Origin of the sequence: Enterococcus pseudoavium NBRC 100491, assembly GCF_001544295.1 — a bacterium.
GTDB lineage: Bacteria > Bacillota > Bacilli > Lactobacillales > Enterococcaceae > Enterococcus_A > Enterococcus_A pseudoavium.
The window spans coordinates 1-57671 of sequence record NZ_BCQF01000005.1; the positions used below are offsets into that span (position 1 = coordinate 1).

A 57671-nucleotide genomic window follows, 5' to 3' on the forward strand; every position below is an offset into this window, starting at 1 on the left:
TTTTTATTATTTTCCTAGATAGTCGGTTAAGCGTTTCATCGCTTCCACCAGATTTTCCATTGAAGCAGCATAGCTGATTCGAACATAGCCTTCCCCTTCTGGTCCAAAAGCAATCCCCGGAATCAAGGCTAACTGATTTTTCTCAGCTAAGTCAATACAAAAGGCCATTGAATCTTGCTCCTGATTATCTGGAATCTTAGCAAAGATATAAAATGCCCCTGAAGGTCGTGCGACTTCAAAGCCTAAGTCTGTCATCGCTTGGTAGACAAAGTCACGACGTTCTCGATATTCTTCCCGCATCACTTCTGCATCTGAAATTCCCTGTACTAATGCTCGAACAGCAGCCTTTTGCGAAATCGTCGATGCGGCGGTCACCAAATATTGATGGACTTTGATGATTTGCTCCACCAATTCAGCTGGTGCAAAAATAAAGCCAATCCGCCAACCGGTCATTGCATGTGATTTTGACAGACCGTTAATCACAATCGTCTGTTCTCGTAAGTATTTTCCGAAAGAAACGTGCTTTGTTTCATAATTTAATTCACTATAAATTTCATCACTGAGCACAAAAATTGGATATTTTTTCAAGGTCTCACTTAAATCTGCTACCTCTTTCTCATTGTAAGCAACCCCCGTAGGATTTGATGGTGATGTAATGATGATTGCTTTGACTTTTTCCCCATGCTCAGCCATCGCTTGATCAATCTGCTCCGGTGTCAAAACAAAGCCGGTTGCTCGTGTATCAATATATACCGGTTCGGCTCCTGCTAATAAGATTAACGGCTCATAACCTGGATAAGTCGGTGCCGGCAGTAATACTTTATCGCCCTCTTCTAAAATGGCTAATAAACTAGCCGATAGTGCTTCTGTTGCTCCGACAGTCACCAAAACTTCAGTGGTCGGCTGATAATTGACCGTATATTTTTCAGATAAAAAACGACTGGCTGCTTCACGTACATCAAGCAGGCCGGCCATACCTGTATAGTGGCTAAAATTATCCCTAATCGCTTGCTTCCCGGCTTCTTTGACATGCTCAGGGGTATTAAAATCTGGTTCACCTAATGTTAATTTCAACATATTAGGAATACCAGAGACTTTTTCATCAAATTGACGAATCAATGAGACGGCGATTTCATAGACATTTTTGTTAAAGCGATCTTGTAATTTATTCATATAACCCCTCCATTTTTAATCATATTATCACAATTCATCAGATAGTAAAGAAAAAATTCTCCGTGAGGAATCCCTATTTAACTCAATCCAGTATTGGTTCTACAACTGATTTAATCGTTATCACACTTTTTTTTAGTTTACTAAGTTTTTAACTGCCCCTCTTTTTTCGAAAAAGTTTCAATCAGGAAATAATTTGACTCTAAATAAATAACGGTTTGTTGATAGCAGCATAAAATAACCCTAATTATGCTTTTCTATTTTCCGTTTTCCATTGTATTGACGATTTATTAAACATAAAATAACTATAGAAGCATTTTACAGGAGGTCTTCTATGATGACTAAGAAAAAAGGCAAGTTAATTCCTTTTATTTTCTATTTGATTCCTTACGTCCACCTAACACTAGCAATCGATTATCTTTTTGATTCGCTTACAGGAATCTTTCTATTTTTGGTATTTACGGTCGCAATTGGTTTTTACGCTAAAGTGACCCAACAACTGACTTTGCTAATATTAGGTAATTTTATTAATATTATTTTAAGCTGTTCACTCATTATTTTTAAAAACCCTTTAATCAGCCTATACCATTCCTCATCCCCATTTACAACTGCGATTCCCTTAGTCGCCCTTTTTCTGATTACTCAGTTAACAGGAATTTTTTGGGGCTATGTGCTGCAAAAAGAAGGGTCGGAAGAAAAAAATAATCAACCTAAAAAGGCTGCAGAACGTTAAAAAGTTCTGCAGCCTTTTTTTCTCATCGAAATTTACTGCGCACGCATGCTAAAAACTGATCCCTCTTTTTGATACTCCTGTTTTTCATAGTAAGGATCTACATCGCTTAATATGTAGATCGTTTGTTCAGGAAAATCAGCACTGACTCGCTCCATCAGATAACGTCCATAGTTCTTCCCACGACTATTGATATCGACTAATAGATCATAAACATAGATTCCAAAGCCAGCATCTTCACGACAACGGATATAGCCACAAAGAGTGTCATTCTCCAAAAGCACGTAAGTTAGAGAAGTTTGTAACGCCAACTGATATTTTTCTCTCCCATCCCCCAAGCAATAGTCATCCCAATCGGCTTCTTTTTCCATCATTACAAATAAGGCAACACTGTCGGCTGCTTTATAAGGCCGAATGCACCAACTTGGTTTCATAAAAAACGCCTCCTTCTGATTTTATAATAGCAAAGTTTACTAACCCTACTTCCTTAAATTATGCATCATCAAAAAAAGACATTCATCACTGAATGTCTTATAGCCGATCAAAGTAATCTCGCGTAGCTTGTTCATCTAATTTAAGCTGTTTAATCAAGTCTTCCGCTGATTCAAAAGCGACTTGCCCCCGTAGCATATGATACCAGCGGACCTTTACTTTTTCACCATAAATCTCTTGGTTGAAATCTAAAATATTAATTTCTACTGTTAACATCCGATTCGTCCCGAAAGTGTCATTATGTCCAATCGATCCCATCGCTGGATACCAGCGATCTCCAACTTTGATCTGATTTACATACACACCTTCTTTAGGTAATTTCATATCCTCAGGTACTTGGATATTAGCGGTCGGATAGCCTAACAATCTACCACGAGCCTCGCCATGAATCACAGTGCCACTGGTTTCATAAATATAACCTAATAGATGATTGGCTTCTTCCAAACGACCTTCTGATAATAACCGTCTAATCCGAGAAGAACTGATTTTTTCATCCTCATGTTCTTCGGTTTTTTTAGCTACCATCACGACCTCAAAGCGCTCTTGCGCATACTCCGGTAAATGTGCTGCATCTGCTGTTTGATCTTTGCCAAAATTGTAATCAAAGCCTGAAACGGCGACTTTTGCATGCAGGCCAACAATATATTGGTCTACAAAAGCCTGTGGTGCTAAAGACGCAAAAGACGACGTAAACGCGACTTCATATAATAGATCTACCCCTAATTTTTTCATCCGTTCTTCCTTTTGTTTCAATGTAGAAAGATATTGGATCGGTTTGCTTTGAATTTGCTGAAAAACCACTGCAGGGTGCTGATTAAAAGTCATTACTGCCAACTTCAAATGTTTTTCTTGCGCGATTTTTTTCCCGGTGTTAATCACTTCTTGATGTCCCCGATGAACACCGTCAAAAAAGCCTAACACTAATACAACATCATCGGTGGGAATTTCAGCTGGCTGATAAGGATGACGTAATTTGATAATCTCCATCTGTTATACCTCATTTCGAATGACTTTACTAGGCTTCAAAAAACCGGCTTTATCTGGATGTAGCCCGTAAAGACTAACTAATTGATTTTGATAGAAAAAAGCGATCAACTTTTCTGGGGCTTCTTTTAAGCCAAAGGTACTCAGCGGTAAGACTTGACCATTTTTTACCTTTTGCCAAACGGCATCGGTTAAATCAATTCGAGGAAATTCCTTCATTGCTGCTTCGATCGGCTGCAAGACTTGATCGATTTGTTTTTCTTCCATCAATTCACTAACTTGTGCTAAGGTTACAGCTTGTCCAACTGAAAAACCCCCACTAGCCAACCGTGTCAAATCTGACATATGCGCAGGATAACCCAGCTTAGCCCCTAGATCTACTGCTAATGTTCGGACGTAAGTTCCTTTCCCACAAGTCACTTGAAAGCGCCAACTCTGAGTTTTTTGAATTTCATCATAAACTGGAGTCGTTGTTCGCTGGAAGCTTTCGATGATTGCTTCACGCTTGGGGCGTTCAACCGTTTTGCCTGCTCGCGCATATTCGTATAAGCGCTTGCCATTTACTTTAACCGCAGAATACATTGGTGAGACTTGAGTGATTTTCCCGACAAAACTTGCCATCATTTGATCAATTTCAGTATCGGTCAAAGGCTTTTCCACCGCTTTTTCTGCGACAACTTCACCGCTACGATCTTCCGTGGTGGTGGAAAATCCTAGCGTAATCTCACCTTCGTAAATTTTTCCGCTATCTTGTAAATATTCAATCACTTTGGTTCCTTTACCAATACAGATTGGTAGTACACCATCGACATCGGGATCTAAGGTTCCACCATGACCAACTTTCTTAGTCTGTAATATTTTTCTTAGTTTAAAGACACAGTCATGACTCGTCATACCGCGCTCTTTCCATAACGGTAAAATACCGTCCATCGCTGTTTCCTCATTTCTTTTTATAATCAACGTTCCCATTATAGCATAGCTGCTCTAGGAATTGGCAAGACAGCTTTTACTTCAATCAATGATTTATGATCCGTCAATCAGTGCTAGATCATCATCGACACAAAAAAGAGACTAGCCTTTTGACAGTCTCTTTTCAAGCTTATTTTTTTTGCTGCTTTTTCTTTTTTCGCTGACGATTCAGTGCGAAAGTAATACTAGGCTCCGTCGATGGCCGCATTGCATAAGACTCTAGCTGATTGACTTGATGGCGATAATTGTTCGCCGCAAAGTTCGAGATATCACCCTTCACCTCATATTCATCGATCGTCTTTCTTTCTAAATAGAAGCCGCGAATCAACTCTTTGGCATATTGCGGATCTTGCTGAATCAAATACGTGCCAAACAAGCCATGACCACTGACTTGATTCATTAAATTTTTCCGTTCATCAACAAAAAAATCAATCAATTCTTCATCGTAAACATCCCGCAAGTTTTCTAAACTATCTAGGATGGCTTCACTATTACGGACAAAGATTTTTCTAAGAGAAGAAATATCTTCATTATCTACCGTTTCCTTGCGCTTCTGGCGACGTTGCCAAAACATCTTCGGATGCAGAATGACCCGAATAATTCGGCGAACAAAAATCAGCCAAAAACTAAGCAATGACAGCACCTGCTTGGTTACTGATTCTGATACATTCGAAATGAAGCGTGAATACAGACGATAAGCCCCGGCATCGATCTGATGTCTTCTAAAGCTTTCATCTAATCCATCTCGTTCAACAGAAATGATCAATGCTTGGATTTCTTGGAATTCTTGTTGCGCGCTTTCTGGCATTGAATTGTTGAAGATTGTTTGGATCCGACTTTGATAATTTGCAATCACTGCCAGTAGTGCAAAGCGTTCTTTTTCACTGAGCTGTTTGTTCTCTAAATCTTCATAGAGCTCGCTGATTACTTCTTGGAAGATTTGCATTAACTTCGGATCGGTCGGTGGAACAACCTCGCCCTCAGCCAACACTGGTAAAAGAATCATCCCGATAATCAACGTCAAAAAGGTGACACAAGCGGTGATAAACAGTAATAATGAACGTTCAGGAAATTCCAGTCCATTAATTGTTGTTGGTAAAATAAAAATTGTCGCAATACTGACGGTTCCTTTGACCCCACCGAAAGTCAACAGCAGGCGATCCCTTAATTGTGCATGACTTTTTTTCCAGCCTTGCGTCACAATATAATAGCCGCTAACAAACAAAAAGCGCAAGGCAAATAGCAAGGCGGTCAATAATAGAACGATCCCTAACAAGTGCAGATTAGAATAGGTTCGACTATTCCAAACCGGAGAAAAGACTTGCGACAATTCAATCCCTAAGAAAATAAACACTAAGGCATTTAACATAAAACTGATTGTTTTCCAAGTACTTTCGGTTACACTTGATAATTGTGCCTCAAATAAGGTCACACGGCGAAACCCTGTGGCTTGTAAAACCCCAGTGACCACCGCAGCGATAATTCCTGAAGCATGAAACAATTCCGCAATAAAATACGCCGTAAAAGGCAGAATCAACTCAATCAATAAATAGGCCGAAACATCTTGCGCGGAAATACGTTCAATAATTTTTATGACTTCGTTTTTAATCCAAATAACACCTAAGCCGACTAACACACCGACAATACTAGATTCTAATAGGGAAAGCGAGGCATCGGCTACCGAAAACTGTCCGGTCAATAAAGCTGCCACCGCAAACTGAAAGGCGGTGACACCCGTGGCATCATTAATCAGACCTTCACCTTCTAAGACGTGCATCACTGATTCTGGAATATTTAAGCGTTTCGCCAGTGAGCTAACTGCCACCGCATCGGTCGGCCCTAACGAAGCACCAAATGCCAAACATGCGGCAAGGGGAATCACCGGTAAAATACTGTGGAGTACTAAACCTAAGCCAAACAACGTAAAGATAACCCCGCCAAAAGCCAGCAATAGAATCAAGCTGAAATGTTTCAAAATCGAAGGGATATCAGCTGTCTCGCCTTCACGAAACAGTAACGGCGCGATGATCATAACTAAAAAAACTTCCGGCTCAAAACGTATCGACGTACCGACTTCAGTAAATCCTAAAATAATCCCAATGATGATTTGGATCATAAAAATGGGAAAAGATGGAAAAACTTTTGCTAAAACATTGGATAAGGTAATAGCAATGGCCAAAATGATAATGATCTCAACTAAGCCCATTCAATCACCTCTTAGAACAATTCTCTTTTGCTTTACATAATAATTTTAAAAATTCTCTCTTCTTACTAATGATCCGATCTTCTAAGTCAGATAATTCTTTTGACTGACCATCTAATGACAACTGCGCACGTTTTGTTTCCATTCGCAGCAAATCATGTTTCATGCGTTCTAATTTACGCGATGTTAAGAGATTGATTTTTTTTATTTTTTGCTTAACGGCTTTGCGTTCTTCCGGACTCAAATTATCAAATTCTTTGTGGAGCGCCTTCATCCGTTCTTCAAATTCTGTCGTCATTTCAGACTTTGCCTCCTTGAAAATATCCAGCAAAAGGATTACATACAAACTGCATCCACTGTAACAGGATTCGACTAAAAAAGCAATCGACTTACCACTGCCAAAAGCTGATTTAGGGGTAAATCTTAGCATTTTATTTCTCATCCCCATTATGGTGATTGATAAGCCCAGAAATTTTCTTGTGTCCTTACCTTTCACCAAAGTAAAACTACATTAATAGCTCACAAATAAAGGTCTGGAACATTTACTTGTCCCAGACCTGATAACTCACCTATTTATTCTTTGTTTAAATCACGAATCATTTGATCAATCTTAGAACCGTATTCAACGGATTCATCTAATTCAAAAAATAATTCTGGCGTTTTATAGATTGATAAAGCTTGACCTAGTTCACGTCGAATTAAGCCTGTCGCTTTATTCAAGCCAGCTTGCGCCTTTTCTTTGTCTGAAGCTTTCTCAGACAATAAACTATAATAAATCGTAGCTTGCTGCAAATCGCCAGTAACATGGACATCGGTGATATTTACTTCTTGGACCCGCGGATCGCGAACCTTTTTCCGTAAAATATCATTGACCTCTTTTAAAACTTCTTGCGCAAGACGACGATCGCGATAATTTGGCATAGCAACTGCCTCCTTTTATACAACTAATTAAATAGCCAAAAACTCTTCACTCCCGCATAACGGAAGTGAAGTTGGCTTTTATTTTGGTTTGATTTCTTCCATAACGAATCCTTCGATTACATCATCAACCTTGATATCATTAAAGTTTTCGATCATTGCTCCACATTCAAAGCCCATCTTAACTTCTTTGACATCATCTTTGAAACGTTTCAAGCTGGCAAGTTTGCCTTCATAGATAACGATTCCGTCACGGATAATCCGGACGCCACTATCCCGTTGAATCGAACCTTCGTTCACGTAACAGCCGGCGATTGTTCCTACCTTAGAAACTTTATACGTTTCACGAACACTCATTTGACCAGTGATTTTTTCTTCATATTCAGGATCAAGCATACCTTTCATCGCTGTTTCAATTTCTTCGATGGCTTTATAGATAATCCGGTGGAGACGGATATCTACTTTCTCAGCTGTTGCTTGTTGTTTGGCTTGCGGAGTTGGACGAACGTTAAATCCAATAATGATCGCATTACTTGCTGCTGCTAAGGTCACATCGCTTTCGTTGATAGCACCTACAGCTGAATGGACGATCTTCACGCGAACGCCTTCTACATCAATTTTATTTAATGACGCTGCTAAGGCTTCGGCAGAACCTTGTACGTCCGCCTTGATGATTACATTTACTTCTTTTAGTTCGCCCTCTTTAAGAGATTCGAACAAGTTATCCAATGTTACCCGAGCGTTAGCATTACGGTGTTCAAGCACTGCCCGTTTTGCGCGCTCTTCACCAGCTGCACGAGCTGTTTTTTCATCATCAAAGGTTGCAAAGCGATCCCCGGCTTGCGGTACATCGTTCAATCCAGTGATTTCTACTGGTGTAGCAGGACCAGCTGTTTTTTCACGGCGACCGATATCATTGGTCATAACCCGGACCCGTCCGAAAGTATTTCCGACTACGATTGGATCCCCGACATGCATCGTTCCTTGTTGAACTAATAAAGTTGCAACTGGACCTTTTCCTTTGTCTAAACGGGCTTCGATGACTGTTCCGATACCATGTTGTGTTGGATCAGCTTTCAAGTCTTCTACTTCGGCGACTAAAAGAATCATTTCTAATAGTTCATCGATATTTTGGTTGAACTTCGCAGAGATTTCTACAAAGATCGTATCGCCACCCCAAGCTTCAGGAATCAATTCATATTCGCTTAATTCTTGCATTACATGTTGTGGGTTAGCACCAGGTTTATCAATTTTATTCACAGCTACGATGATCGGCACTTTCGCCGCTTTCGCGTGATTGATCGCTTCAATCGTTTGTGGCATCACGCCATCATCTGCCGCAACAACTAAGATTGTGATATCAGTGATACTTGCTCCACGAGCTCGCATGCTTGTAAAGGCCGCGTGCCCAGGGGTATCTAAGAAGGTAATTGGTTTGCCGGCAATATCGATTTGGTAGGCACCAATATGCTGTGTAATTCCCCCAGCTTCTCCACTAGTTACTCGTGAATGACGCAAAGTATCTAGTAAAGTTGTTTTCCCATGGTCAACGTGACCCATGATGGTAACAACTGGTGGACGAGAAACTAAGTTTTCTTCATTGACTTCTTCCGTATCAAAGAACCGGTCGATATCAGCAATATCAATTTGAACTTTTTCTTGTGGTTCAATGCCATAATCTGTGGCTAATAATTCAATCGTATCTTTGTCTAATGGTTGGTTTTGGTTGACCATGACGCCCATCATGAATAATTTTTTGATGATTTCAGCTGGCTCGCGATGAATCTTCTTAGCAATATCGGCTACGTTCATGCCTTCTGTATATTCTAATACTTCAGGTAATTCACGGAATTTACGTGGTGGGACAGCTGGTTTATTGCTTTGCTGTTGTCTCCCCTTCTTACCTTTTTTATTGAATTTATTTTTATTGCGATTTTGGCCGCCAAAGCTATTGTTACGATTTTGGTTACCATAATTTTTATTGCGGTTTTGATTACTTGTTTGATTTGACCCGCCTTGATTTGAACGTTGTGCATTGTTGCTATTACTTTGTGCCGGACGTTGACCTTGGTTTGGACGTTGCGCATTGTTGTTACTACTTTGCGCTGGGCGTTGACCTTGATTTGGACGTTGCGCATTGTTGTTACTACTTTGCGCTGGGCGTTGACCTTGGTTTGGACGTTGCGCATTGTTGTTATTGCTTTGCGCTGGACGTTGACCTTGGTTTGGACGTTGCGCATTGTTGTTATTGCTTTGCGCTGGGCGTTGACCTTGATTTTGACGTTGCGCATTGTTGCTATTGCTTTGCGCTGGACGTTGGCTATTATTTGTGTTCCCTTGTTTTGGACGATTTTGTCCTTGGTTTGAACGATTATCGTTCGCTGAGTTGTTCTGTCTATTATTTTGTGTCAAGTCTTTATTTCCTTTTCTATTCTGGAAATTTGGGTTGTTCTTAGAGCTCTTTCCATGGAATTTTGTTTTTTCGTGCTGGTTAGCTGATGGTTTTGCTTGAGTATTTGTTTTTGGCTTGCTAGAAAATGCTTGTTTCAGTTTCGTCTCATCATCTCCAGACAATGAACCCATGTGATTTTTCACATCAATCCCTAAAGCGTGTGCTTTCTCAACGACATCCTTACTAGACTGATTCATTTCTTTGGCAAATTCATATACTCTTTTATTTCCCATGCAATCACCTTCCTAACCTGTTATTAACGACATGATTTTATTGGCGAATCCTTGGTCTAAAATCCCGATAACTTTTCGAGGTTTGCCAATCGCATCAAAAATTTCTCCTTGCGTAAATTCGACAATACATGTCGTCTGATAGTAGTTACTTTTGTCTGATACCTTTTTCTGTGTATTACCACTCGCATCCGAAGTAACAATTACGAGTTTCGCCGTTTGTTTGCGAATCTCATTGATCGTCAATTCTTCTCCTGTGATCAGTTTGCCTGCACGCATTGCTAGGCCTAACATGTCCAAGGCCTTCTGCTTATTCATTGCCAAAGAGCTCTTTTCTGGCTTTTTGGTGTTTCACATAATCAAGTAGTTCTTGATAAAATTCATCACTTAATTCAATACCTAAAGTACGGTCTAAAATGCGTTTCTTCCAAGCCGTTTCAACTTCTTCCGGATCTAACGCAACATAGGCACCACGCCCAGGCTTTTTACCAGAAGGATCAAGTGAAACTTCGCCTTCTTTAGACTTAGCGATTCGAATTAAATCTTTTTTTGGGAACATTTCACCGGAAACGACCGATTTACGCAAAGGAACTTTTCTTTTTTTCATTTGCTGTCCTCCCATTGTTTATTCTTCTTCAGAAGCAACATCTTGAATTTCATCTGTTACGACGGTTGTCGTTTCTTCCACATCGCTTGTATCTTCTTGGTCTTCAATCTCAGTTGTCACTGATTCCAATTCTTCCACTTCTGCTTCGTCATAATTGGCATAAAACTCTTCCATATCAGATTCAGATTTGATGTCGATTTTGTGGGCGGTAAGTTTAGCGGCTAAGCGTGCGTTTTGTCCTCGTTTACCAATCGCTAGCGATAATTGATAATCTGGAACAACGACGGTACAAACTTTTGGATTGTTGATATCAAAAATGACATCCTCAACTTGGGCTGGATTCAACGAGTTTGCGATAAAGACCGCTGGATCTTCGTTCCATTCCACAATATCCATATTTTCGCCTTTTAATTCATTAACAATCGCTTGAACCCGTTGCCCTTTAGGACCAACACAAGTTCCAACTGGATCGATGTTCGGATCAGTCGAACGAACCGCTACTTTAGCACGATCACCTGCTTCACGAGCAATGCTGACAATCTCAACGATTCCGTCATAGACTTCAGGGATTTCTTGTTCAAATAAGCGACGCAATAAATCTGGATGGCTCCGGCTTACAAAAACTTGTGGGCCCTTTGACGTATTTTCCACGCGAGAAACGTAAACTTTGATCCGATCATGCGGTTTGTAATGCTCGTTAGGCATTTGGTCTTGTTTTGAAAGAACCGCTTCGATCTTGCCTAAGTTAACATAGATGTAACGATTATCTTGACGTTCAACCACACCTTGCATGATGTCTTTTTCATAAGCGCTGTACTCATTATAAATGATACTGCGTTCTGCTTCACGAACACGTTGCAAAATGACTTGTTTCGCCGTTTGAGCTGCAATTCGACCAAAATCTTTTGGTGTCACTTCAAAACGGATCGTGTCACCAATTTCATATGCTGGATTGATCTCCATTGCATCCTTCAATGAAACTTCTAATTGCGAATCCATGACTTCTTCTGTTACTTCTTTCACGGCATAAACATGGATATCACCTTTTTTTTCATTGAATTCAACTTCAACGTTTTGAGATTGACCATAATGACGTTTGTAGGCAGAAACTAAAGCCGCCTCCAACGCGTCAATCACGATTTCTTTCGAAATACCTTTTTCTGCTTCTAGAGTATCCAGCGCATTCAGCATTTCTTTACTCATTTTAACTTTCCTCCCAAGAATCAATTTTCATAGAAAATTTTTGTTTTGTATAATAAGACGTAAGCGATCGCTTAAAATTCTATCGCAAAGCGAGCTTTTGCAATATTTTTACGCTCAAAGACCATGTCTTTGGTACGCGTTTTGATTTTAACTGTCAATGTTAGTTCATCTTCAGTTAGCTCTTTTAAAAAGCCTTGATACTGTTTTTCACCATCAATATTTTGATAAAGCGAAACATTGATATATTGTCCGATCGCTTTTTGGTAATCTTCTTCTTTTTTCAATGGACGTTCGGCCCCTGGTGAAGAAACCTCAAGAAAATATGCTTGTGGAATCGGATCTGGATCGATCGAATCCAATTTATCGCTAAGCTGCTCGCTCACAAAGGCGCATTCTTCAATATCGATGCCGCCTTCTTTATCGATAAATACTCTTAAAAACCAGCTTTTCCCTTCTTTGACAAATTCGACTTCGACCAACTCAAAATTTTGTTCGTCCAAAATCGGGGTTACTAAGTCAGTCACTGTTTCGACTACACTACTCAAACTGTCAGCCTCCTTTATTCCATTAAAAAGAGTGAGCGAAAAATCCGCTCACTCACCATCAGTCATATGATTACTTTGTTATATTAGCATAAATTAATTGAAAATTCAAGCTTGCCATTTTCATAGTAGAAATATTTTTCATTTTAAGCTTGAATTTATCTTTTTCTTTACATATCAAAGAGTGAAAGTTGGTTTTCATCAGGTAAATCTTTCAAGACACCATGAGTATCCATGTACTCAATCAATGTTTTAGATACTTTCCCCCGGGAAGCCAGATCTTCCTTCGATAAAAAGATGCCGTTTTTACGGGCTTCAACGATTTGTTTTGCCACGTTTAGACCAAGCCCGGGAACTGCACGGAATGGTGCGATCAAGGTATCGCCATCAATCACAAAATCGTGAGCATCCGATTTGTATAAATCAATCATGCCAAAGTGGAAGCCTCGTTCCAGCATCTCATTACACAATTCTAATACCGTCAATTGGTTTTTTTCTTTGGTAGAAGCATCCATTCCCTTATCGGTGATAGCTTTCATCGAAGCTTTAACAGCATCCTTGCCTTTAGCCATCGCAACCAAGTCAAAGTCGTCAGCCCGCACAGAAAAGTACGCACAATAATAAAGAATTGGGAAATAAACTTTAAAGTAAGCCACCCGCAAAGCCATCAAAACATAGGCCGCCGCATGGGCTTTCGGGAACATGTACTTGATTTTAGAACAAGATTCAATGTACCAATCCGGCACATTATTTTCTTTCATCGCTGATAAATAAGTATTTCGCAGCTCTTCATCGATTTTATTCCATTGACCTTTACGAACCGTCTCCATTATTTTGAAAGCCATCCCGCTATCAAGCCCAGCATGGATCAAATAAACCATGATGTCATCTCGACAACCAATCACTTCCGCTAAGTTTGCTTCACCGCGACTGATTAATTCTTCAGCGTTTCCTAACCATACATCGGTCCCGTGGGATAAACCAGAAATCTGCAGTAATTCCGCAAATGTCGTGGGATGGGTCTCTTCAAGCATCCCTCGCACAAAACGGGTCCCAAACTCCGGAATCCCTAATGTTCCAGTTTTAGAATAAATCTGTTCCGGTTCCACATTCAAGACTTGTGGCCCCGCAAAAATTTTCATTACTTCTGGATCGTCGGTCGGGATCGTCACTGGATCAATTCCGGATAATTCTTGCAACATCCGAATCACGGTTGGATCATCGTGTCCTAGGATATCCAGTTTTAAGACATTGTCATGAATCGAGTGAAAATCAAAGTGGGTCGTTTTCCATTCAGAATTTTGATCGTCTGCCGGGTATTGGATCGGTGTGAAGTCATAAACATCCATATAATCCGGAATAACAATAATCCCACCCGGGTGCTGACCCGTCGTTCGTTTAACGCCAGTCGCCCCCTTTGCTAACCGATCGACTTCAGCGTTACGAAAATGCAGATTATGATCTCGTTCATAGCCTTTTACAAAACCATAAGCTGTTTTATCAGCCACCGTACCAATCGTTCCGGCACGATAGACATATTCTTCACCAAACAATACTTTTGTATAATTGTGGGCTTCGGCTTGATAATCTCCTGAGAAGTTCAAATCAATATCGGGAACTTTGTCTCCATGGAAGCCTAAGAAAGTTTCAAAAGGAATATCATGACCATCTTTATTTAAGCGAGCGCCACATTTGGGACAAGCTTTTTCTGGCATATCAAAGCCTGAACCGTAAGAGCCATCTTCAAAAAATTCCGAATACTGGCATTCAGGACAATAATAATGTGGTGGTAAAGGATTGACTTCCGTGATCCCCGTCATCGTAGCGACAAAGCTTGAGCCTACCGACCCCCGAGAACCAACTAAATATCCATCCGCATTACTTTTATGCACCAATTTTTGAGCGATCAAATAAATTACTGAGAACCCATTGCCGATAATCGATGTTAATTCTTTTTCCAACCGCTTCTCAATGATTTCTGGTAGCGGATCACCATAAAGTTCACGCGCACGATTGTAACTTAGTTCTTTAATCTCTTCTTCTGAACCAGGAATTTTTGGCGTGTACAGCTCATCTTTGACTGGAATAATTTCTTCACAAGTCTCGACGATCGTGTTTGGACCATCCACAACGATTTCTTTTGCCAGCTCTGGCCCTAAGAAACTAAAGGCCTGCAACATTTCATCAGTCGTCCGAAAATGTACGTCTGGCAAACTGTGGCGGTTCAGCGGATTAGCGCCTCCCATTGAACTAATCAGGATTTTGCGATAAATCGCATCTTCCTTATTCAAATAGTGAACATCCCCCGTAGCTACTACTGTCTTATTCAAATCTTTTCCGATTTGAATCAAATTGCGCAAAATATCTTCTAGATCGCCCTCATTTTTAACTAATTCTTGTTCGATCAAGGGTGCATAGACAGCCTTAGGCATCACTTCAATATAATCATAAAACGCAGCGCGATTTTTGGCTTCTTCCACGCCTTTTTGCATCATCGCTTCAAAGATTTCGCCTTGCGAGCAGGCTGAACCAATCAAAAGATTTTCCCGCATCTTGCTTAACTGTGAGCGCGGAATCCGTGGAACCCGTTCAAAGTATTCGATATTAGACATCGAGATCAATTTAAACAAGTCTTTTAACCCTGCCTGATTTTTTGCTAAAATCGTAGCATGAAAAGGTCGCGCCCGTTTATATGAATCCCCTTCGCCAACATGATCGTTTAATTGATCATGATAATGCATCTCGTGTTTTTCCATCGCTTCTTTGACAAAAATCCAAGCCAAATGCCCAGTTGCTTCTGCATCATAGACCGCCCGGTGATGCTGTTCTAAATTGACACCAAATTTCTTCGTCAACACACCTAAGCCAAAGCGTTTGAATTCAGGATATAAGAACCGCGCCAATTCCAGTGTATCGATGACAGGATTCGGCGTTTCCGGCATGTCATGACGCACGTAGGTCGTATTGATAAAACCAATATCAAAAGTGGCATTGTGGGCCACCAGAATCGAGCCTTCACAAAATTTTTCAAACAGTTCCATGACTTCTTTTTCCGGCTTTGAACCGCGAACCATTTCATCGGTGATACCAGTCAAATTAATCGTGGTCTCTGACAAGGGATGACCAGGATCGATAAATTCTTCAAAGGTCTCAACCACATTCCCCTTGTGCATTTTAACAGCCGCTAACTCAATAATCGTATCGTAAACTGCTGATAATCCAGTGGTTTCCACGTCAAACACCACGTAGGTAGCGTCAGTTAGTGATTCGTGGGCATCATTATAAGCAATCGGAACACCGTCAGAAACTACATTGGCTTCAACCCCGTATAAGATTTTTACCCCGGCTTTCTTCCCAGCCGCATGTGCTTCTGGGAATGATTGTGCCCCACCGTGATCTGTAATGGCAATCGCTTTATGTCCCCATTTGCCAGCTTGGGCCACCAAATCACTTGCACTATTGATTGCATCCATCGTGCTCATATTCGTATGCAAATGTAATTCAGAACGTTTTTCAGTCGCTGTATCTTGCCGCGCAGGATGTTTTACTTCCTGAATATCTTGCGCATTCATCACTAAATCACGCATGAAAGTATCTTCTTGCACACTTCCGCGAACACGAATCCAGCTGTTGACCGAGATGGCATCAAAGATCGCTTCATCCTTCTCGCCATTCGAAAATTTCTTCACGACAAAAGAGGAAGTATAATCGGTCATTTTTATAATCAAAATCTTCCGTTTAGAACGCAGCTCACGGACTTCCTTATCAAAAATGAAGCCCTCGATCGTAATCCGGCGCTCTTCTTCAATGATATTGCCCATCGGTGTAATTGCTTCATCCGCTGGAATATTACGCCCCATTTGGATGGGACCATCAATCTGAGCAGCATGTTCTTTCTTTTCTTTTTTCTTCGATTCGTATTGCGCTAAACTAGCGGCTGCTTGTTCTTGCATCGCTTGCGCTTGCTCCTGTTTACGAACTTCAAACTCCTGTAACTTTTTATCTGCTTGTTCTTTATCCACTTCCGGATCAATCCGCAAATGGGGAAAACCATAAGAAACTAAATTATCTTCGATTAAAGGCAGGTATTGCTGCTTCAAAAATGGAATGACCGATTCATTATCAATCAATAAAATGATCCATTTGTCTTGAATCGTTGGCAATGTTTTGCTTAAAACTTGTTTAACTAGCGGCGTATCACAATCTTGTTCACTCAAGGCTAGCTGCCAGTAGTTTTGCAACAATGTTTCATCGAATTGATTATTTTCTGGCGCAATATGTAATTTCACGTTGGCAATCGTGTTGAATGCGAGTTGCAGCTTCTGATGAAACGCATAAAATAATTTAGCCGGTAAAATTTCCGGTGTTTGAATGAAGAATTCCCACACTCGCGATTTTTCATGAACAATCACTTCTCTGATCTCTGCTGCTTGAATCAAAGGGTGTTGTTGCTCCGTCTCAGCTAATTCAATTTGTCGTAATAAATTTTCGAATAACTCACGATTTTTAGACAAAATGACATCTCCTTCACTTTTTCAAGTATGATCCAGTATACCTGTTTTTTTTTATGATTGCATTAGAAAAAGGATCGAAAAAATTTCGATCCTTTCATTTAAAAGAAGAAACGCTGGATGTCGTTCCACGTGACTAAAATCATCAAAAGCATGATGAAACCAAAACCAATCATCGTAATCATGCCTTCTTTTTCAGGATCCAGCGGTTTGCCGCGAATTCCTTCGATTAGATTCAAGACAATCTTACCACCATCAAACGCTGGGATCGGCAATAAGTTGACAATCCCTAGGTTGACAGAAAGAACGGCCATCAAATAAATGACTGTGGTAATCCCTGCTTTGGAGGCTTCCGACGACATTTGATACATCATAACCGGGCCACCTAATTTATCCAGACTAAATCCGCTAAACAGCGAACCTAACGTACTAAAGATATTCTTGGTAATTTCCCATGATTGAGTCAGCCCACCGATAATCTTATCAACAAAACCAGTTTTCATATACGGCGATACACCGATCTGCCCGATTTTTTCACCATTGCTATCAATTGTTTTAGGGGTCATCTCGACTGTTTTTTGTTTTCCATCTTGTTCGATGACAACAGTTAATTCTTTCCCAGGCTTTTTAGTGACTGTACTCGTCAGGTCATCCCACGACTGAATTTTTTTGCCGTCAACGGAAACAATCGAATCATGACTCTTCATGCCGGCAGCGGCTGCCGGACTATCTGCTTGGACTGAACCGATTTGATTTGTATTATAATCAGCTACCCCACCTTGCATAAACGCTAAGGCAATAAACAAAAGAATCGTCAAAATAAAATTATTCAGCGGACCTGCAAAATTCGTCAAGATACGTGAACCTAAGTTCGCAGATTGAAATTGAACATCCCGCGGAGCGATTCGGACTTCCGTGCCATTTTCTTCAATCACGGTGGCATCGTGTTCCACCTGGTAACTGGTTTCTTGACTTTCATCCCCATTTAGATAGCCTCTAATCGTCAAATCATCGACTAAATCGGCTGAAATTAATTCCAAGGGGATGCTATTGGGTAATTGAATCTTTTTACTAATATTGATGCGCTTTACTTTATTTTCAGCGGTCAGTTCAACCGATAACGGCGTCCCAGGACTCAACTCGGTTTCTTCTTCCTCTAAACCAGCCATCCGTACATACCCGCCAATTGGTAATAAACGCAAAGTATAAGTTGTTCCATCTTTTGCCATATGTGCAATCAGTTTTGGTCCCATCCCGATTGAGAACTCACGAACTAAGATTCCTGCCCGTTTTGCAAAGAAAAAATGTCCGAATTCATGCACAATCACAAGTACACCAAAAACGATTAAAAACGTAATAATCGTACGCATAATTTTCCTACCTTCACTAGTTTCTTAGAGTTAGTTTATCACAGTCTCGCAAAAAGCGATTCTTTTCCTAAACATTTCAGAGAAAATTTAAAAAAAGGGGACTGAATAGACATTAAAAATTTCGATTCAGCAATCAGAGCTAGCCTTTTAGTCAAAAAAAGAGCGTTCCCGCTCTTTTTAAAAGACTCCTAATAAATGCATCATTGGAAAGACAAACAGCATACTGTCAAAGCGGTCCAAAATACCGCCATGTCCAGGTAAGATCTTCCCTGAATCCTTCACATCGTAATGGCGTTTGATCGCTGATTCAACCAAATCACCAAATTGTCCTACCACAGAGAAAATAATCGTAAAGATAATCATCGTCACTAGATTGTGTGAAAAGACTTGCGGTTGAACTAAATAGAAGACCACGGCGACGACCACCGCACTGACAATCCCGCCAAGCGCCCCTTCAATTGTTTTATTAGGTGAAATTTCAGGCCAAAGCTTGTGCTTGCCGATTTGTCGTCCGACCATATAAGCACCAATATCCGTTGCCCAAACAACAAAGAAAGCAAACAATAAAATTGCCAAACCATCAGCCCGCGCAGTCACCAAATTTTGGAACCCAACACCGACATACAGACTGGCTACCACCGGAAATCCGGCCTCATCAATCGTATACGTATTTTTTGAAACGACTGAGAAGCCTAAAATAATCATTACTGTTAAATAAAAGAGTAAAAAGTTACTGTTACTGCCACTTAGAAAAGGCATCCAACGTTCTGCTGGTAGCACGAGAAAAACGGCCCCTAAAATCGACAGAACCCCTTCAAAACTCACAATCGCTAACCCTTTCATGCGGAATAATTCATATACCCCGATTCCCGCTAACACGGCTGCCGCTAGTTCAACAGCGATTCCCCCGACATATAAGATCGGAATAAAAATCGCCAAAGCAACAACCGCGGTAATCACACGTTGTCTCATAGCTAATCCTCCTAATTCAATTAAAATATTTCATGAAAATCTATTTAGTCTCGCTTTCGTTGCTCAACCCACCAAAACGCCGATTTCTTTGCTGGAACGAGGCAATCGCTGCTTCTAAATGTGCTCCGTCAAAATCCGGCCACAAAGCTTTGGTGAAGTACAATTCGCTATAGGCTAATTGCCAAAGCAAAAAGTTGCTGATTCTTTCTTCGCCACTAGTTCGTACGACCAATTCCGGATCACGCAAGTCTTCTGGCAAGAAGCCGGTCATCAGATGATCACCGACAATCGTATCATCGATCGCTTCAATCGCTAGTTGATCGTCTTTAACTTCTTGGGCCATTTGTTTGATCGCCGTGATGATTTCTGCCCGACTGCCATAGTTCAAAGCAAAGTTCAAGACCAAGCCATCATTTTGCGCAGTTTGCTCAATTGCCCGTTTCACGGCATCTTGCGTATGAGCAGGTAAATATTCTTCATAACCCATAACGTGGACACGCACATTTTCTTCAATTAGTTCCGGCACAAACGTATCAAAGAAATCTACTGGTAACTGCATTAAGAAATTGACCTCTTCTTCTGGCCGCTTCCAATTCTCCGTTGAAAAAGCATAGAGCGTCAGAACCTTCACGCCTAGACGATTGGCATGTTTAGTGATTTTTTTGACTGTTTCCATTCCTTCTTTGTGTCCAGCAATTCTTGGCAGACGCCGGTTTTGAGCCCAACGACCATTTCCATCCATGATGATGGCGATGTGTTTAGGCACCGCCCCTTCCGGATCAAAAACAAAGGCCGATTCTTCAGGCGTGTATTTCTCTTTTTGTGGAAAAAAACGTAAAACCATGTTTTCCCTCCTCTATCAAGTTAACAAAATAAGAAAATATTTTGCAAAGTCATTTGCCATTATAACAATAAAATCCGGTTATTCCTATGAAAAATCAATTCCTTTAGGCTTTTTCAAGCAATTCTTAGCCGTTAACTGCTTAAAAAAAAGAAAGAACCTGAAGAGTGCTCTTCAGGTTCAGCGAAAATTATACTTCTAATAATTCTTTTTCTTTTTCAGCCACGATTTGATCAATTGCTTTAATATTTTCATCAGTTAAAGCTTGGATATCTTTTTCAAGATCGCGTAAATCATCTTCCGTTAGATCGCCATTTTTTTGTTGCTTTTTATAATCATCCATTGCATCACGGCGAATGTTACGAACCGCGATTTTTGCCCCTTCAGATTCTTTTTTCACTTCTTTTGCCAATTCTTTCCGGCGTTCTTCCGTTAATTGCGGAATCACTAAGCGAATCACATTGCCATCATTGGCTGGATTCAAGCCGATATCGCTGGCTAAGATCGCTTTTTCAACATCTTTGATCATACTTTTATCAAATGGTGTCACCATTAAGACCCGCGCTTCTGGAATCGTGATTGACGCCATTTGGTTGACTGGAGTTGGAACACCGTAATAATCAACATTGATTCGGTCTAACAAACTAGCGTTTGCACGCCCTGCACGAATTTGACCTAGTTGACGCTGTAAGGCCTCTTGCGCTTTTTTCATTTTATCTGTCGTTGCACTCATCACTGCATCTGCCATACTATTTCCCCCTTACTGTTGTTCCGATGTTTTCACCAAGAACAACTCGTTTAATATTTCCTGGTTCATTCAAATTAAAGACAACAAGTGGAATATCATTGTCCATACTTAAAGAACTTGCAGTCGAATCCATCACTTGCAGACCTTTAGCGATCACGTCTAAGTGCGTTAATTCTTCATATTTCACTGCATTTTCATCAAGTTTTGGATCAGCCGAATAAACACCATCAACATTGTTTTTCGCCATCAAGATCACATCTGCATTGACTTCTGCTGCTCTTAATGCCGCTGTTGTATCAGTTGAGAAATATGGATTTCCAGTTCCGCCGGCAAAAATCACGATCCGGCCTTTTTCAAGGTGCCGTTCCGCTTTACGACGGATATACGGTTCAGCGATTTGACGCATTTCGATTGATGTTTGAACCCGTGTTGGAACATCAATATTTTCCAAGGCATCTTGTAAAGCCAAGGCGTTCATCACAGTCGCTAGCATTCCCATATAGTCAGCTTGCGCCCGCTCCATGCCCATTTGTGCACCGATTTGACCACGCCAAATATTCCCGCCACCGACGATAATCGCCATTTCAATTCCTAAGTCATGAACTTCTTTAATCTCTTCTACGATTTCTGAGATCACGGGTGGATTAATTCCAAATTTTTCATCGCCTGCTAAGGCTTCTCCACTGAGTTTCAATACTACGCGTTTATACTTTGGTTCATTCATCTTAAATACCTCCACTGTCACTCTACTGATATTTTAGCACACTCTGTCTTTGAAGCCAGTCAAAAATTTCAGACTAGCAACTTCTTTAGCATGAAAATTGCCAAACTTCTCTTCTAGCCTTAAAAAAAGGGAGCGCACTATTTCCGTGCGTTCCCGACTGTTTAGAAAACAGAATTATTTTTTGATTTGGCTCATAACTTCTTCAACAAAGTTATCTTCGCGTTTTTCGATACCTTCGCCGACTTCGAAACGAACGAAGCTTGCAACTGTTGCGCCTTTAGAAGCGACATATTGTTCAACAGTCATATCAGGATCTTTAACGAATGGTTGGTCAACTAAAGCAATCTCAGCTTTGAATTTCTTCAAGCGGCCGATAACCATTTTATCAACGATGTTCGCTGGTTTGCCTTCATTTAAAGCTTGTTCAGTTAAAACAGCTTTTTCGTGTTCTAATTCTGATTCAGGGATTTGGCTTTCGTCCACGTAACGAGGGTTGATAGCTGCTACGTGCATTGCTACGTCTTTAGCAACTGTTTCGTCAGTTGTGCCGTTTAATAGTGCTAAAACAGCGATCCGTCCGCCCATGTGTAAATAACCGCCAAATGCAGCGTTGTCGTCTTTTTCAACGATTTCGAAACGACGGAAGCTGATTTTTTCACCGATAACTTGTGTTGCTTCGATTAATGCAGCTTCTAAAGTTTCACCTTTAGCGTTTGTTAATTTCATTGCAGCTTCCATGTCAGCTGGTTTGTGTTCAGCCACTAATTCTGCAATTTCTTTAACTAAGTTTTGGAACATTTCGTTTTTAGAAACAAAGTCTGTTTCAGAGTTTACTTCAACGATTGCAGCAGTATTCCCATTAACTGCAACTGAAGCTAATCCTTCAGCAGCGATTCGGTCATTTTTCTTAGCTGCTTTAGCCATTCCTTTTTCACGTAAAAGATCAACAGCTTTTTCAATGTCGCCTTCTACTTCTACTAATGCACGTTTTGCATCCATCATTCCTACGCCAGTCATGTCACGTAGTTCTTTTACTAATTTAGCTGTTACGTCTGCCATTTTTAATGGGCCTCCTTAGATTTTCTAAAAAAAGCTGCTTCAAAGGAAAATATTTACTTTGAAGCAGCATATGCTACGAAATTATTCAGCTGATTCAGTAGAAGCGTTGTCGCCTTCCACTACATCAACGATTTCTTCGATTGAAGTTGCTTGTCCGCCATCTTCAGTTGCGAAGTCTGCTTCTGCTACTTGATCTTCACCTTGGTTACCTTCGATGAATGCATCAGCCATTTTAGCAGTGATCAATTTCACAGCGCGAATAGCATCGTCATTTGAAGGGATTACTACGTCGATTTCATCTGGATCGCAGTTTGTATCAACCATAGCAACGATTGGGATGTTCAATTTATGTGCTTCTTGAACAGCAATACGTTCTTTACGAGGATCAACAATATACATAACATCTGGGATGCGAGGCATATCAGCGATACCGCCTAAGAATTTTTCTAAACGTTCACGTTCTTTGTTTAAACCAACAACTTCTTTTTTAGGCAATACTTCGAAAGTACCGTCTTGTTCCATTGCATTGATTTGTTTCAAACGAGCGATCCGTTTTTGGATTGTGTCCCAGTTTGTTAAAGTTCCGCCTAACCAACGGTGGTTTACATAGTATTGACCAGCGCGAGTCGCTTCTTCTTTGATTGCTTCTTGAGCTTGTTTTTTAGTACCAACGAATAATGCAACGCCGCCATCTTCTGCAACGTCTTTCATGTAATCGTAAGCTGCATCTACTAATTTAACTGTTTTTTGCAAGTCAATGATGTAGATTCCGTTTCTTTCAGTGAAGATATATTTCTTCATTTTTGGGTTCCAGCGACGAGTTTGGTGACCAAAGTGTACGCCGGCTTCTAGTAATTGTTTCATAGACAATACTGACATTTGTGTTTCCTCCAATTGGTTTTTTTGTTTTCCTCTTCTGCTCTCGTTTTTATAAGGAACTGACTAGCAGCACCGCCTTATAAATCAAATCAGAATGTGGATTTTCATGTGTAGTTCCCTACACACAATTAGTAATTATACAAGAGTCTTTTTAATAAATCAATCTTTTTTATTTTCCTTTTGCCGGATTAATATTTATTAAGGAATACTGTTTAAAAAAACTTTTTCTGCTATACTGAGTGCATAATTATCTACTAGGAGAATTTTTATGCGCAAGAAAGAACGACACGAATTAATCAAGCAGATCATTTCAGAACATCCCATTCGTAATCAAAACGAATTGATGGATTATTTGCAACAACTTCATGTTTCGGCCACCCAAGCAACGATTTCACGCGATATCCGCGATTTGAAGATTGTCAAAACGATTGATGACTCAGGCAAACCACGCTTTGAAATCTTTCTAGAGCCACAGATCCCCACTGAAGACGACGATATCAAACGTTTGATCCGGATGACGAACGAGGTAATCGTTAAGGTGGACACGGTCCAATTCATGACGATTGTAAATACGTTACCAGACAATGCTCATTTATTAGCTTCCGTTTTAGACGACCTTTCCAGCGAAATGATCGTCGCAACGATGGCTAGTTTCGATACGATCATTATTATTTCCAGAACACCTGAAGATGCCCAACAAGTTACCGCTTTTTTCCAAAATCCGACAAATACCACAATTTTTCTACAAAACTAATTATAGTATCAAAAGAATTCTTATGAACAGCAACTTATAAAATCAGGATCGAGACGTTTAAACGTTTCAATCCTGTTTTTTTTATTTACAAGAGTAAGTCTAGCAAAAAAGAAGCGCCTAGGATTTCCCTAGCGCTTCTCGTTTTCAACCTTACATTTTGTTTGGAGCATGAACACCTAATAGACGTAAATCTTCTTTCAAGATGACCGCCACTGCATGAACCAATGCCAGACGAGCAGCTTTTTGTTCGTCTTCCACTAAAACTTTTGTATGGGCATAGTATTTATTAAAGGCTTGCGCCACGCGGATAGCATGTTTAGCGATCACCGATGGTTCGTATTGATCTGCGGCTTGCATCACAACTTCCGGATAGCTTTGCAATAATTTGATAATTTCCCAGCTGTCGGGATCATTTAAGGCGTAGACGGCTTCTGGATCAACTGTAAAATTAGCTTTTTCCAAGATCGACATTGCCCGCGCGTGTGTGTATTGGACATACGGCCCGGTTTCACCTTCGAAACGGACGACTTCTTCTAAATTGAAATCGAAATTATTCAAGCGATCATTTTTCAAATCGTGGAAGATGACTGCACCTACACCGACTTGATGAGCGACCTCAGCTTGATTTGGCAGATCAGGATTTTTTTCTTGAATTTGTGCTAGCGCTAAATCTTTCGCTTCACTTAAGACTTCTTCTAATAGAACGATCTTGCCTTTACGAGTCGATAATTTTTTACCATCTTTGGTGATCAAGCCGAATGGCACATGGACCATTTCATCTGACCAGTCAAAGCCCATTTCAGTCAAGACGGCTTTTAACTGTTTAAAATGCCCGCTTTGTTCGTTGCCAACGACATACAATGATTTCACAAAATTGTATTCCCGTTTACGGTAAAGCGCCGCAGATAAATCGCGAGTAATGTACAATGTCGCGCCATCTGATTTTTTGATTAGAGCGGGATTCAAGTTATATTGCTCAAGGTTGACGATCTCGGCCCCTTCACTAGTTTGTAACAGATGTTTTTCTTCTAGCATTGTAACGACTTCATCCATTTTGTCGTTATAAAAGGCTTCGCCGTTATATGAATCAAATTCAACTTCCAACATATTGTAAATTTTATTGAATTCAGTCAATGATTCACTGCGGAACCATTTCCATAACGCTAGTGCTTCGGCATCATCTTCTTCCAATTTTTTGAACCAAGCCCGTGCTTCATCATTTAAGGATGGATCTGTTTCAGCTTTTTCATGGAACTCAACATACAAATGTAATAATTCGTTGATTGGTTCAGCCTTAACCTTTTCCTCAGAGCCCCATTTTTTATAAGCTACGATTAATTTACCAAATTGAGTCCCCCAGTCCCCTAAGTGATTGATTTTAATCGGATGGTAGCCAATTTTAGTCAAAATCAGACTGATTGAATTGCCGATCACCGTTGAGCGTAAATGCCCCATTGAGATTGGTTTCGCGATATTTGGTGAAGACATATCGATGGTTACATTGCCGGCATTCCCGATAGTACTATCGCCAAAATGATTCGCCTCTTTCGCGATTTGTTTCAAGACCATGCTAGAGACGACTTCCTTTTTCATAAAGAAGTTCAAGTATGGTCCCACCACCTCGATTTTTTCAAAGGCTTCCGGATTGATCTGCTCAGCTAATTCTGCCGCGATTTGCTGAGGGGCCTTACGGAAAACTTTGGCCAAAGCAAACGTCGGAAAAGCAACATCTCCGTGATCGGCTGATTTAGGATTCTCTAATAGCCGCTCCACTTCAGGCAACGCTAAATGGTCTTTAACGACTTCAAAAACTGCTTGAGCAACGATTTCTTGATTATTCATTCAAATTCCTCCTATAAAATTGATCTAATTTTGCTAAGTTGACTGTGCTTTTTCAGTGTTATTTCCGAGGAAAGTATTTTCGGCCTACAAGAATAGTCCAGACCAAAAGATACAAAAAAAGCCTCTGATGCATATCTGCATCAGAGACGAGAATTCCCGCGGTACCACTCTTATTGTCAAAAAAATGACCAACTTAGGCTATAACGGTAGCTGCCGGTTCACCTCAAAAGTGCGCCCTCTATTTTTGTTTATCCGGCTTCCACCTGCCCGAACTCGCTGCAAAACAGACCATAGACTTCTCTTTTTCATCGATGAATGATTTATCTGGCATAATACTAACAGAAAAATCTTCATCTGACTAGTCTAAAAGTAATTATTAAGCTTTTGGAATAAAGAGGTTGCCTAATGTCGCCGCCATCACCGCTTTAATCGTATGCATCCGGTTTTCCGCTTGTTGAAACTGTAAAGCTTTCTCACTGCGAAAAACTACATCAGTGACTTCCATCTCTGCTAAACCATACTTCGCTTTGATCTCTGCAGCTACTTCCGTCGCTAAATCGTGAAAAGCTGGCAAACAATGTAAGAAGATCGAATCCGCTTTGGTTTTTGCCATCAACGCCTCGTTGACTTGATACGGCAATAATAAATCAATTCGTTCTTGATAGGTGGCTTCTTCCCCCATCGATACCCAAACATCCGTATACACAATATCCGCTTGAGCAACGCCGTGATCGATATCATCGGTCACTAAAATTTTAGCTTGGGATTCTTGGCCATATTTTTCTGCTAATGTAATCAAATCTTGTGCAGGATACAGTTGTTTTGGCGTCACGATCGAAATATTTACCCCTAAAATCGCACTAGTAATTAAAAGTGAATTGGCCACGTTATTCCGCCCGTCACCGACATAAGCTAAGGTTAGCCCTTCCAGCGTGCCGAAATGTTCCTTGATCGTTAAAAAATCAGCCAGCATTTGTGTCGGATGCCACTCATCCGTCAAACCATTCCAAACCGGCACACCTGAATGCTCTGCCAACGCTTCGACGGCTGTTTGTGAAAAACCGCGATATTCAATCCCGTCAAACATACTGCCTAAAACTTTAGCGGTGTCTTCCACCGATTCTTTTTTGCCTAATTGAATATCATTTTTCCCAAGATATTCTGGATGCGCACCTAGATCGATTGCCGCTGTCGTAAATGCTGCACGTGTTCGCGTAGATGTTTTCTCAAATAATAAAGCGATATTTTTCCCCGCCAAATATTTATGAGGAATATTTTGCTGCTTCAATGCTTTTAAATGAGCCGCAAAATCAATTAGATAAAGCAATTCTGCTTTGCTAAAGTCGATCTCTTTTAAAAAACTTCGCCCTTGAAAAATATTTGTCATCTTAGTCCCTCCGTTTTGAATATTCATTCGCCCAAACCGTTAATACTTTATTTTTATTCATAATAACTGAATAATTATCAAGTAGCAAGTAAATTTTCTATTTCTGTTTATAAACTTCGAATTTTCCATTCGCGGAATCGTATTTTCAACGAAAAGCGAAAAAAGAGGAAGGTGTGACTCTTGCCACACCTTCCTCTTTTCTGAATAAATGGTATTCTCAAAGTCGCTTTTTCGGAAATAAGCCGAAATTTCTTGCAGCTGACCGCTTTTACCACAATCTTTTTTTCTAAAATTTAAATTTTCATCTGCTTGCTTAAATATGTTGAAAAGCCAAACTTGGATTGGCATTCAGACTCAGACCAGCAAAATGATGTTTTTGTAATTCAACATGAGCTGCCGCACCAATCATCGCAGCATTATCCCCACATAAACGCAGGGGTGGTACGATTAATTGAACCTCTGGCATTTCGTCTGCGATGGCTGCAGACATTGCTTCACGCAGGCCACGATTGGCCGCGACTCCTCCCGCTACAATCAATTGCTTGACCGGATAAGCTTTACAAGCCTTAAGCGTTTTAGTCACCAAGACTTCTACAACACTTGCTTGAAAACTGGCGGCTAAATCATTGCGATCCAGCTGTTCCCCACGTTGTTCGGCATTGTGGGTCAAATTAATAAACGCACTTTTCAATCCGCTGAAACTGAAATCAAAATTATCTTCTTTAATCATGGCACGGGGAAAATCATAGGTATCTTTGCCTTGATGGGCCAGCTCATCGATTTCTTTTCCACTGGGATAACTCAAGCCTAGCACGCGACCAACTTTATCGTAAGCCTCGCCAGCTGCGTCATCGCGCGTTTCGCCAATAATTTCAAAGGAACCATCTTCAGCCATATAAACCAATTCTGTATGACCACCGCTAACTAATAAAGCCATCAGAGGAAATACTAACGGTTCAACTAGACGGGCCGCATAAATATGCCCCGCCATATGATTGATGGGCAACAACGGCAAACCGTTAGCCCAGGCAAAAGCTTTGGCGGCACTCAAGCCAATCAATAAAGCCCCCACTAAACCAGGACCGTAAGTGACTGCGACTGCTCGTAGATCTTGTGTTGTAACAGCAGCCTCCCTCAGTGCTTCTTCAATACAAAGCGTAATCTGTTCGACATGATGACGACTGGCAACTTCTGGCACAACGCCACCAAACCGTTTATGACTATTTATTTGTGAAGCAACAATATTTGACAGGATCTTTTCGCCATTTTCGATGACTGCGACGCTTGTTTCGTCACAGCTACTTTCAATGGCTAAAATAAGTTCTGTTTTACTCATCTGAATTTCCTACTTTCAAAGACATCAATACCGCATCTTCTTGCGGGTGTTGATAATAATTTTTCCGCGTGCCGATCACTTGAAAGCCAGCCTTTTCATAAAAAAGACGCGCCTCTTGATTCGAAGCACGTACTTCCAAAAAAATACTGGCAATTTTCTGTGCTTCAGCATGCGCAACTAAACGTTCCATTAAACGTCGGCCATCGCCCCGGCCCTTGACTTTCGTCGCGATATTAGTGATCTCGATTTCATCACAGACTTGATGAAATCCTAGAAAAGCCTCGTCGCTTTCGTCAATAAAATAATGACTGTGCGTTTGATTCAAATCACTAGCAAATTGAGCGCTGGTCCAAGGGGAGCCAAAAGCATAGGATACTTGACTGATCTCCCAAAACTTGCGGGCTAACTCTTCCAACTTAATTCACTTCCAAACGTTTAATCATATCCAAAGCATCTTCGTTATTCTCGGTATAATAATTTTTGCGAATATTCCGCGCAACAAACCCCAAGCGGCGATACAAACGTTGGGCATCGGTATTACTCAGGCGGACTTCCAACGAAAGGGTTTCACAATCGTTCATTATAGCGAATTTTTCTACTTCGTCAATCAATAGCTGACCGATGCCACGATTTTGAAAGGCCGTTGCTACTGCTACGTTAGTAATGTGGGTATCATCCCCGATTAAACGGCCGCCGACAAATCCGGCCAACTCCTCTTGCTCTGTGACAATACAGATGTATAAATGTGGGATCGGCGAGTGAATTTCTGAAAGAAAAGCACTCTTGGTCCAAGGGGTCTCGCCAAAATAAACATCTCGTTCTAGTGCAATCAGTTCTTTGATATCTTGATCAACGATTTTTCGCACGAAAAACACTTCATTCATTAAAGTGACTTGTTTCACCTCAAAGGGATATTGCTTTCCATACAGGATTGTCTTTACGAGACCGCTAAATTTTTTCAACATAGTTCTCGTCCCCTGGTTGATGTGTTTCGAGCCATTTTTCCTCCGCTTCTACCCGTTTCAAATATGCTGGTACTAAGCCATGAATATTTTCGACCGGTTCTGCTTGAAAACCCAATTTCCCAAGGACGATTCCGTTTGGTAAATTGATTTCATCTGCTTCCGCAATTTCGGCGCTTGGCAAGGCTGTTATGATCTGTTCTTTGAATTTTGCGGTTTCACCGACAAACAAAGCCGGCTCTTTAATCTGGGACAGTAAATCTTCTAAAGGAATATGCTGATCCGCTAAAACTGCCTCCAGTTGCTGATTTTTCCAACGATAGACACCGGCATAGACATTGTTACGACGAGCATCCATTAAAGCAACAATTAAACGCTCGGTTCGACTATTGCCGGCAATTACCGCCAAACTGGAAACCGTCGTCAATTCAATAGCCAAGGTCTCCGCTAATGTTTTTGCGGTAGTCACCGCGATTCTTATACCAGTATACGAACCCGGTCCCACCGCTACCACGATTCGCTGCAAATCCTGGGGCTTTAACCCGCTAGCTTGCATGACCGAGTCAATCGCTGGCATCAGCGTCAAGCTATGATTCATTTTGCGATTTAATTGAAAGTGCGCCAGTACTTTTTCGTCTTCTAAGACTGCCACCGCTAATGTTTGATTGGATGTATCCATCGCTAATAATTTCATAAAAGTTCATTTCCTCACATTTAAGATAGCAATAGTTTAACACAAAGTCGTTTTGCTTTCCTACTAGCTGTTCAAAGTTTTCTGCTTTCCTGAACAGCAAAAAAGAGTAACTGAATAAGCTACTCTTTTTTGTGACTGGAGTCGCGTTGAATCAAACGAGTCCCTAGCATAATTTTTCGTGGGACGGGGGAAAGTTCTTTCGCCAACTCTAAAATAGTAGTCACGGCTAATTCCCCCATCCACTCCGTTTCAACTTTGACCGTTGACAGTGCTGGCAAAACATATTTTGCGACACTGACATCATTGAAACCAACTACCGCGATATCTTCTGGAATACGTAAGCCGGCTGCTTGGATTGCTTGCATCGCCCCGACTGCCAACGCATCACTCGAAGCAAACAAAGCGTTGGGACGCTCTTGATGGCTGGCTAAGAATTCTGTCATGGCCTGTTTCCCAGCCTCCATTGAAAAGGCAGCTGTCAGCGTAAATTCTGGCCGATAAAGATTCAGCTGAGTCAATTTCTTTTTGAAAGCCTGCAATCGAGGATCTTCAATCGGCTGTAGATTGTGTTTGGTTTTTTCTTCACCTGAAAGAATCCCGATTTTTTGATGGCCTTGTTGGATAAAATGATCGATCACCAGATCCAAACTTTGATCAAAATCCACCACGAGCGAATCGACCCCGAGCTTCATACCGTCAAAATCGACAAACAACAAGTTCTCGTCTAATTGTTTTAACTGCCGAATCTGCTCAGCATCAAACTTGCCCAAAGCAATCGTCCCGCTGACCTGATTATCAGATAGTTCGTTCAATGCTTCTCGTTGAATCTGAATATTTAATTCTTCAGCCTTCTTCTCAATCCCCAAACGAATCGACAAATAATACAGATCGGCCAATTCTTCGGCTTGGTCATACCATTGAACGAAACGAATCACCGACTTGCCAACTTTATTGACTCGTTTATGCTTTGTATAGTTCAGCTCTTCAGCGACTTCAAAGATGCGCTGCTTTGTTTCCTGTGCGACGGATAATTCTTGATCATAATTTAATACGCGGGAAACGGTCGCCGGTGAAACCCCGGCAAGTTTTGCAATATCTCGAATAGTTGCCATCGCAGCCTCCTTCTACAACGTCTCGATGAAGCGTGTAAAGCCCGCTTGACCGGCAGCATCCCGTTTAAAAACACCGGCATCTTCCAGTACCCGCGCAAAAACGACGCCTACGGCTTTTTGGACGATTGCTGTCACATTTTCTTGGGTGATTTGATTGTCCGCTTTTAATTGATCAGCCCATGGTTTGTGGTACTCAGCAATGGTATTTTCTTCAGCTAATAAATATTTCTCAACTTCCTTCAATTCAGGTTCTAAGCGTGGTGGTAAGACCGCCAAGCCCATCACCTCAATCAATCCGATGTTTTCCTTTTTGATGTGCTGAACATCTGGATGAGGATGGAAAATCCCATCAGGAAATTCTGCTGACACATTGTTATCCCGCAGCACAAGATCCATTTCAAATAGTTCACCGTTGCGGCGCGCGATTGGCGTGATCGTATGGTGGGCTGTGCCATCTGCCGTACGGGCCACGATTTGTAACGTTTCATCCGAATAGGACTGCCATTTTTTAAAGATCATTTCAGCTGCAGCGACTAAATCTTGCGGCTGTTTGCCTTGTAGGCGTATCACAGACATCGGCCATTTGACGATGCCGGCTTTGACCTCTGGATAATCGGCTAGTTCAAAGCTCCGCTCCATTTCTGCTATCGCCATTGGGAAAGTATGCCGCCCTCCTTGATAATGATCGTGGGCCAGAATCGATCCGCCGACGATCGGCAAATCAGCATTAGAGCCAACAAAATAATGAGGCAAGACTTCCGTGATCTTCAATAAACGCTGGAAGGTTGCTTTGGTGATTTTCATTGGACGATGTTCTTCCGACAAAATGATGCAGTGTTCATTGTAATAGGCATAGGGTGAATATTGGAAGCCCCAGCTTTCACCGTCAAGATTCATCCGAATGATCCGGTGATTGGTCCGGGCTGGATAATTCAAGCGCCCTTTGTAGCCTTCATTTTCCATACACAACAGACACTTCGGATAGTCGACTTTTTCCGCTTGGCGTTCTGCGGCGATCTGTTTCGGATCTTTTTCTGGTTTTGACAGGTTAATGGTGATTTCTAATTCACCGTATTCCGTTTTAGCCGGAAAAATAATATTACGAGCAAGCTCACGGGTCTTGATGTAATCATTGTCTTTACTTAGTTTAAAGAAATAATCCGTCGCTTGTACCGGATCTTTCGAGTAGTATTGAGCAAAATAGGCGTTTACAACCGAAGGCGGTGGAGTCATCAAGTCCATCAATTGAGCGGCTAGCAGCTCTTTTCCTGCTGGTAACTCCGTGACGACTTGATTTTTCTGGGCTTGTGCTAACAGTCGATCCACCAGCTCTACGGCACTTTCAGTAACTTGACGCATTTCAGCTTGGGCTAAAGAATTTTCGCCAATCAGTGCGATGACCCGATTTTCTAGATACAAACGATCCATTTCCATCCACCCACCTGATTGAATGGCTAACGTAACAAAATCTCTAACAGTTTGACTGACTGACACGTTGCGACCTCCTAATCTTCATAACCGTGGGGATGACTGACATGCCAATTCCATGCGGTTTCAATGATTGCTTTAATATCAGTATATTGCGGCTGCCAACCTAAAGTGGCTTTGACTTTTTCGCTAGATGCCACTAAACGACTTGGATCACCCGCGCGACGCGCCCCAATTTCGGCAGGAATTTCTTTTCCGGTAACTTCACGGGCTGCATCTAACATTTCTTTGACCGAATAGCCGTTGTTTGAACCTAGATTGAAGAAATTACTTGGATTGCCCGCTTTTAAATACTCTAATGCTAAGATATGGGCTGCCGCTAAATCTTCCACTTGTACATAATCTCGGATACAAGTGCCATCTGGGGTATCATAATCATCACCAAAAATCGTCAAATGCTCCCGTTGACCCAAGGCAACTTGTAAAATGATCGGCACTAAATGGGTCTCTGGATCATGGTCTTCACCGATGCTGGCATCGGCTTTAGCACCAGCTACATTGAAATAACGTAAAGCAACATAACGCATACCATAAGCGTTATCGCACCATTTCATCATTTTTTCCATCATTAATTTGCTTTCGCCATAAGGGTTTTTAGGATTTGTTGGTACTTCCTCGTCGATTGGGGAAACACCAGGTTCTCCATAAGTCGCTGCAGTCGAAGAGAAGACGATGTTTTTCACACCGAATGCTTCCATCACTTCAAGCAAGATTTCCATCCCAACCACATTGTTGTTAAAATATTTCAAGGGTTTTTCAACCGATTCACCGACTAATGAGCTGGCTGCGAAATGGACCACGCCTTCAATGTTTTCTTTTTCAAAGACCTCTGTCAAAAAAGCTTTATCCCGACAGTCGCCTTCATAAAATTTTGCCTGAGGGTGGACCGCTTGACGATGCCCCGTCAATAAATTATCGACTACTACGACCTCATAATTTTGTGAAACCAACTTATCCACTGTATGCGAACCGATGTATCCTGCGCCACCTAAAACTAGAATTGCCATTCCCTCTACTCCTGCCATGTTTTATTTAGTAAACAAATTATAATTTGTTTACTAAATAATTGCAAGACCTTCTTCCTTCATTCATTAAGCTTTTCATTTTTTTACTTTTGCTTCATAATGGAGTTATAGTAATGGCTATTTATTTTTGTAATTAGCTTTTGGCTCGAAAAGGATTTTTTATAGCCTAGAAAGGAGTGATGAAACGATGCGTAAATTTGCTTCAGGATTCGTTACCGGTACATTAACTGCAGCGGCAGTAGTTGCTAGCGTAGTGATGGGCGTCAAAAAGAAAGTCATCGATCCAATCGAAGAAAAAGAATCAAAAATCGATGAAAATCGAAAAAAAGCTCGTAGAAAACGAATCGCACGATAAAAAAAGAAAGCCGTGGCTTTCTTTTTTTATTTATAAATCTGCTTGGCGATTTGAGCAGCTAAATAGAAAATCCGATCTTTACTTTTAGGCCGAGGAGAAGCGGCATTCAGCCAGTCCAAGCCTTCTAGTGGAATGCCAAAACAGTAAAGTTGCGGTAGCACCCGACCCTTTTGATCAATTACTTGATGAGTCGAACGCTGGACTAAGAGCGCGCCCGTTGGCTGTTTTTCATCATCGAACTTTAGCACATGGGGACTTACATAGCCCTTTTCCCTCAGCTGGACTACTAAAGGATTTTTAGTCCGTTTCAAATCGGTCGTTGGCAATCGCGCCTCGATTAAATTTTTAGCGCTAAAAGAACGTTGAGGATGCTTTTTACTATATGTCAAAAAAGTACCATCTATCCCTTCAACAACCATCTCCGGAGCCAAAAATTCGACAATTCCGGCTTCAGCTAAGGCCAACAACTGCTTTTGCCGAATAACTGGTGGACCAATCGTCAGGAAACGATAATTGTGATTAAATCTCCCTAAAAAATCTGTAAAATATTCTTTTGCTGTGAAATGCTCATGATCCAACATGTAATTAAGCGGTGCTTGTAATTCTTTATAAGTATCAATTGCCGCAGCAATCGCTCCCCTTTGATTGCCTAACTCTGCTTCAGCGATATCTTTTTTCAAATAGGCCTCGACAAATGTCGGAAACGCGGAGGGCTCGACCTCTTTGGCTGGATCAAAGAGTTTTTGCCAAACCAAACGTTGTTCCGGCGGAATCCGATACTTCGTCAAAACATTCTCACCCTGACCCTTGCGATACTCTGCTAAAAAACTTGCAACATCGATTTCACTAGCCGCTAATTTTTTTTGATAAAAAACTAGCTCCGCCTCTTTTTTCAGCAAATCAAACAATTCTACTGCGCTACCTTGAAATTGCGTCATAAATGCCTCCGTCAACATTTGCGGAACAGCATCTTCACCCGGCTCCTTTTGATTTTTTGGCCGCGCATGATAAGGTAAGCCCCGGCCTGAACCCACAATCAAGAGTTGTTCTTTGCCTGAAGGTTCATAGCTTAATCCATTCCCCGTTTCAACGAACTTACCGCCCCATCTGGCAACCAACAATGCCAGATAATCAAAGAAACTTAAACCCAGCCCGCGTAAAATCACCGGCTCGCCCGTAACTAACTCATCCAGGGCGGCATCTGACGGATTTGCAGGTCCTTGATAAAAAAGTCCATGCGTATCTGCGTATGTTTGCAGTTCCATTTCAGCTTCACTCAACTCATTTTGCGCATGCCCTGTCGTTAAAATCACCTGATCCACCGGATAATGCTTCGACGCCTGAAGTGACATACTCTTTTCCACTAGTGTCAGATCAACTACCGTTTCTTCAATCAAAGTCACCTTGATATTTTCTGGCAGTTTATGGATCAATTCACTAAAAAACCAGCGTTGATAAACTCCGTAATAACGTCGCTGACAATAATCATTCGGATCTAATTGCAGCTCCGTTGCAAATGTTTGGGTCAACTTTAAAGCAGATAAATATCTACGTGCTTCCGTCTGATTCCATTCGGCTAGATTTGGTCCTTCATCTTCAGAAAACAACGTCACATGCTGCATGACTGTATTCATCATCACCTGATCATTTTGGTCCGCGCGCCAAACCTTGCCACCGGGCCCATCTGGGTCAAAAAGCAGGATTTCAATTTTTTCGTTGGCTGGCGCCTGCTTAATCAATCGATCTAACATACTCAAGCCGCAAGGTCCCGCACCAATAATCGCCACTCTTTTCATAGACATCCCTCATTTTAGCTAAATTCATCTCTTTATTTAAGAGTAGAGAATAAACGACAATTAAGCAATCAAAAAAAGCTTCTGACGATGCAATCATCAGAAACTCTCCAAAAATTATTTTAAGACCCAGCGATCAAAGGCTTCTTTGACACCATCTTCCAAATTAGTTGCAACCGTGTAATCAGCAGCTGCTTTAATCGTCTCGCTGGCATTTCCCATCGCTACACCGGTGCCCGCAAATTCGATCATAGAAAGGTCGTTTTCTGCATCACCAATCGCCATGACTTCGGATTGTTGAATCCCTAAATGCTCGCTTAATTCTTTTAAGGCTAATCCTTTGCTGGCCTTAGGGTTCAAGACTTCAATGAAGAAAGGCGTGCTACGAACAATCGTATATTTGTCAAAATATCCAGCTGGAATCTGTTTAAAGGCCGCACTTAACACTTCTGGGTCGTCGATCATCATCATTTTAATCGGCGAGACTGCTGCCGCGATCTCCTCTGGCGTCCGATAATGCAATGGCATATTAACTAAATAAGATTCTAAGATCGTGTAGGGGCTGATATCACGATTGGCCGTATACATCGCTTGCTTATCGGCTATATGCAGATGAACATCCAATAAACGAGCAAGATGGTCGATCTCCAAATAATTTTCGCGCGTCAAATTATGTTCCGCAATAATCTCCCAAGTTTTTGTATTCAATACTAAAGCACCGTTATAGGTAATGATATAATCCTCGTCATTCGTTAACCCCAAAACTTCCAGCTGTGCTTTAGTTCCTGAAAGCGGACGACCAGTCGAAAGAACGACATAGACACCGGCTTTGCGGGCAGCTTTGATCGCCTCAACGACGGGTTGATTAATCTCATGATGATCATTTAATAAGGTTCCATCTAAATCGATGGCAACTAATTTTATACTCATAGTTTCCTCCTGTAAAAAATTCATTCGTTTTCATAATAAGCATAATTGATGGTCTCGTCAATCCAAGTAAATAACTAGTAAGCTCCTCTTTAAATAAGAAAATGCTGATTGCCTCACATTTTAGATTGCTTTTTTTCACAACCTCTTTAATTTGAAAAACGACTAGCCATTCAGCTAGTCGTTCGCTAAGATTTAATCAACTTTTTTCTGTTTTACTTTCCCGGTCCAGTCTTGCATTCCGCCTTTGAGAATGTATAGATCGGTATAGCCTTTTTTGCGTAATAAGTTCGCAGCTCGGGCACTGATCGACTTATTGTGGTCATAAATATAGATCGGTTGATCTTTACGTAAAGAACCATAAGTTTCTTTTAACATCGTATAAGGGAAACTACGAGCGCCTAAAATATGTTTGGCATTGAATTCATCTCGTTCACGAACGTCGATAACTTGTGCCTTGCGCATCCCTGCTTGAAATTCTTCTTGAGTGATCGTTTTTGCTGAGCGTTTCATCATGATTCGCACATACAATTCATACAGTCCATATAAAACAATCACGGTAATTAGTACAAAATTAATTTTCCACCAAATTGACATTATTCGATTCCTCGCTTACCTTTAATCTATTTTGCTAGTGAAGCTGCACCGATCACACCGGCCTCGTTGCCTAACTCTGCTAGTTTGATCTTTGTACTTTCTCGAACTTGCGGGAAAGTGAACTCTTTGAAATATTTTTCTACTCGGCTACGTAAAAATTCGCCGGCTGCCGATACGCCCCCGCCGATGACGATGGTGGATGGATTTAAGGTATTGCCTAAATTTCCACAAGCCAACCCTAGATAAAAGGTTACTTTGTCGACGACCATCAAGGCCAAATCATCATTGTTTTCTTCCGCTAACTCAAAGACATCTTTACTGGTGATATCTTCACCGTTGTCTAAACGAGCTTTTAGCTCTGAATTACCGGCATATTCTTCAGCCATTTGACGAGCGACGCGCACAACGCCCGTTGCACTTGCGACAGTTTCTAAACAGCCCCGCTTGCCACAGGTACACTCAAAACCATTTGGATCAACTGTTACATGACCAATCTCACCCGCACAGCCGGCAACTCCATGAAGCAACTGGCCGTTCATGACGATCCCACCGCCAACACCGGTTCCTAAGGTCATAAAAACAACATCTGATTCGTTGTCGCCAGCGCCTTTCCAGCGTTCGCCTAAAGCTGCAACATTGGCGTCGTTATCGATCGTGAATTTGATTTTTGTGCCTTTTTCAATTTCACTTTTAACTTGCTGCAACGTCGTCCAGTTCAAATTGTAGGCGCCGATGACTGTACCGGCTTCAATATCGACACTACCGGGAGTCCCCATACCAATGCCAATGAATTGTTCTGGCTGCATGCCATATAAATTTAAATGATGATTGATTGAATCGATAATGTCCGGCACAATGTGTGAGCCATTATCTAGTACATTTGTTTCAATACTCCATTTTTGTTGGATTTCACCGGCGTCCGTCAAAATAGCAAATTTAACGGTGGTCCCGCCTAAGTCAATCCCTAATAATTTTTTATCCACTCTAGTCACCTTCTCGACTTTCTTCAATGTGATGTTCCCGTTTTAAAATGCGCCAACCTTGCAAATAAGTATCGCGGTCAATCACACGACTCTCATATAAATTTTTCAGTTCAATCTGCATCAATTCGATATCGTAAATCCGTTTTCCAACATAAACATAAATACCGAATTGTTTTAACAGCTGCTGCACATCATATAAACTTTCCATCAAACCACATCCCTAGTATTATACAGAAAAATATCTTTTTTTTATAGCCCCATTTTTATTTCCCGCGACTTTTTTACGCAGCCGCCAGTCCATTCTACATTTTATAGCATTGTTTCTCTACTAGCAATTGGAATCAGCCGGTTTCTCAAGAAATCTCGCTTGCTCCCTACCAAAAAAGCGAACAATTTGTCCGCTATTATTGATACAGATTAAAGTTTCTCAAACCCGCGAAAAGCAAAAGCACCGTTACAAAAATGAAGAACAAACCAGCTGTAATCCGCGCTCGTGTCGTAAAACGTTCTTGTCCGTAAGGGACAGCAACGGCCCAGCCAGCTAGGGCTCCACCAATTAGACCACCTAGATGACCCCAAATATCAATTGTTGAGTCAAACAAGCCAAAAACCAAATTCATTAAAATGAATAGGGCAAATTGACGGGTCAAGGCCTGAATGGCCCCATTGTCTCGGTAATGTAACCCAATCACTAAAAAGGCTCCGAACAAGCCAAAGATCGCTGTGCTAGCGCCACCGGATAAAGTTGTCGGCTGATTAAAAGCAAAACTAGCAAAATTCCCCATGATCCCGCCTAATAAATAAACCAAGGCAAAACGCCAATGACCGAAAATCGCTTCGCATTGTTGTCCCATATAATAAAGAACCACACCGTTTAAGGCAAAGTGCATCAAGCCAAAATGAATAAACATCGGTGTAATGAAACGCCAATATTGCTCTTGCCAAATCACTGCTGGTGAAAACATGCCCAATTGATTTTCCAGCGCCAAGCTAGGGAATAAATACTGCATCAGAAAAACGATTGTATTGATTGCAAATAGCGTGTACATCACGTAAGGTTTTTCTTTTCTCATATATTACCTCTTTCATTTATGTTTTTTCATTTCTATTATCTACGCTAAAAATAGTTGTTGAATCGGCTGATCAAAAGCTTCTGCCTGCCAATCTTCCATTAACTGTTCAGCAAAGACCAAACTGCAGGTTTTCCCTTGATAATTTGCTAAATACCGGTCATAATATCCGCCGCCAAAACCGATCCGATACCCTGCCTGATTATAGACAAGCCCTGGAACAAGCAATAGATCCAATTCAGCCGGTTCAGCAAGTGCTTCGATCTCGGGTTCTTTCACACCAAATCTAGTAGTATAAAAAGGTGTGTCCGCCTCGATCCAATGAAAAACCATTTTCCCTTGAGGCAGTGATTTAGGGACCGCAACCTTTTTTCCTGCTGCTAACGCCTGTTGAATCACTGAGTCCGTGGGAAATTCAAAGGAGGTTGCCATCGTCACACCAATACTAGCGGCAGTCTGCCATACGTCACTTTTAAAAAGCTTCGTCAGAATCAGATCGACTTGTACTGACCGTTCTTCACTTTCAGCAAGCCGCTGTAGTCGCGTGATTGCCAACTGTCTAAGTTTTTGTTTTTCCATTTCAAACACCTTCTTATCTAGAAATACTAACAAAATCACAGCAAAATAAAAAGAGGATTACTCCCCTTTAATGAAATCACTAGAAATTTGGCGCGCGATTGCTAAGCCAGCGATCGCATTCAGATGCAGGTGATCACCACTGTCGAACTGCGGCGCTAAATAACCGACTGGTCCTTCCACGATGGTTGAAAAATCCCACACGTTAGAATAACTTTCAAGCAGCCACTGATTGATTTTTTGCCGCAAAGCTTCTTTTGCCAGATCCATTCCCGGATATCCTAGACAAGGTGTCAAGGTACACAACTGATAACTTGCTTGCTGATCTTCACACAGAGCAACCAAACGTTTAATGGTCATTTGAAACTTTTCTAAGGTCAATTCGCCATTGATCAAGTCATTGATCCCTAAAAATAAGATAACTTGGCTGACTTGTTTATGACTGGCAAAACAATCCGTTAACCGGCGCAAGCCATCATAGCCATAAAAAAAGTTTTGACTCTCGCTAGTCGGCCGATCACTGCCGGATTTAAGCAAGCAACTGCCATTGATTCCTTGATTGACTACATAAATCCCAGCTTTACGTAGCTTACTCTGTAACGGTGCCGTCCATGTCGCGCCTTCCGTGAGGGAATCGCCTAGCGCAACCACACAGTTACCCGTCGTTTCAGCCTCAACCGCTAATAGTCCCGAACAAAAAGTGCCTTTGCGATCGCCGGCCAAAAAATCAGCATCATGATACGCAAAACCACTTTCAAGTGGCTCAGCCTGATAACCAAGCTGCCACTTGCGCACACCTGGATCAACTACTATGGGCTCCGTTCTAAGCAGCTCGCCTGGCGATAGCGTAAAATCGGCCAACGGCTGTTTGTAGTCACCAACTTTGATCCAGACTTTTTGAATCGTTTGAACCTGACAACCATACTGGTTGGCAAATACGAGCCGAATTTTTTCAACGCCGGTAAAACTACGCAAATTGACTTGAATCGTCCCCGCTGAAGAACTAGCCGTTGCGATTCCACGCTGCGCATGACTCCAGATCGTCGTCCAACTCATCTAAACACCTCCCATTTTGGCTTAATTTCGCTTCACTAGCTGAAAAATAAAATACGGTGCTCCGACTAACGAGACAATAATCCCGGCTGCCATCTCACCACTCGGTAGAACCACTCGCGCCAAAATATCACTGAATAATAACAACAAACCGCCAATTAAGGCACTCATCACTAGTGTTTGATTATTTTTCCGGCCTGTCAATTGCTGGGCGATATGTGGTGCAATCAAACCAATAAAACTGATGCTACCAGCAATCGAAACACTCACTGCCGCCAAGCAAACGGCACAGACTAAGAAGAATAATTGTGTCCGTTTCAGCTTTACGCCCAAACCGACCGCGATCTCATCACCAAGCTCTAGAACTTCTAGTGACCGCCCCCGTAGTAAGACCAGCGGAAGCAGACCAACAATCCACGGCAATAATAACCAAACATGTTGCCAAGTGGTCCCCCAGATTGTTCCGGCTAGCCATGCTGTTACAAATTGATAATTATCCTTTGAAACACGAATCGTACCAATCAAAGTCAACGCGGAAATCCCGGCATTGACCGCCACACCGGCTAGCAGTAAGCGATTGGGGGTAATCCGCTCTGACTGACGGCCAAAATAGTAGACCAACATGGCAGCCATAAAACTACCGACACAAGCGATCAATGGTAAATACCAGCTATTTTCACCTCTGGCAAAAAAACCTAAGTAAATTAAAACCGTCAGGCCCGCCCCCGCATTGATCCCTAGAATCCCCGGATCGGCTAGATCATTATGGGTAATTGACTGAAATAAATAACCCGATACCGCCAAGCCCATCCCAGCTAAGAGCGACACTAACAGACGGGGAAAGCGAAAATCAAGTACGATCAATTGGTGGCTCGTGCTCGCCGTCTTTTGAAAGACCTGCAACAGTTCCTTCAATGATAAGGGAATGGTCCCCACAGTTAAACTAAGTAAAATCCCGATAACCAAAAAGAAAAGCAGACTTAACCAACCGATTCTTTTTTTCATATGCTTCCCTTCCTAATTTGTAAAAGTAAAAACGGAACCCCAATGATGGTAATAATGACACCAGTCGGAGTTTCTAATGGCGGAGCAACCAAGCGTGAAGCGACATCTGCTGTCACAAAAAAGAAAGCCCCCAAAAGACCGGATGCCGGAATTACATAGCGATAATCATGGCCCACAAAAAAACGGACGACATGGGGAACCATTAAACCAATAAAACTAATCGTCCCTACTAGCGCGACCGAACTTCCAGCTAGCAATAAAACCAACAGCATACTTAAACGGCGAATCCGTCCTGGTTTTTTGCCCAATGAAATCGCCGCCTCATCCCCGATACTCAACAAAGTAACTTGGGGACTGATCAAACAAGAACCCAGCACTCCGGATAAAATCAAAGGGAACACCACTTGTAATTGCTGCCAAGAAATATTAGCTGTCCCACCGACAAACCAAAAAGTCAGATCTTGATTTAAATCGAAAAGTAAACTGATACTTTGGCTAACAGCGGTGAAAAAGGAACTCAATGCTGCTCCCAGCAAAACGATTCGGACGGGCGACAATCCGAAAGAAACGCGCTTAGAAACTAAATAAATCAACAAAATCGAAACCGAAGCGCCCAAAAAAGAACCTAGGATCCCTAACAACGGTGAAGGATTGGCACTCACAGCAAATACCAGTGCCAACCCTAAGCCGGCACCTGAATTAATCCCTAGAAGCCCCGAATCGGCGATAGGGTTAGCAGTAATTCCTTGGATCAATGCTCCGGCAATCGCAAAACCCGCTCCCACCAAAATAGCCCCCAGCATCCGCGGCAAGCGCAAATAACGAACCAACTGTGCTCCTTGCTTGCTCGGTTCAGCATGCAGCAGAGCTTGGATCACATCGGACCATTTACTTGTGACTGCCCCATAGCGTAGAGATAAAAACATGACGAAAAGCAATAAGAGCAGCACAATCGGAAAGAACCATTTTCGTTTAGTCATGCCTGCTCCTTTACTAGATCGTAAGCAATCACGATTGGTTTATCACTATTGGGCAGCGTCGCAAAGGTGGCTTGAATATCGAAAAGATTCAATAATTTCTCAGCCGTAAAGATTTCTTTGGGGGTGCCTTGAAAGATTAGCTGCCCTTTTTTCATTCCTAATAAATAATCAGAAAAGCGCGATGCATGATTCAAATCATGGATCGTCATTAAAATCGTTTTCCCCTGCCGATTGATCGCTTGTAGTAATTCTAAAATCTCTAACTGATGCGCAGGATCTAAAAAAGTAATCGGCTCATCTAAAATCAGGATATCGGTATCTTGCGCCAAGGCCATTGCAATCCAGACGCGCTGTTGCTGACCGCCTGACAACGTCAGCAAGGTCCGCTCTTTCAATTTTTGCAAATTGGTCGCTTCTAAAGCCCAGTCGATCAATTGATGATCATGCTCTTTCAACCCCGAAAATCCCTTTTGATAGGGAAAGCGACCATAGGCCACGATCTCTTCGACCGTCAAGCCACTCGTTTGGTTACTAGTTTGCGATAAGGAAGCAATCTTCTGAGCAACGACTTTTGTATCTAGGCGTTGAATATTTTCACCATCAATAAAAACTTCTCCTTTAGCCGGCTCTAAAATTCGTGCTAACCCTTTTAGAAAAGTTGATTTTCCACTACCGTTGGGACCTACCAAACTAGTGATCTGTCCTTTAGGAATTTCGACTGTAATATCGTTTACAACAATTTTTTTTTCGTATCCGATTGAAAGATCTGTTGTCTTTAATTTTGTCATTGATCTTCCTCATTTCTCTGATAATCGTTCTCAATTATCACCTTATTTTCCAGTAACGTCAACCCGTCAGCCAAAGAAAAAACGTTATTGACAGTCTGCCAGCTTTCATTGATAATATTAATTGAGAATATTTCTCAATTAATCTCGAAGGAGTTTTTTTATGATAAAAAGAATGCTTTTAGCAACCGCTTCACTCTTAGCCATCGTCAGCCTCGCTGCCTGTGGATCAAGCAGTGAAAGTCAAGATACAACTAGCGCCACTCGGACCTTGACCGACGCGCAAGATCACAAGGTCGAGATTCCTAAAAAACCTAAACGAATCATCGCTTCTTACTTGGAGGATTATTTAGTTGCTTTAGATGAAAAACCCGTTGCCCAATGGACCGTGGGTGAAGGAAAAATCCAACACTATTTACAAAAAGACTTAAAAGATATTCCAACGATCAATTATGACTTACCCTACGAAGATGTTTTAAAATTCGAACCGGATCTGTTATTGATTGGTTCAAACGGCACCCTGGAAGGCGGAAAGTATCAAGAATATGCCAAAATCGCCCCAACTTATGTCGTTAAAAACGGTGATAAGGTTACTTGGCGTGACCAATTAGAAGATATCGGAAAAGTTTTTGGTAAAGAAGCTAAAGCCAAAGAAGTCGAAAAAGACTACGATCAATTGGTCGATCAAACCAAAAAAGACTTGAAAGATAAAATTGAAGGCAAATCAGCAGCTGTTTTGTGGGTAACCAACAACTCCGCTTTTATGGTAGCCGACAATCGCGCAAGCGGTCAATTACTCTATCATGAGCTGGGTTTTGAAGTCCCTGAATTAACGAAAACAATCAGCGAAAAAGCAACAGCCGATTTCTCACCCGTTTCTTTAGAAAGTCTTTCACAGCTAGATGCCGACTATCTTTTCTTAGTCAACAGCGACTCAGGAGCAGCGATGTTTAAGGACCCTTTATGGAACAATCTGCCCGCTGTAAAAAATCAGCAGTTGTTTGAATTTGACGGTACTTCGAGCTGGCTATACAATGGACCGATTGCTTATACCAAAATGGTCGAAAATATTCGCACTGTCTTAAACTAAGCATCGATCGCTGATGAATATTTAAGCTTTTTAGCAAAAATGCTATCTGATCTGAAGCAACTTCCAATGAAGCTGCTCCAATCAGATAGCATTTATTTTTTTCGCCGACTGGCTCGAGTCGTGCCTGTTGATGCCGACTTATTAGTCTCTTCTTTAGCCAAAAATTTCAAGCGATATGGTTCGTGGTAACGTACCCCATCCTTAACAAAATCACCGCCGACAATGAACAAACCAATCGGCCACAAAGGCTCCGTCTGCTGGATCGTACCAATGGCCTCTAAATCATGATAGTTTTTACCAATCTGTAGTTGATAAGTGTTGTCCGTTAGTTGTTTTACGTAATAATAAGGATACAGTGTCTGTTCTTCGATTAAAAAACCTTCAGCTTGCGTCAAATCACGGGTCATAAGTTCGCCAGCATCAATCAGGCTTTGGATATTCTCCGCTAGTTTCAGCTGATAGTCCTCAACAAAATCAACCGTGACCTCTTGAGCCTGCTTAAACAGTTGTTTCTTTTTCGGTTGTTCACTTTGGATATTAAAAGCATCGTCTGGCAAATATTTAACAAATAATTGGGTGATATCCCCTTTTAAATTCTTATCAAGAAAGTAATAAGAAAAATTCAATATAATGAAATAGACCAATCCGATAAAAACCAAACCATAAAGAATCAATTGCAGATAATTTTGATTCAGCCACAAGCCATAAATAATCCGTAAAATATAAACCGTCGGAATGATACTTAATAAGGTGTAGGCCCGGTTTGAATATTTAGGACTGATATCTAAGAAACCTAAAAATTTATTCAAGCCATTGATAATATCTAACAATATGGTCATTGACTATCACCCGTTTCTGAGTCAGCAATCTCATTGGCCGGCTGTTGCTGCGTCGGTGTCGTTTGCGCTTCTTCTGTTGATGAGGGAGTTGTTTGAGATTCTTCCGTCGTCGGTGTCAGATTTTCAACCGGCTGTTCTTCCGTGTCGGTCGCCGCACCATTGTTATCGTTGGATTCTTGCGTAACCGGCGCTTCTTCAACAGTACTGCTTTCATTTATCATGCTATCTGAAGTTTCAGAAGAATCATTTCTTGGTACAGACGTTGATTCCGTTGTCGGTGTCGTCGCCTTCACTTGACGATAACTAGCATTATTCAAAATCCCTGAAGTGGTCGCAATCAAAATCGATAACGTCAATAAGGCGATCGGTTTCAAGATTGGTGGAACTTTACGCATCTGATCCTTCCTTTCTAAAATCCTTTGTCTAATAACTAGTTTTATCATTGGAAAGTTAGCTTTTGTTTAGGAATCTATGAAGTTTTTGTGTAGATTTACTTATATTGCCAAACAAACGAAGGACAAAAAAAAAGCCAGCAATCAATTGCTGGCTTGTGAGTGCGATTATTTTACTTCTTTATGCAAAGTAACTTTACGTTCGCGTGGGCAATATTTCATTTTTTCCAAACGATCAGGGTTGTTACGTTTGTTTTTGCTTGTTAGGTAGTTACGTTCTTTACAAGAAGTACATTCTAAAGTGATATTTACGCGCATGATTTTCCCTCCCGTCAAAAGTAGTTTTCCAAGATATTTCTCAGACTTTGATATCATATCATGTTTTGATTTACTTGACTAGTCTTTTTGTAAATTTTGTTAAGTAATTCTACTTGACGTTTTTAAAGTAGCGCTTCAATCTCTTCTGCAATTGCTTCTGGTTTTGTTTGCGATGCATAGCGTTTTACGACGTTTCCTTCATGGTCTACTAGAAATTTTGTGAAGTTCCATTTGATTGCTTTGTTAAGTAATCCTCCTTGCGCACTCTTCAAGTAACTATATAGCGGAGCCTCATTTTCGCCGTTGACATCGATCTTGCCAAACGTTTGAAAAGTCGTGTGATACTTCAACTGACAAAACTCGGCGATCTCTTCGTTTGTCCCAGGCGCTTGATTTTTAAATTGATTACAAGGAAAATCCAATACTTCAAAGCCGCGATCTTGATAAGCTTCGTATAGCTTTTGCAACCCCTCATATTGCGGTGTGAAGCCGCAACCAGTTGCAGTATTGACGATCAATAAAACCTTTCCTTGGTAATCCGCTAAAGCTTTTTCGCTGCCATCCGTTTGTTTCACTGCAAAATTATAGACTGTCATGCTGCTCACTCCTCAATTTTTTGAAAGAATCGGTTATCGATTCATCTATTTTAGACTAAAAAAGCTAAGGAGCTTAAGCTCCTTAGCTTTATTGTACGCCATAGGTATCTGCAAATGCATCTATTATGTCTTTTGTGATGGCTTTATTGGTGTCGTCATGTTCTTCATCCAAATTCGGTAACATCACACTGATCGCAATTTGCGGTTTATCATAAGGTGCATACGCCACAATGTTACTATTGATCGTGTTCACGTTCGGATTCGCTTCAGGAACGGTTTCAGCTGTCCCGGTTTTAGCCGCTGGATCGATCTTCGCCGAAGCAAGATCGCGCGCCGTCGTATAGGCATCGCTCCCATGAACTGCTTGATAAAAACCTTCTCTAATAATCCCCATTTGTTCGGCGCTGATATTGACTTGATTCAATTTTTTACCTGTAATTTCTTTTTGTAATGCCCCTAAACCGCCACTGTCATCATTGCCGTAAATCCCTTTGACTACGTGAGGCGAGATCCGCGTTCCGCTGTTGGCAATCGTCGCTGCATACTGAGCCAGCTGCATCGGCGTATACGTATCATATTGACCAAAAGAAAGGTCCAACAGATTCCCTCCGCCAGGTCCATTTTCCTGTCCAAAATTCGCATTTACGACCCCAGTCGCTTCATTTGGTAAATCAATGTCCGTTTTAACGCCCATTCCATATTCAGCAAAAGCTTTACGTAACTTGTCATACATTTCTTTTGATGAAGCACTTTCTGGTAGTGCCATCTCTTGCTGGTACTCAACTCCTAGCATTCGCAAGACCAGCTGCATCATATAGGCATTAGACGACCATTCCAATGCTTTGACAGTATTCAACGGGATCTGGTTCCCTAAGACTTTGTTGTAGATGGACCCTTTTAGTGATGTACCTGCTAATTTAATCGGCTGATCAATCAAGGTATCATTGCCGCTGATGACTCCCGTCTCATAACCGGCCGTGACCGTTCCACCCTTCACGACTGATCCTGGAACAAATGCATCAGTGATCGTTCCAAGGGTATTCTCTTCTAATGTCTTGCTATTTGCATCATGTCTGAAGCCAGTCATCGCATAGACTTCGCCAGTATTCGGATTCAGAGCTACTGCGTAAGCGCCAGGCGAGTATTTGGCAACTCCACTGTCTACTAGACCTTGATAGTGTTTCCGTAAGATCTCTTCAACTTTTTTCTGGAAAGCTGAGTCGATCGTCAAAACGACATTGGAGCCTTTTTCCCCTTTTTTAACTTCTTTTTGCTTTTCGATATTGCCCTGTTGATTTAAGGTAACTTTGTATTCCCCTTTTTTACCTTGCAACACATCTTCGTATTGTTTCTCTAAATAACTTTTCCCAACCCGATCGTTACGGGCATAACCTTTTTTAAGATATTCATCGGCGACTTCTGCCGGCAAACCTTCTTTTTCAGTAGTGATCGTCCCTAAGATACTCTTCATTGAACCCTCTAAAGCATCATTATAGCCACGATCCCAATCAGTGCCCGTAGAAACTCCCGGTAAATCAGAAGCTCGTTCAGCAACGACGGCTAATTCCTCATCTGTGACTCCTTCGTTTTTTACAAAAACGGTGCTCAAGGCCGATGCGCTATTCATACGTTTGAAGATCGTTGCGACCTTCAGCTGTTCTTCATTGAGTTGAATTTCACTATCTTTCACTTTATCAACAAGTTTTTGGTACTCATTGGTCGTGTCAAGATTCTTCTCCTTAAACGACATCCGATCTTCTGCTTCCTTCAAATGCTTTTCATCGACTAACCAATAATCCTTTTTGTCGCGGACTGTCAGACTTTCATCAACTGGCACGTCGATTAACTGATTCAGTTGTTCCGCTAATGCTAAAATATCTGATGCTTTCATATTATTCCCGCGCGTAAAGGTGATCGCTGGATTGGCGACATTGTTGACTAAAGCAGTCCCCTTGGCATCATAGATCACACCCCGCGGCGCATTTTCTTTGACCGTAATGGTCGTTGAGGCCTTCATTTCAGCTTTCATCTTGTCGCCTTCGACAATTTGCAAATAGCCTAATCGCGTGACTAGAATGACAAACAGTGCGAAGATCACAAAAAATAAAATATTCAATCGAAAAGGGATATGACTTCTATTTTGATTGCGGCCTCTCTCATCCGCCATTTTTAATTTCTCAAAAAATTTCGTAAATGGATTCGTAAATTTCATTTATCTGTTCCTTCCACTTTGACTGTTACTTGTCTTATTGTAGCCGAAAAAGACTTTTTTCAAAAGGATTATTCGCAGTTCCTTTAAGATAGTTTAAAAATTTTAAGTACTTTTCCTTTCAAAAAGCCAAAGTGTTTCACAGTTTCATAATAGAATTTTAAGCTTACGAATTTATCGGTGTAAAATTAGGCTTCTCAACTTACAAAAAACTCATTTTTTGTGAAACATTCTTTTTCCAACCTTACTGTGGAAAACTTTTGGAAAATGAAACGTGGCTATTACGCATTTTCTTTAAAAAGTTTTCCACAAATGAATTAAGGCTATCCTTTTGGCCACTTCTCCATTCTAAGGGACGGTGTAACGATAATTCGGTAACAGAAAGAGTTGTTGTAACAGCGTTAATACTTTCCTAGTCTGCTTTAAAGATACTTCCGGAAAAAACACTAGCAACAAAAGCGCCCATTCCTCATTCGAAAAATAAGCGCGAAAATAATAGAGATACCGCTTCATTTCGACAGGTCTCTTTATTTCTGTCAAATAAAGCTTCCGGATCAGTCCTTCACAAGGGTTTTGAAATGCTTCAGTTCCTAAAGTTCGTCGAATCTGTAGCAGACGAGCCAGTTTAATCACACACCCAGTATCAGCCGTTGCGCAATAATAGTTCTCGATTCTTTTTTCTAAGGTTTTAATCTGTAATTGGAACATTTGTCGTGCTGTAAACGGATGTCGCTGCATACTGGTCGCCTCCTTACTATTATTAACGAACGTTTTGGCTGTCATTCACAACCCAAAATTATTTTTTTATTGAAAAGATTTGACCACAAAAAAACCGATCCCGCAAAGCTAGCACTGGCTAACTTTTGGGAATCGGTTTAAACTGACATTTTTTTAGTTGCGGCTCATATTATCGATATCTGCTTTGATGGCCTCAACGAACATATTTAAATCTTGCACTTCTTGTTCTTCACTACCGTAACGACGAACATTAACTGTAGCCTCTTTGACCTCTTTGTCACCGATGACTAATAGGTAAGGAATTTTTTGTGTTTGGGCTTGGCGAATCTTGTAACCTAGTTTTTCGTTACGGTCATCGACTTCGACGCGAACTCCTTCACGAACCAAGCGATCTTTGATTTCATAAGCATAATCCCCATGATGTTCTGGTGAAACAGGTAGAATCACTACTTGTTCAGGTGCCAACCAAGTTGGGAAAGCGCCTTTGTATTGTTCGATCAAGTAAGCCGTAAAGCGTTCCATCGTTGAAACAACACTACGGTGAACAACGACTGGGCGATGGTCTTTGCCATCTTCACCAACATACGTTAAATCAAAGCGTTCTGGTAATAAGAAGTCAAATTGGATCGTTGATAATGTTTCTTCAGTTCCTAAAGCCGTCAAGACTTGGACGTCTAATTTAGGACCGTAGAAAGCTGCTTCACCGTCAGCTTCAAAGTAATCGAAACCTGATTCGTCCATTACTTCTTTCAATAACCCTTGCGAAGTTTCCCACATTTGGTCATCATCAAAGTATTTTTCAGTGTTTTCAGGATCACGATAGCTTAGACGGAAACGATAGTCTTCAAAACCGAAATCTTTATACACTTCTAAGATCAAGTCTAAGGTCCGACGGAATTCTTCTTTGATTTGATCCGGACGAACAAAGATATGAGCATCGTTCATCGTCATTTCACGAACCCGTTGCAAGCCTGACAAGGCACCTGATTTTTCATAACGGTGATCCATTCCCAATTCCGCTAAACGAATTGGCAATTCACGGTAAGAGTGAATATGATTTTTATAGATCATCATGTGATGTGGGCAGTTCATTGGACGTAAAACCAATGATTCTTCGCCATCACCCATGTCCATGATTGGGAACATATCTTCTTTATAGTGATCCCAGTGACCAGAAGTTTTGTATAAACCAGTGTCTGCTAGAACTGGCGTATACACGTGTTCATAGCCCATTGAGATTTCTTTGTCCACGATGTAGCGTTCAATGATACGACGGATCGTTGCGCCTTTTGGTAACCAGAAAGGTAGTCCTGAACCAACTTCTTGTGAAATCATAAATAGATCTAGCTCTTTCCCTAATTTACGATGATCACGTTCTTTGGCTTCTTCACGCATCTTCAAGAAATGATCCAAATCATCTTGTTTGAAGAAAGCTGTTCCGTAGACCCGTTGCATCATTTGGTTATCTGAATTACCGCGCCAGTAAGCACCTGCGACTGATAATAATTTGAAAATCTTGATTTTTCCAGTTGATGGGACATGTGGTCCCCGGCATAGATCAGTGAATTCACCTTGAGTATACGCAGTGATCACTTCATCTTCAGGTAAGTCTTGGATCAATTCCACTTTATATGGATCATAGCTGAAGAAATCTAAAGCTTCTTGACGGCTCATTACTTTGCGTTCGATTGGCCAGTTTTCTTTGATGATCTTCTTCATTTCTTTTTCAATCGCTGGGAAATCTTCTTCGCTGATTTGAGCACCCTCACCATTATCAGTGTCATAATAGAAGCCTGATTCAATCGCTGGACCAACGCCAAAATGCATATTTGGGAATAGACGGCGAATAGCTTGCGCCATTAAGTGGGCACTTGAGTGACGAACAAGCGGTAAAGCTTCTTCATCTTTATCTGTAACGATTTTTAATTCCGCATCTTCTTCGATTGCCCGATTTAAGTCTTCTAATTGGCCATTGACGACAACTGCTAAGGCATTTTTAGCTAATGAATTAGAAATACTTTTTGCGATTTCTAAACCAGTAATACCGCTGTCAAACTCTTTTGTTGATCCATCTGGAAATGAAATTTTTACCATCCTGTAGTTCCCCCTTAATTATTGTTGATTGATTTGAAAAGTTCTTTGAACACTTCAGTTTTGGAGCCATTTTCTTAGTGGTCCGCCACGGAGATAAAAAAAGTCCTAGTACCCAAAACGGTACTAGGACGAATAAACGTGGTTCCACCTAATCTTTGAACAGATTTCTGTTCCTCACAAGCGATAACGGCGCTGTCCGCCCCTGCATTTATACAGAGGTCTCTGAAAGTGGTCATCCCTTGCGCTTATCTGGAAAAGTCTCAGCAATCTCTTTTCCTCTCTGGTAAACAGCCTTCAAGTTCAGTTGTCTTTCTTCATCAATCAATTACAAATTCATTATAAACGTTTATTGAATTGAAATGCAAGTATAAAAGAATTATTTCCACTTTCCACCTTGGGCGTAGCGACCTTTTGGCATTTCGTTGATAATGACATGTATATTTTCTTTAGGTGCTCCGGCAGTTCTCGAAACAGCTTCTGTTACCTCTTCGACCATTTTAGTTAATTGTTCTTGGCTTCTTCCTTCAACTAATTCGATATGCACAAATGGCATATAGCATCGCTCCTTTAAATTGATTAATTATCTACTTAATTTTAACACATTTCTATTTAAAAGCCTTGCGACAATCGTTTCATTTTCAACTTTAAAAATTATTTGCTTGGCCGAAATCCGTTTAATCCTGCCCTTTGCTTCTGCCTTCGCTTCTGTGCTATACTATTATGCTGTTATAAACAGTTGACGGAAAAATAAAAGGGGATGCTCAAATGAACGCAAGAGAGTATGAACAAGAGCACGTCCAACAGACAAGCGCCTTGATCCAACAAGAAATGGCTTTTTTAGACAGCCAGAAAAAAGCAACAAAAGAAAAATTTGATACTGAGATGTTGGAAAATGCCGGGCAAAGAGTGCAGGGTGGTTCTTTCGAATCTTTGGCCGAAACGATGGCCGACACCCGGCAACACGAAGCAGAATTATTGCTGCGCTACCAAACCTTCGCTTCACAAGAAAAGCGGCAAAAAGTATTGAAACTAATGACCGGCAATCCCTATTTCGCCCGGATTGATTTCCAAGAAGAGCAAGAAACGGAGACCCTTTATCTAGGGATCGCTTCCTTAAGAGATACACAAGAAGAAACCGTCGTGATCGACTGGCGGGCCCCGATTGCTAACTTGTACTATGAAGGAACCTTAGGTCAGACGCAATACGAAGCCCATGACGCGATTATTCCAATCGAACTTCTTTTGAAACGGCAATTTAAAATTCGCGAGGGCCAACTATTATCGATGGTGGATACGTCAGAAGCCATCAATGACGATTTCCTTTTAGAAATTTTAGATGAAGCCTCTTCTAATCACATGAAGAATATTGTTGCGACGATTCAACGTTCTCAAAATGAAATCATCCGTGACACTAGCAGTAAAGTACTAGTGGTTGAAGGTATTGCCGGCAGTGGTAAAACCTCAGCACTCTTGCAACGGGTTGCCTATTTGCTCTATCACAACCGAAAATGGCTAGATAATGAACAAGTCTTACTATTTTCACCGAACCATATTTTCTCTGATTATATCTCGACCGTCTTGCCTTCATTAGGAGAAAGCGGAATCCCAACGGAAACCTTCAAAACCTTTTTAAGTGCATTATTGCCGAATTATCAGATCCATACCGAAGAAAGTCACGAAGAAGTCTTTCTTTCTGGTCAAGACGATCGTGTTTTACGAGCAAAAAGCAGTTTTGCGATTGTTCAAGCACTGTACCAGTATGTTGAACGGATCGCAGAATTTGGACCACTGTTTCGTGACCTTAAATTGAATCAAGAGGTTTTAATTTCCAAAAAGCAAATCCGAGCTTGGTATCAAGAAGCTAACCCTGAACTGCCGATGTATCAGCGGATGCAATTACTTCAGACAAAACTTCTGAAAAAATTAGGCGGCTTAGAAAAAGACGAAATGAAAAAAGACTGGGTTAAAAAAGCGGCCGATGAGTTGGTTGATGCACTTTTCGTCAACAATCCTGATATGGAAGATTCCGAAAAAGCCGAACGACGCTTACGCCGGCAAATGACCCAGAAAGTCGTTCGTAAAAAAATGCGACCAATTCGCCGACAAATCAATCGCTACGGCTTCATCAACTATGCTAAACAATATTTGCATTTCTTACAAAATGTTCCTAACCGCTTGTTGTCTCATTATCACTTAACTGCAGAAAATTGGCAGACGATGTTGAGTGACTTGCTGAAGGATTTCAAACGTAAAGACTTGAGTTTAGAAGACGCTACGTTGCTGTTCTTATTGATGAAATCGATCCATCCAGTCGACGTGAAACAAAAAGCACGCTTTATCTTTATCGATGAAATGCAGGACTTCTCACCGGCCCAGGTGGCTTTGCTGCAACATCTCTATCCAAAAGCAACCTATACTTTATGTGGCGACTTGAATCAAAAGGTCTTTGGTAATGAAAGCATGGTCCATTCTTTGAAGGAGATTTTTGTCGATCAAGACTTGACTCACTTTGAATTAACAACCAGCTATCGTTCGACAGAAGAGATCACTAATTTTGCCAATCAATTTTTGACGCAGGAAAATCGAGTCGAATTGACTGCGCGAGCCGGTGATCGACCAAAAGTCTATTATACAAATGATAGCCAGCAAATGATTGACGGATTGATCAAGCAGCTCGCCGAAACAACCGAAGTTGCTAAATATTGGCGAACAGCTATTATTGCCAAAACGGCTGAAGAATGTCAGGCACTTTATGATCAGTTAACACCGGAGCAAAAAACGCACGTTCAATTACTGACGAATGAAGAAGACTTTATGAAAAAAAGCTTGATCATTATTCCAACCTTTTTAGCAAAAGGACTGGAATTTGACCGCGTCTATGCTTGGAATGTCTCTCCAGAGAATTATCATACCGAACAAGACAAATTGATTTTGTATACGGTCTGCACTCGGGCAATGCACGAACTGAACTTACTAGTAATTGGTCAAAAGAGTCCGCTCTTGGAAAGCATACCCGAAACGCTTTATACTGAAGCAGTTTTTAACTAACCAAGAATTCTTCACATAGCAAAGAAGCCCTTCAGATCTTTTCAGATCGGAAGGGCTTCTTGTTGTTTAATCTTCTAACTCAACGTTGTGATAGACTTGTTGAACATCTTCTAACTCGTCCAACACATCGATCATTTTTTCAAATTTTTCAAGATCCTCACCCGTTAAGGTTACTTCATTTTGTGGGATCATTTGCATCTCAGCCATTGAAAATTCCGTGATACCTTTTTCCTTCAATGCTTCTTGGATCGCATTAAAATCTTCTGGTTCACCATAGACGATGATCTGACCGTCTTCATCTACGACATCCCGTACATCAATCTCTTTATCCATCAAATATTCTAAGATTTCATCCGCGTCTTCGCCGGCAAAACCAAACAATGCCGTATTATCGAACATATACGCAACCGCACCTGAAACCCCCATATTTCCACCATTTTTACCAAAGGCCGCACGAACATCTGAAGCTGTCCGATTCACGTTATTGGTTAAGGCATCCACGATCACCATTGAACCGTTCGGACCAAAGCCTTCATAACGCAATTCTTGGAAATCTTCATCGCCAGAACCTTTGGCTTTTTCAATTGCACGGTCGATAATATGTTTTGGAACATTATAGGTTTTCGCTCGTTCAATAACAAAACGTAATTTTTGATTGGCATGCGGATCAGGATCCCCTGATTTTGCTGCCGCATAAATTTCAATCCCAAATTTAGCGTAAATTTTACTGTTGTTTGCATCTTTCGCAGTCTTTTTAGCTACGATATTCGCCCACTTACGTCCCATGTTTTCACTTCTCTTTCGTTAATTTCATACTTTCCCATTATAACGACTCACCTGTGCTTTGAAAAGGATTTTTTATACTTGGATCGGAAATCGGCCAATATTTTGCTCCTGCGGATGCACCAATTGATAAATTTGATCGGCGCGATAAGTTAGCAGATGCTGAGCTTTTTCCTTTTGGCCAATTTTAGCAGCTAGCGGTAAGGCAAATTGCTTTTTCTTTTGATTCAAATAAGCCTGTCCATTTTCGCTAAAACCCAATACATGCAGCAACGTATTCTTTTGCTCTGCTTGAATCTCGACTGCTTTGACTTGCAATAGCACATAAGTCAGCAAGCGTTGCAAGCGCGGCTGTGTATAGCGTTTAGTACTGATTTTTCCCAGATATTCTGAAAAACTTTCCGCCATTTGCTCGGTCAAACGATGCTCCAAGCCCTCTTTCATTTGATAAATTCCCTGCAACTGTTCCAAAGAAGACGCTCGCAGTTGATAGTTCAGATAAGGCCAAAAATCAGCCCATGAAAGTGGTTGTTGCTGTAATTCAACTAATGTTTGACTAGGAACAAATGCGGAAACATCTTCACCAGCTAGCACCCCGCGACGAATACCGGTCGCACTAGCAAATTGATCCTGAATCAGGTCCTCATCATGATAGCCTTGATCGACTCGAGGGAGTGGGAAAATTTCCATCGGCCGCGGATACAAGGCGTTTTCTTTTGCATAGCTTAAACCCAAAATATGGTTTGGCGGAAAAGCTTGAGCTGCCGGATAAAGTTGGGAAACGACTTCCGCCATTTTTTCCGGATAGCTCCAACCAATTGGCAGTTCATGAAAGAGTTGATCAATCGCTTTTTTTTCCTCAATGAAAAAGCGACCATATTCTTCATAATTAAAGGAAGCGTCACTATCTGTGCCAAAACACAGTGCGTCACAATTCAATGCCTGTAAAAGCTTGATACTCCCCTTAGCAAAATAATCGGCTGATTGAACCGCCCAGGCAAAGGGCAATTCCACGACTAAATCAACCCCGTTTTCCAAGGCCGCTTGTGCACGAGCCCATTTATCGATGATAGCCGGTTCGCCCCGCTGTAAAAAGTTACCGCTCATGACTGCCACGACGATATCGGCTCCGCTCAACTCCCGCGCTTTTTTAGCATGATACCGGTGGCCGTTATGAAAAGGATTATATTCAACCACAATCCCACAGCTTCGCATTTCGCCCCCTCCTTCCATTTT

The 57671-nt window shown here is 41.3% G+C and carries 55 protein-coding genes; 5 read left to right on the forward strand and 50 right to left on the reverse strand.

What is annotated here, in order from left to right; genetic code table 11:
- Window positions 1–6 precede the first annotated feature (6 nt).
- Window positions 7–1173, reverse strand: a complete 1167-nt coding sequence (locus tag EP1_RS03590; RefSeq protein WP_067623552.1) for a pyridoxal phosphate-dependent aminotransferase — start codon at window positions 1171–1173, stop codon at window positions 7–9.
- A 331-nt stretch (window positions 1174–1504) separates the two neighbouring features.
- Here EP1_RS03590 and EP1_RS03595 point away from each other — a divergent pair, with 331 nt between their 5' ends.
- Entirely contained in the window at window positions 1505–1903 is a 399-nt protein-coding gene (locus EP1_RS03595) for a hypothetical protein (protein WP_245630581.1), read from the forward strand.
- Window positions 1904–1935: 32 nt separating this feature from the next.
- Here EP1_RS03595 and EP1_RS03600 read toward each other — a convergent pair whose 3' ends face one another.
- The 19 genes from EP1_RS03600 to rpsB all read right to left on the reverse strand — a co-directional run bounded on the left by EP1_RS03600 (window position 1936) and on the right by rpsB (window position 23604).
- Window positions 1936–2334 (reverse strand): GNAT family N-acetyltransferase, encoded by a 399-nt coding sequence (locus EP1_RS03600; RefSeq protein WP_067623554.1) that lies wholly within the window; start codon window positions 2332–2334, stop codon window positions 1936–1938.
- A 97-nt stretch (window positions 2335–2431) separates the two neighbouring features.
- Complete coding sequence (gene ribF, locus EP1_RS03605) at window positions 2432–3379, reverse strand: riboflavin biosynthesis protein RibF (RefSeq protein ID WP_067623556.1); 948 nt, start codon at window positions 3377–3379, stop codon at window positions 2432–2434.
- Window positions 3380–3382: 3 nt separating this feature from the next.
- Window positions 3383–4306, reverse strand: a complete 924-nt coding sequence (gene truB, locus EP1_RS03610; RefSeq protein ID WP_067623559.1) for a tRNA pseudouridine(55) synthase TruB — start codon at window positions 4304–4306, stop codon at window positions 3383–3385.
- Window positions 4307–4475: 169 nt separating this feature from the next.
- Window positions 4476–6551, reverse strand: coding sequence for a cation:proton antiporter (locus EP1_RS03615; protein ID WP_067623563.1), 2076 nt, complete (start codon window positions 6549–6551; stop codon window positions 4476–4478).
- Between the two features lie 4 nt (window positions 6552–6555).
- Window positions 6556–6846: a hypothetical protein gene (locus EP1_RS03620; RefSeq protein ID WP_067623566.1), complete on the reverse strand. Its 291-nt coding sequence runs from the start codon at window positions 6844–6846 to the stop codon at window positions 6556–6558.
- 275 nt (window positions 6847–7121) lie between these two features.
- Window positions 7122–7469 (reverse strand): 30S ribosome-binding factor RbfA, encoded by a 348-nt coding sequence (gene rbfA, locus EP1_RS03625; RefSeq protein ID WP_067623569.1) that lies wholly within the window; start codon window positions 7467–7469, stop codon window positions 7122–7124.
- Between the two features lie 78 nt (window positions 7470–7547).
- On the reverse strand, window positions 7548–10151 hold the full coding sequence (gene infB, locus EP1_RS03630) for a translation initiation factor IF-2 (RefSeq protein ID WP_067623572.1): 2604 nt from the start codon (window positions 10149–10151) through the stop codon (window positions 7548–7550).
- Window positions 10152–10163: 12 nt separating this feature from the next.
- Window positions 10164–10466: a YlxQ-related RNA-binding protein gene (locus EP1_RS03635; protein WP_067623575.1), complete on the reverse strand. Its 303-nt coding sequence runs from the start codon at window positions 10464–10466 to the stop codon at window positions 10164–10166.
- Window positions 10459–10755 carry an RNase P modulator RnpM gene (gene rnpM, locus EP1_RS03640; RefSeq protein ID WP_067623579.1) on the reverse strand — a complete coding sequence of 99 codons (297 nt, stop codon included), beginning with the start codon at window positions 10753–10755 and terminating at the stop codon, window positions 10459–10461. The genes EP1_RS03635 and rnpM overlap by 8 nt, the downstream gene beginning before the upstream one ends.
- 18 nt (window positions 10756–10773) lie before the next feature.
- Complete coding sequence (gene nusA, locus EP1_RS03645; protein ID WP_067623583.1) at window positions 10774–11958, reverse strand: transcription termination factor NusA; 1185 nt, start codon at window positions 11956–11958, stop codon at window positions 10774–10776.
- A 71-nt stretch (window positions 11959–12029) separates the two neighbouring features.
- Window positions 12030–12503 (reverse strand): ribosome maturation factor RimP, encoded by a 474-nt coding sequence (gene rimP, locus EP1_RS03650; protein WP_067623586.1) that lies wholly within the window; start codon window positions 12501–12503, stop codon window positions 12030–12032.
- 167 nt (window positions 12504–12670) lie between these two features.
- Window positions 12671–17014, reverse strand: a complete 4344-nt coding sequence (locus EP1_RS03655) for a PolC-type DNA polymerase III (protein ID WP_067623589.1) — start codon at window positions 17012–17014, stop codon at window positions 12671–12673.
- Window positions 17015–17112: 98 nt separating this feature from the next.
- Entirely contained in the window at window positions 17113–18381 is a 1269-nt protein-coding gene (gene rseP / locus EP1_RS03660) for an RIP metalloprotease RseP (protein ID WP_067623593.1), read from the reverse strand.
- A gap of 177 nt (window positions 18382–18558) precedes the next feature.
- Entirely contained in the window at window positions 18559–19353 is a 795-nt protein-coding gene (locus EP1_RS03665) for a phosphatidate cytidylyltransferase (RefSeq protein ID WP_067623596.1), read from the reverse strand.
- 40 nt (window positions 19354–19393) lie between these two features.
- On the reverse strand, window positions 19394–20197 hold the full coding sequence (uppS, locus tag EP1_RS03670) for an undecaprenyl pyrophosphate synthase (RefSeq protein ID WP_067623600.1): 804 nt from the start codon (window positions 20195–20197) through the stop codon (window positions 19394–19396).
- A 187-nt stretch (window positions 20198–20384) separates the two neighbouring features.
- On the reverse strand, window positions 20385–20942 hold the full coding sequence (frr, locus tag EP1_RS03675; protein WP_067623603.1) for a ribosome recycling factor: 558 nt from the start codon (window positions 20940–20942) through the stop codon (window positions 20385–20387).
- 1 nt (window position 20943) lies between these two features.
- Window positions 20944–21666: a UMP kinase gene (pyrH, locus tag EP1_RS03680; protein WP_010746061.1), complete on the reverse strand. Its 723-nt coding sequence runs from the start codon at window positions 21664–21666 to the stop codon at window positions 20944–20946.
- A 174-nt stretch (window positions 21667–21840) separates the two neighbouring features.
- Complete coding sequence (gene tsf, locus EP1_RS03685; RefSeq protein WP_067623607.1) at window positions 21841–22725, reverse strand: translation elongation factor Ts; 885 nt, start codon at window positions 22723–22725, stop codon at window positions 21841–21843.
- 81 nt (window positions 22726–22806) lie between these two features.
- Complete coding sequence (gene rpsB, locus EP1_RS03690) at window positions 22807–23604, reverse strand: 30S ribosomal protein S2 (protein ID WP_067623610.1); 798 nt, start codon at window positions 23602–23604, stop codon at window positions 22807–22809.
- A 268-nt stretch (window positions 23605–23872) separates the two neighbouring features.
- Between rpsB and EP1_RS03695 the strand changes: the two genes are divergently transcribed.
- Window positions 23873–24358 (forward strand): arginine repressor, encoded by a 486-nt coding sequence (locus EP1_RS03695; RefSeq protein WP_067623613.1) that lies wholly within the window; start codon window positions 23873–23875, stop codon window positions 24356–24358.
- A 150-nt stretch (window positions 24359–24508) separates the two neighbouring features.
- Here EP1_RS03695 and argS read toward each other — a convergent pair whose 3' ends face one another.
- The 9 genes from argS to galE all read right to left on the reverse strand — a co-directional run bounded on the left by argS (window position 24509) and on the right by galE (window position 34186).
- Complete coding sequence (gene argS / locus EP1_RS03700; RefSeq protein WP_067623616.1) at window positions 24509–26200, reverse strand: arginine--tRNA ligase; 1692 nt, start codon at window positions 26198–26200, stop codon at window positions 24509–24511.
- Between the two features lie 376 nt (window positions 26201–26576).
- Window positions 26577–27587, reverse strand: a complete 1011-nt coding sequence (gene argF, locus EP1_RS03705; RefSeq protein ID WP_067623618.1) for an ornithine carbamoyltransferase — start codon at window positions 27585–27587, stop codon at window positions 26577–26579.
- 313 nt (window positions 27588–27900) lie between these two features.
- Window positions 27901–28923, reverse strand: a complete 1023-nt coding sequence (gene tsaD / locus EP1_RS03715; RefSeq protein WP_067623623.1) for a tRNA (adenosine(37)-N6)-threonylcarbamoyltransferase complex transferase subunit TsaD — start codon at window positions 28921–28923, stop codon at window positions 27901–27903.
- Window positions 28916–29338, reverse strand: a complete 423-nt coding sequence (rimI, locus tag EP1_RS03720) for a ribosomal protein S18-alanine N-acetyltransferase (RefSeq protein WP_067623626.1) — start codon at window positions 29336–29338, stop codon at window positions 28916–28918. Before rimI (EP1_RS03720) ends, tsaD begins: the two co-directional genes overlap by 8 nt.
- Window position 29339: 1 nt before the next feature.
- The gene (gene rimI, locus EP1_RS03725) at window positions 29340–29888 is read right to left on the reverse strand and encodes a ribosomal protein S18-alanine N-acetyltransferase (RefSeq protein ID WP_067623630.1); all 549 of its coding nucleotides are present in this window, start codon (window positions 29886–29888) and stop codon (window positions 29340–29342) included.
- On the reverse strand, window positions 29872–30579 hold the full coding sequence (gene tsaB / locus EP1_RS03730; protein WP_067623633.1) for a tRNA (adenosine(37)-N6)-threonylcarbamoyltransferase complex dimerization subunit type 1 TsaB: 708 nt from the start codon (window positions 30577–30579) through the stop codon (window positions 29872–29874). The genes rimI (EP1_RS03725) and tsaB overlap by 17 nt, the downstream gene beginning before the upstream one ends.
- 119 nt (window positions 30580–30698) lie before the next feature.
- The gene (locus EP1_RS03735) at window positions 30699–31691 is read right to left on the reverse strand and encodes a LacI family DNA-binding transcriptional regulator (protein WP_067623636.1); all 993 of its coding nucleotides are present in this window, start codon (window positions 31689–31691) and stop codon (window positions 30699–30701) included.
- Between the two features lie 12 nt (window positions 31692–31703).
- The gene (galT, locus tag EP1_RS03740; RefSeq protein WP_067623640.1) at window positions 31704–33185 is read right to left on the reverse strand and encodes a UDP-glucose--hexose-1-phosphate uridylyltransferase; all 1482 of its coding nucleotides are present in this window, start codon (window positions 33183–33185) and stop codon (window positions 31704–31706) included.
- Window positions 33186–33196: 11 nt separating this feature from the next.
- Window positions 33197–34186, reverse strand: a complete 990-nt coding sequence (gene galE / locus EP1_RS03745) for a UDP-glucose 4-epimerase GalE (RefSeq protein ID WP_067623643.1) — start codon at window positions 34184–34186, stop codon at window positions 33197–33199.
- A gap of 205 nt (window positions 34187–34391) precedes the next feature.
- Between galE and EP1_RS13270 the strand changes: the two genes are divergently transcribed.
- Window positions 34392–34559 carry a DUF3042 family protein gene (locus tag EP1_RS13270; RefSeq protein ID WP_083507483.1) on the forward strand — a complete coding sequence of 56 codons (168 nt, stop codon included), beginning with the start codon at window positions 34392–34394 and terminating at the stop codon, window positions 34557–34559.
- 26 nt (window positions 34560–34585) lie between these two features.
- On the opposite strand, the gene EP1_RS03750 is transcribed toward EP1_RS13270, so the two are convergent.
- The 11 genes from EP1_RS03750 to EP1_RS03800 form a co-directional block, all read right to left on the reverse strand.
- Window positions 34586–36355 (reverse strand): FAD/NAD(P)-binding protein, encoded by a 1770-nt coding sequence (locus EP1_RS03750; RefSeq protein ID WP_067623646.1) that lies wholly within the window; start codon window positions 36353–36355, stop codon window positions 34586–34588.
- Window positions 36356–36469: 114 nt separating this feature from the next.
- On the reverse strand, window positions 36470–37282 hold the full coding sequence (yidA, locus tag EP1_RS03755; RefSeq protein WP_067623650.1) for a sugar-phosphatase: 813 nt from the start codon (window positions 37280–37282) through the stop codon (window positions 36470–36472).
- 192 nt (window positions 37283–37474) lie between these two features.
- A complete protein-coding gene (locus tag EP1_RS03760) occupies window positions 37475–37876 on the reverse strand; it encodes a rhodanese-like domain-containing protein (protein WP_067623653.1) in 402 nt (133 codons plus the stop codon).
- 26 nt (window positions 37877–37902) lie between these two features.
- Window positions 37903–38859, reverse strand: a complete 957-nt coding sequence (locus EP1_RS03765) for an ROK family glucokinase (protein ID WP_067623656.1) — start codon at window positions 38857–38859, stop codon at window positions 37903–37905.
- 1 nt (window position 38860) lies between these two features.
- Window positions 38861–39067 carry a YqgQ family protein gene (locus tag EP1_RS03770; protein ID WP_067623659.1) on the reverse strand — a complete coding sequence of 69 codons (207 nt, stop codon included), beginning with the start codon at window positions 39065–39067 and terminating at the stop codon, window positions 38861–38863.
- A gap of 196 nt (window positions 39068–39263) precedes the next feature.
- The gene (locus EP1_RS03775) at window positions 39264–39932 is read right to left on the reverse strand and encodes a rhomboid family intramembrane serine protease (RefSeq protein WP_067623665.1); all 669 of its coding nucleotides are present in this window, start codon (window positions 39930–39932) and stop codon (window positions 39264–39266) included.
- A gap of 39 nt (window positions 39933–39971) precedes the next feature.
- Window positions 39972–40508, reverse strand: a complete 537-nt coding sequence (locus tag EP1_RS03780) for a 5-formyltetrahydrofolate cyclo-ligase (RefSeq protein WP_067623669.1) — start codon at window positions 40506–40508, stop codon at window positions 39972–39974.
- 57 nt (window positions 40509–40565) lie between these two features.
- Complete coding sequence (locus EP1_RS03785) at window positions 40566–41561, reverse strand: GDSL-type esterase/lipase family protein (RefSeq protein ID WP_067623672.1); 996 nt, start codon at window positions 41559–41561, stop codon at window positions 40566–40568.
- A 21-nt stretch (window positions 41562–41582) separates the two neighbouring features.
- Complete coding sequence (locus tag EP1_RS03790) at window positions 41583–42563, reverse strand: FecCD family ABC transporter permease (protein WP_067623677.1); 981 nt, start codon at window positions 42561–42563, stop codon at window positions 41583–41585.
- Window positions 42560–43543, reverse strand: a complete 984-nt coding sequence (locus tag EP1_RS03795) for a FecCD family ABC transporter permease (protein WP_067623680.1) — start codon at window positions 43541–43543, stop codon at window positions 42560–42562. The genes EP1_RS03790 and EP1_RS03795 overlap by 4 nt, the downstream gene beginning before the upstream one ends.
- Window positions 43540–44331 (reverse strand): ABC transporter ATP-binding protein, encoded by a 792-nt coding sequence (locus EP1_RS03800; RefSeq protein WP_067623684.1) that lies wholly within the window; start codon window positions 44329–44331, stop codon window positions 43540–43542. Before EP1_RS03800 ends, EP1_RS03795 begins: the two co-directional genes overlap by 4 nt.
- A gap of 160 nt (window positions 44332–44491) precedes the next feature.
- Here EP1_RS03800 and EP1_RS03805 point away from each other — a divergent pair, with 160 nt between their 5' ends.
- Window positions 44492–45418: an ABC transporter substrate-binding protein gene (locus EP1_RS03805; RefSeq protein ID WP_083507484.1), complete on the forward strand. Its 927-nt coding sequence runs from the start codon at window positions 44492–44494 to the stop codon at window positions 45416–45418.
- A 92-nt stretch (window positions 45419–45510) separates the two neighbouring features.
- On the opposite strand, the gene EP1_RS03810 is transcribed toward EP1_RS03805, so the two are convergent.
- The 8 genes from EP1_RS03810 to thmT all read right to left on the reverse strand — a co-directional run bounded on the left by EP1_RS03810 (window position 45511) and on the right by thmT (window position 53157).
- Window positions 45511–46257, reverse strand: a complete 747-nt coding sequence (locus EP1_RS03810) for a DUF6681 family protein (RefSeq protein WP_067623687.1) — start codon at window positions 46255–46257, stop codon at window positions 45511–45513.
- Window positions 46254–46652, reverse strand: coding sequence for a hypothetical protein (locus tag EP1_RS03815; RefSeq protein WP_067623691.1), 399 nt, complete (start codon window positions 46650–46652; stop codon window positions 46254–46256). Before EP1_RS03815 ends, EP1_RS03810 begins: the two co-directional genes overlap by 4 nt.
- A gap of 165 nt (window positions 46653–46817) precedes the next feature.
- Window positions 46818–46967 carry a 50S ribosomal protein L33 gene (gene rpmG, locus EP1_RS03820; RefSeq protein ID WP_067623696.1) on the reverse strand — a complete coding sequence of 50 codons (150 nt, stop codon included), beginning with the start codon at window positions 46965–46967 and terminating at the stop codon, window positions 46818–46820.
- 122 nt (window positions 46968–47089) lie between these two features.
- Window positions 47090–47563 (reverse strand): glutathione peroxidase, encoded by a 474-nt coding sequence (locus EP1_RS03825; protein WP_067623699.1) that lies wholly within the window; start codon window positions 47561–47563, stop codon window positions 47090–47092.
- An 88-nt stretch (window positions 47564–47651) separates the two neighbouring features.
- Entirely contained in the window at window positions 47652–49775 is a 2124-nt protein-coding gene (locus EP1_RS03830) for a penicillin-binding transpeptidase domain-containing protein (RefSeq protein WP_067623702.1), read from the reverse strand.
- A gap of 345 nt (window positions 49776–50120) precedes the next feature.
- Window positions 50121–50510 carry a hypothetical protein gene (locus tag EP1_RS03835; RefSeq protein WP_067623706.1) on the reverse strand — a complete coding sequence of 130 codons (390 nt, stop codon included), beginning with the start codon at window positions 50508–50510 and terminating at the stop codon, window positions 50121–50123.
- A 153-nt stretch (window positions 50511–50663) separates the two neighbouring features.
- A complete protein-coding gene (gene thrS, locus EP1_RS03840; protein ID WP_067623709.1) occupies window positions 50664–52604 on the reverse strand; it encodes a threonine--tRNA ligase in 1941 nt (646 codons plus the stop codon).
- A 376-nt stretch (window positions 52605–52980) separates the two neighbouring features.
- The gene (gene thmT, locus EP1_RS03845) at window positions 52981–53157 is read right to left on the reverse strand and encodes a 2-hydroxymuconate tautomerase (RefSeq protein ID WP_067623713.1); all 177 of its coding nucleotides are present in this window, start codon (window positions 53155–53157) and stop codon (window positions 52981–52983) included.
- 212 nt (window positions 53158–53369) lie between these two features.
- Here thmT and helD point away from each other — a divergent pair, with 212 nt between their 5' ends.
- Complete coding sequence (helD, locus tag EP1_RS03850) at window positions 53370–55652, forward strand: RNA polymerase recycling motor HelD (RefSeq protein ID WP_067623716.1); 2283 nt, start codon at window positions 53370–53372, stop codon at window positions 55650–55652.
- A 66-nt stretch (window positions 55653–55718) separates the two neighbouring features.
- Here helD and EP1_RS03855 read toward each other — a convergent pair whose 3' ends face one another.
- The gene (locus tag EP1_RS03855) at window positions 55719–56438 is read right to left on the reverse strand and encodes a YebC/PmpR family DNA-binding transcriptional regulator (RefSeq protein WP_067623719.1); all 720 of its coding nucleotides are present in this window, start codon (window positions 56436–56438) and stop codon (window positions 55719–55721) included.
- Window positions 56439–56510: 72 nt separating this feature from the next.
- A complete protein-coding gene (locus EP1_RS03860) occupies window positions 56511–57650 on the reverse strand; it encodes a nucleotidyltransferase (RefSeq protein ID WP_067623723.1) in 1140 nt (379 codons plus the stop codon).
- Window positions 57651–57671: the final 21 nt, after the last annotated feature.

Coding starts and splice junctions, on each gene's coding strand:
- EP1_RS03590 (WP_067623552.1), bottom strand. CDS start 1,173: ATGAATAAATTACAAGATCGCTTTAACAAAAATGTCTATGAAATCGCC.
- EP1_RS03595 (WP_245630581.1), top strand. CDS start 1,505: ATGATGACTAAGAAAAAAGGCAAGTTAATTCCTTTTATTTTCTATTTG.
- EP1_RS03600 (WP_067623554.1), bottom strand. CDS start 2,334: ATGAAACCAAGTTGGTGCATTCGGCCTTATAAAGCAGCCGACAGTGTT.
- ribF (WP_067623556.1), bottom strand. CDS start 3,379: ATGGAGATTATCAAATTACGTCATCCTTATCAGCCAGCTGAAATTCCC.
- truB (WP_067623559.1), bottom strand. CDS start 4,306: ATGGACGGTATTTTACCGTTATGGAAAGAGCGCGGTATGACGAGTCAT.
- EP1_RS03615 (WP_067623563.1), bottom strand. CDS start 6,551: ATGGGCTTAGTTGAGATCATTATCATTTTGGCCATTGCTATTACCTTA.
- EP1_RS03620 (WP_067623566.1), bottom strand. CDS start 6,846: ATGACGACAGAATTTGAAGAACGGATGAAGGCGCTCCACAAAGAATTT.
- rbfA (WP_067623569.1), bottom strand. CDS start 7,469: ATGCCAAATTATCGCGATCGTCGTCTTGCGCAAGAAGTTTTAAAAGAG.
- infB (WP_067623572.1), bottom strand. CDS start 10,151: ATGGGAAATAAAAGAGTATATGAATTTGCCAAAGAAATGAATCAGTCT.
- EP1_RS03635 (WP_067623575.1), bottom strand. CDS start 10,466: ATGAATAAGCAGAAGGCCTTGGACATGTTAGGCCTAGCAATGCGTGCA.
- rnpM (WP_067623579.1), bottom strand. CDS start 10,755: ATGAAAAAAAGAAAAGTTCCTTTGCGTAAATCGGTCGTTTCCGGTGAA.
- nusA (WP_067623583.1), bottom strand. CDS start 11,958: ATGAGTAAAGAAATGCTGAATGCGCTGGATACTCTAGAAGCAGAAAAA.
- rseP (WP_067623593.1), bottom strand. CDS start 18,381: ATGCGTACGATTATTACGTTTTTAATCGTTTTTGGTGTACTTGTGATT.
- EP1_RS03665 (WP_067623596.1), bottom strand. CDS start 19,353: ATGAGACAACGTGTGATTACCGCGGTTGTTGCTTTGGCGATTTTTATT.
- uppS (WP_067623600.1), bottom strand. CDS start 20,197: ATGGTTTTACGTTTTTTTCCACAAAAAGAGAAATACACGCCTGAAGAA.
- frr (WP_067623603.1), bottom strand. CDS start 20,942: ATGGCAGATGCAGTGATGAGTGCAACGACAGATAAAATGAAAAAAGCG.
- pyrH (WP_010746061.1), bottom strand. CDS start 21,666: ATGAATGAACCAAAGTATAAACGCGTAGTATTGAAACTCAGTGGAGAA.
- tsf (WP_067623607.1), bottom strand. CDS start 22,725: ATGGCAGACGTAACAGCTAAATTAGTAAAAGAACTACGTGACATGACT.
- rpsB (WP_067623610.1), bottom strand. CDS start 23,604: ATGTCAGTATTGTCTATGAAACAATTACTAGAAGCCGGCGTACACTTT.
- EP1_RS03695 (WP_067623613.1), top strand. CDS start 23,873: ATGCGCAAGAAAGAACGACACGAATTAATCAAGCAGATCATTTCAGAA.
- argS (WP_067623616.1), bottom strand. CDS start 26,200: ATGAATAATCAAGAAATCGTTGCTCAAGCAGTTTTTGAAGTCGTTAAA.
- argF (WP_067623618.1), bottom strand. CDS start 27,587: ATGACAAATATTTTTCAAGGGCGAAGTTTTTTAAAAGAGATCGACTTT.
- tsaD (WP_067623623.1), bottom strand. CDS start 28,923: ATGAGTAAAACAGAACTTATTTTAGCCATTGAAAGTAGCTGTGACGAA.
- rimI (WP_067623630.1), bottom strand. CDS start 29,888: ATGTTGAAAAAATTTAGCGGTCTCGTAAAGACAATCCTGTATGGAAAG.
- tsaB (WP_067623633.1), bottom strand. CDS start 30,579: ATGAAATTATTAGCGATGGATACATCCAATCAAACATTAGCGGTGGCA.
- EP1_RS03735 (WP_067623636.1), bottom strand. CDS start 31,691: ATGGCAACTATTCGAGATATTGCAAAACTTGCCGGGGTTTCACCGGCG.
- galE (WP_067623643.1), bottom strand. CDS start 34,186: ATGGCAATTCTAGTTTTAGGTGGCGCAGGATACATCGGTTCGCATACA.
- EP1_RS13270 (WP_083507483.1), top strand. CDS start 34,392: ATGCGTAAATTTGCTTCAGGATTCGTTACCGGTACATTAACTGCAGCG.
- EP1_RS03750 (WP_067623646.1), bottom strand. CDS start 36,355: ATGAAAAGAGTGGCGATTATTGGTGCGGGACCTTGCGGCTTGAGTATG.
- yidA (WP_067623650.1), bottom strand. CDS start 37,282: ATGAGTATAAAATTAGTTGCCATCGATTTAGATGGAACCTTATTAAAT.
- EP1_RS03760 (WP_067623653.1), bottom strand. CDS start 37,876: ATGTCAATTTGGTGGAAAATTAATTTTGTACTAATTACCGTGATTGTT.
- EP1_RS03770 (WP_067623659.1), bottom strand. CDS start 39,067: ATGGAAAGTTTATATGATGTGCAGCAGCTGTTAAAACAATTCGGTATT.
- EP1_RS03775 (WP_067623665.1), bottom strand. CDS start 39,932: ATGAGAAAAGAAAAACCTTACGTGATGTACACGCTATTTGCAATCAAT.
- EP1_RS03780 (WP_067623669.1), bottom strand. CDS start 40,508: ATGGAAAAACAAAAACTTAGACAGTTGGCAATCACGCGACTACAGCGG.
- EP1_RS03785 (WP_067623672.1), bottom strand. CDS start 41,561: ATGAGTTGGACGACGATCTGGAGTCATGCGCAGCGTGGAATCGCAACG.
- EP1_RS03790 (WP_067623677.1), bottom strand. CDS start 42,563: ATGAAAAAAAGAATCGGTTGGTTAAGTCTGCTTTTCTTTTTGGTTATC.
- EP1_RS03795 (WP_067623680.1), bottom strand. CDS start 43,543: ATGACTAAACGAAAATGGTTCTTTCCGATTGTGCTGCTCTTATTGCTT.
- EP1_RS03800 (WP_067623684.1), bottom strand. CDS start 44,331: ATGACAAAATTAAAGACAACAGATCTTTCAATCGGATACGAAAAAAAA.
- EP1_RS03805 (WP_083507484.1), top strand. CDS start 44,492: ATGATAAAAAGAATGCTTTTAGCAACCGCTTCACTCTTAGCCATCGTC.
- EP1_RS03810 (WP_067623687.1), bottom strand. CDS start 46,257: ATGACCATATTGTTAGATATTATCAATGGCTTGAATAAATTTTTAGGT.
- EP1_RS03815 (WP_067623691.1), bottom strand. CDS start 46,652: ATGCGTAAAGTTCCACCAATCTTGAAACCGATCGCCTTATTGACGTTA.
- rpmG (WP_067623696.1), bottom strand. CDS start 46,967: ATGCGCGTAAATATCACTTTAGAATGTACTTCTTGTAAAGAACGTAAC.
- EP1_RS03825 (WP_067623699.1), bottom strand. CDS start 47,563: ATGACAGTCTATAATTTTGCAGTGAAACAAACGGATGGCAGCGAAAAA.
- EP1_RS03830 (WP_067623702.1), bottom strand. CDS start 49,775: ATGAAATTTACGAATCCATTTACGAAATTTTTTGAGAAATTAAAAATG.
- EP1_RS03835 (WP_067623706.1), bottom strand. CDS start 50,510: ATGCAGCGACATCCGTTTACAGCACGACAAATGTTCCAATTACAGATT.
- thrS (WP_067623709.1), bottom strand. CDS start 52,604: ATGGTAAAAATTTCATTTCCAGATGGATCAACAAAAGAGTTTGACAGC.
- thmT (WP_067623713.1), bottom strand. CDS start 53,157: ATGCCATTTGTGCATATCGAATTAGTTGAAGGAAGAAGCCAAGAACAA.
- helD (WP_067623716.1), top strand. CDS start 53,370: ATGAACGCAAGAGAGTATGAACAAGAGCACGTCCAACAGACAAGCGCC.
- EP1_RS03855 (WP_067623719.1), bottom strand. CDS start 56,438: ATGGGACGTAAGTGGGCGAATATCGTAGCTAAAAAGACTGCGAAAGAT.
- EP1_RS03860 (WP_067623723.1), bottom strand. CDS start 57,650: ATGCGAAGCTGTGGGATTGTGGTTGAATATAATCCTTTTCATAACGGC.